52 protein-coding genes and 4 pseudogenes (1 of these 56 cut by a window edge) are annotated in these 55,873 nt (G+C 70.3%); 28 read left to right on the forward strand and 28 right to left on the reverse strand.

Annotation, left to right across the window (positions count from 1 at the left end; all coding sequences use genetic code 11):
• Window positions 1–96: pseudogene (locus AB0D53_RS36685) on the forward strand (class I tRNA ligase family protein); the annotation flags it as partial.
• On the opposite strand, the gene AB0D53_RS36690 reads toward AB0D53_RS36685, so the two are convergent.
• Window positions 74–844 (reverse strand): hypothetical protein, encoded by a 771-nt coding sequence (locus AB0D53_RS36690; protein WP_362453695.1) that lies wholly within the window; start codon window positions 842–844, stop codon window positions 74–76. The pseudogene AB0D53_RS36685 and the gene AB0D53_RS36690 sit on opposite strands and share 23 nt — an antisense overlap.
• 1,233 nt (window positions 845–2,077) lie before the next feature.
• On the opposite strand from AB0D53_RS36690, the gene AB0D53_RS36695 reads away from it, so the two are divergent.
• Window positions 2,078–3,358: a helix-turn-helix domain-containing protein gene (locus tag AB0D53_RS36695; RefSeq protein ID WP_362453696.1), complete on the forward strand. Its 1,281-nt coding sequence runs from the start codon at window positions 2,078–2,080 to the stop codon at window positions 3,356–3,358.
• Window positions 3,359–3,937: 579 nt separating this feature from the next.
• Here the strand turns inward: AB0D53_RS36695 and AB0D53_RS36700 are convergent.
• A complete protein-coding gene (locus AB0D53_RS36700; protein ID WP_362453697.1) occupies window positions 3,938–5,041 on the reverse strand; it encodes a hypothetical protein in 1,104 nt (367 codons plus the stop codon).
• Entirely contained in the window at window positions 5,038–5,484 is a 447-nt protein-coding gene (locus tag AB0D53_RS36705; protein ID WP_362453698.1) for a GNAT family protein, read from the reverse strand. The genes AB0D53_RS36700 and AB0D53_RS36705 overlap by 4 nt, the downstream gene beginning before the upstream one ends.
• A gap of 357 nt (window positions 5,485–5,841) precedes the next feature.
• Here AB0D53_RS36705 and AB0D53_RS36710 point away from each other — a divergent pair, with 357 nt between their 5' ends.
• The 7 genes from AB0D53_RS36710 (at window position 5,842) to AB0D53_RS36740 (ending at window position 11,122) form a co-directional block, all read left to right on the forward strand.
• A complete protein-coding gene (locus AB0D53_RS36710; RefSeq protein ID WP_362453699.1) occupies window positions 5,842–6,981 on the forward strand; it encodes a pitrilysin family protein in 1,140 nt (379 codons plus the stop codon).
• Window positions 6,978–7,820 (forward strand): hypothetical protein, encoded by an 843-nt coding sequence (locus tag AB0D53_RS36715; RefSeq protein WP_362453700.1) that lies wholly within the window; start codon window positions 6,978–6,980, stop codon window positions 7,818–7,820. Before AB0D53_RS36710 ends, AB0D53_RS36715 begins: the two co-directional genes overlap by 4 nt.
• A complete protein-coding gene (locus AB0D53_RS36720) occupies window positions 7,817–8,770 on the forward strand; it encodes an ABC transporter ATP-binding protein (protein WP_362453701.1) in 954 nt (317 codons plus the stop codon). Before AB0D53_RS36715 ends, AB0D53_RS36720 begins: the two co-directional genes overlap by 4 nt.
• On the forward strand, window positions 8,767–9,540 hold the full coding sequence (locus AB0D53_RS36725) for an ABC transporter permease (protein WP_362453702.1): 774 nt from the start codon (window positions 8,767–8,769) through the stop codon (window positions 9,538–9,540). The genes AB0D53_RS36720 and AB0D53_RS36725 overlap by 4 nt, the downstream gene beginning before the upstream one ends.
• Window positions 9,537–10,325: an ABC transporter permease gene (locus AB0D53_RS36730; protein ID WP_362453703.1), complete on the forward strand. Its 789-nt coding sequence runs from the start codon at window positions 9,537–9,539 to the stop codon at window positions 10,323–10,325. Before AB0D53_RS36725 ends, AB0D53_RS36730 begins: the two co-directional genes overlap by 4 nt.
• Before the next feature lie 151 nt (window positions 10,326–10,476).
• Window positions 10,477–10,695: a hypothetical protein gene (locus tag AB0D53_RS36735; RefSeq protein WP_362453704.1), complete on the forward strand. Its 219-nt coding sequence runs from the start codon at window positions 10,477–10,479 to the stop codon at window positions 10,693–10,695.
• Window positions 10,696–10,717: 22 nt separating this feature from the next.
• Window positions 10,718–11,122 carry a hypothetical protein gene (locus tag AB0D53_RS36740; protein ID WP_362453705.1) on the forward strand — a complete coding sequence of 135 codons (405 nt, stop codon included), beginning with the start codon at window positions 10,718–10,720 and terminating at the stop codon, window positions 11,120–11,122.
• Between the two features lie 225 nt (window positions 11,123–11,347).
• Here AB0D53_RS36740 and AB0D53_RS36745 read toward each other — a convergent pair whose 3' ends face one another.
• A complete protein-coding gene (locus tag AB0D53_RS36745) occupies window positions 11,348–12,952 on the reverse strand; it encodes a carboxylesterase family protein (protein WP_362453706.1) in 1,605 nt (534 codons plus the stop codon).
• Window positions 12,953–13,097: 145 nt separating this feature from the next.
• On the opposite strand from AB0D53_RS36745, the gene AB0D53_RS36750 reads away from it, so the two are divergent.
• Window positions 13,098–13,658, forward strand: coding sequence for a TetR family transcriptional regulator (locus tag AB0D53_RS36750; protein WP_362453707.1), 561 nt, complete (start codon window positions 13,098–13,100; stop codon window positions 13,656–13,658).
• A 992-nt stretch (window positions 13,659–14,650) separates the two neighbouring features.
• A complete protein-coding gene (locus AB0D53_RS36755; RefSeq protein WP_362453708.1) occupies window positions 14,651–14,815 on the forward strand; it encodes a hypothetical protein in 165 nt (54 codons plus the stop codon).
• 26 nt (window positions 14,816–14,841) lie between these two features.
• Here the strand turns inward: AB0D53_RS36755 and AB0D53_RS36760 are convergent.
• From AB0D53_RS36760 to AB0D53_RS36770, 3 genes and pseudogenes are all read right to left on the reverse strand, one after another.
• Window positions 14,842–15,948, reverse strand: a pseudogene (locus AB0D53_RS36760) (cysteine protease StiP family protein); the annotation flags it as partial.
• A gap of 141 nt (window positions 15,949–16,089) precedes the next feature.
• Window positions 16,090–17,145, reverse strand: coding sequence for a FomB family phosphonate monophosphate kinase (locus AB0D53_RS36765; RefSeq protein WP_362453709.1), 1,056 nt, complete (start codon window positions 17,143–17,145; stop codon window positions 16,090–16,092).
• A 273-nt stretch (window positions 17,146–17,418) separates the two neighbouring features.
• Complete coding sequence (locus AB0D53_RS36770; protein ID WP_362453710.1) at window positions 17,419–18,369, reverse strand: hypothetical protein; 951 nt, start codon at window positions 18,367–18,369, stop codon at window positions 17,419–17,421.
• Between the two features lie 886 nt (window positions 18,370–19,255).
• On the opposite strand from AB0D53_RS36770, the gene AB0D53_RS36775 reads away from it, so the two are divergent.
• Window positions 19,256–19,855, forward strand: coding sequence for a histidine phosphatase family protein (locus AB0D53_RS36775; RefSeq protein ID WP_362453711.1), 600 nt, complete (start codon window positions 19,256–19,258; stop codon window positions 19,853–19,855).
• Window positions 19,856–19,896: 41 nt separating this feature from the next.
• Here AB0D53_RS36775 and AB0D53_RS36780 read toward each other — a convergent pair.
• The 5 genes and pseudogenes from AB0D53_RS36780 to AB0D53_RS36800 all read right to left on the reverse strand — a co-directional run.
• Window positions 19,897–20,079 (reverse strand): annotated as a pseudogene (locus AB0D53_RS36780) (hypothetical protein); the annotation flags it as partial.
• A 431-nt stretch (window positions 20,080–20,510) separates the two neighbouring features.
• A pseudogene (locus AB0D53_RS36785) lies at window positions 20,511–20,657 on the reverse strand (4-hydroxy-3-methylbut-2-enyl diphosphate reductase); the annotation flags it as partial.
• Entirely contained in the window at window positions 20,594–21,631 is a 1,038-nt protein-coding gene (gene ispH, locus AB0D53_RS36790; RefSeq protein WP_362453712.1) for a 4-hydroxy-3-methylbut-2-enyl diphosphate reductase, read from the reverse strand. The gene ispH and the pseudogene AB0D53_RS36785, both read right to left, overlap by 64 nt.
• Before the next feature lie 249 nt (window positions 21,632–21,880).
• Window positions 21,881–22,174: a hypothetical protein gene (locus tag AB0D53_RS36795; protein WP_362453713.1), complete on the reverse strand. Its 294-nt coding sequence runs from the start codon at window positions 22,172–22,174 to the stop codon at window positions 21,881–21,883.
• A 271-nt stretch (window positions 22,175–22,445) separates the two neighbouring features.
• The gene (locus tag AB0D53_RS36800; RefSeq protein ID WP_362453714.1) at window positions 22,446–23,444 is read right to left on the reverse strand and encodes an aldo/keto reductase; all 999 of its coding nucleotides are present in this window, start codon (window positions 23,442–23,444) and stop codon (window positions 22,446–22,448) included.
• A 153-nt stretch (window positions 23,445–23,597) separates the two neighbouring features.
• On the opposite strand from AB0D53_RS36800, the gene AB0D53_RS36805 reads away from it, so the two are divergent.
• A complete protein-coding gene (locus AB0D53_RS36805; RefSeq protein WP_362453715.1) occupies window positions 23,598–24,287 on the forward strand; it encodes a TetR/AcrR family transcriptional regulator in 690 nt (229 codons plus the stop codon).
• On the opposite strand, the gene AB0D53_RS36810 is transcribed toward AB0D53_RS36805, so the two are convergent.
• Window positions 24,235–24,813 (reverse strand): hypothetical protein, encoded by a 579-nt coding sequence (locus tag AB0D53_RS36810; RefSeq protein WP_362453716.1) that lies wholly within the window; start codon window positions 24,811–24,813, stop codon window positions 24,235–24,237. The two genes, AB0D53_RS36805 and AB0D53_RS36810, sit on opposite strands and share 53 nt — an antisense overlap.
• A gap of 317 nt (window positions 24,814–25,130) precedes the next feature.
• On the opposite strand from AB0D53_RS36810, the gene AB0D53_RS36815 reads away from it, so the two are divergent.
• The gene (locus tag AB0D53_RS36815; protein ID WP_362453717.1) at window positions 25,131–26,516 is read left to right on the forward strand and encodes an MFS transporter; all 1,386 of its coding nucleotides are present in this window, start codon (window positions 25,131–25,133) and stop codon (window positions 26,514–26,516) included.
• A gap of 52 nt (window positions 26,517–26,568) precedes the next feature.
• Here the strand turns inward: AB0D53_RS36815 and AB0D53_RS36820 are convergent, their stop codons facing one another.
• The 4 genes from AB0D53_RS36820 to AB0D53_RS36835 form a co-directional block, all read right to left on the reverse strand.
• Window positions 26,569–27,048 carry an NUDIX domain-containing protein gene (locus AB0D53_RS36820; RefSeq protein WP_362453718.1) on the reverse strand — a complete coding sequence of 160 codons (480 nt, stop codon included), beginning with the start codon at window positions 27,046–27,048 and terminating at the stop codon, window positions 26,569–26,571.
• 30 nt (window positions 27,049–27,078) lie between these two features.
• Entirely contained in the window at window positions 27,079–28,665 is a 1,587-nt protein-coding gene (gene lnt / locus AB0D53_RS36825) for an apolipoprotein N-acyltransferase (protein WP_362453719.1), read from the reverse strand.
• Window positions 28,666–28,769: 104 nt separating this feature from the next.
• On the reverse strand, window positions 28,770–29,333 hold the full coding sequence (locus tag AB0D53_RS36830; protein ID WP_362453720.1) for a hypothetical protein: 564 nt from the start codon (window positions 29,331–29,333) through the stop codon (window positions 28,770–28,772).
• A 59-nt stretch (window positions 29,334–29,392) separates the two neighbouring features.
• On the reverse strand, window positions 29,393–30,181 hold the full coding sequence (locus tag AB0D53_RS36835) for an aspartate/glutamate racemase family protein (RefSeq protein ID WP_362453721.1): 789 nt from the start codon (window positions 30,179–30,181) through the stop codon (window positions 29,393–29,395).
• Window positions 30,182–30,239: 58 nt separating this feature from the next.
• Here AB0D53_RS36835 and AB0D53_RS36840 point away from each other — a divergent pair, with 58 nt between their 5' ends.
• On the forward strand, window positions 30,240–31,412 hold the full coding sequence (locus tag AB0D53_RS36840) for a glycosyltransferase (protein WP_362453722.1): 1,173 nt from the start codon (window positions 30,240–30,242) through the stop codon (window positions 31,410–31,412).
• A 52-nt stretch (window positions 31,413–31,464) separates the two neighbouring features.
• On the opposite strand, the gene AB0D53_RS36845 is transcribed toward AB0D53_RS36840, so the two are convergent.
• Both AB0D53_RS36845 and AB0D53_RS36850 read right to left on the reverse strand, forming a co-directional pair.
• Window positions 31,465–32,787 (reverse strand): TerD family protein, encoded by a 1,323-nt coding sequence (locus tag AB0D53_RS36845; RefSeq protein WP_362453723.1) that lies wholly within the window; start codon window positions 32,785–32,787, stop codon window positions 31,465–31,467.
• A 98-nt stretch (window positions 32,788–32,885) separates the two neighbouring features.
• Window positions 32,886–33,521 (reverse strand): helix-turn-helix domain-containing protein, encoded by a 636-nt coding sequence (locus AB0D53_RS36850; RefSeq protein WP_362453724.1) that lies wholly within the window; start codon window positions 33,519–33,521, stop codon window positions 32,886–32,888.
• A 53-nt stretch (window positions 33,522–33,574) separates the two neighbouring features.
• Here AB0D53_RS36850 and AB0D53_RS36855 point away from each other — a divergent pair, with 53 nt between their 5' ends.
• Together AB0D53_RS36855 and AB0D53_RS36860 are read left to right on the forward strand one after the other, a co-directional pair.
• Window positions 33,575–34,339, forward strand: a complete 765-nt coding sequence (locus AB0D53_RS36855) for an SDR family oxidoreductase (protein ID WP_362453725.1) — start codon at window positions 33,575–33,577, stop codon at window positions 34,337–34,339.
• Between the two features lie 270 nt (window positions 34,340–34,609).
• Window positions 34,610–34,840 (forward strand): hypothetical protein, encoded by a 231-nt coding sequence (locus tag AB0D53_RS36860; protein ID WP_362453726.1) that lies wholly within the window; start codon window positions 34,610–34,612, stop codon window positions 34,838–34,840.
• Between the two features lie 175 nt (window positions 34,841–35,015).
• On the opposite strand, the gene AB0D53_RS36865 is transcribed toward AB0D53_RS36860, so the two are convergent.
• The 3 genes from AB0D53_RS36865 to AB0D53_RS36875 form a co-directional block, all read right to left on the reverse strand.
• Window positions 35,016–35,600: a TerD family protein gene (locus tag AB0D53_RS36865; protein WP_362453727.1), complete on the reverse strand. Its 585-nt coding sequence runs from the start codon at window positions 35,598–35,600 to the stop codon at window positions 35,016–35,018.
• Between the two features lie 168 nt (window positions 35,601–35,768).
• Window positions 35,769–36,701 (reverse strand): M56 family metallopeptidase, encoded by a 933-nt coding sequence (locus AB0D53_RS36870; protein WP_362453761.1) that lies wholly within the window; start codon window positions 36,699–36,701, stop codon window positions 35,769–35,771.
• 4 nt (window positions 36,702–36,705) lie between these two features.
• Complete coding sequence (locus tag AB0D53_RS36875; RefSeq protein ID WP_362453728.1) at window positions 36,706–37,137, reverse strand: BlaI/MecI/CopY family transcriptional regulator; 432 nt, start codon at window positions 37,135–37,137, stop codon at window positions 36,706–36,708.
• A 210-nt stretch (window positions 37,138–37,347) separates the two neighbouring features.
• Here AB0D53_RS36875 and AB0D53_RS36880 point away from each other — a divergent pair, with 210 nt between their 5' ends.
• The 5 genes from AB0D53_RS36880 (at window position 37,348) to AB0D53_RS36900 (ending at window position 43,007) form a co-directional block, all read left to right on the forward strand.
• The gene (locus tag AB0D53_RS36880; protein WP_362453729.1) at window positions 37,348–37,923 is read left to right on the forward strand and encodes a TerD family protein; all 576 of its coding nucleotides are present in this window, start codon (window positions 37,348–37,350) and stop codon (window positions 37,921–37,923) included.
• A gap of 204 nt (window positions 37,924–38,127) precedes the next feature.
• Window positions 38,128–38,874 (forward strand): hypothetical protein, encoded by a 747-nt coding sequence (locus tag AB0D53_RS36885; RefSeq protein WP_362453730.1) that lies wholly within the window; start codon window positions 38,128–38,130, stop codon window positions 38,872–38,874.
• A gap of 209 nt (window positions 38,875–39,083) precedes the next feature.
• A complete protein-coding gene (locus AB0D53_RS36890; protein WP_362453731.1) occupies window positions 39,084–39,581 on the forward strand; it encodes a DUF6643 family protein in 498 nt (165 codons plus the stop codon).
• Between the two features lie 225 nt (window positions 39,582–39,806).
• Window positions 39,807–40,415 carry a hypothetical protein gene (locus tag AB0D53_RS36895; RefSeq protein ID WP_362453732.1) on the forward strand — a complete coding sequence of 203 codons (609 nt, stop codon included), beginning with the start codon at window positions 39,807–39,809 and terminating at the stop codon, window positions 40,413–40,415.
• A 153-nt stretch (window positions 40,416–40,568) separates the two neighbouring features.
• Window positions 40,569–43,007, forward strand: coding sequence for a right-handed parallel beta-helix repeat-containing protein (locus AB0D53_RS36900; protein ID WP_362453733.1), 2,439 nt, complete (start codon window positions 40,569–40,571; stop codon window positions 43,005–43,007).
• Here AB0D53_RS36900 and AB0D53_RS36905 read toward each other — a convergent pair.
• Window positions 42,977–45,409, reverse strand: coding sequence for a hypothetical protein (locus AB0D53_RS36905; RefSeq protein WP_362453734.1), 2,433 nt, complete (start codon window positions 45,407–45,409; stop codon window positions 42,977–42,979). The two genes, AB0D53_RS36900 and AB0D53_RS36905, sit on opposite strands and share 31 nt — an antisense overlap.
• 187 nt (window positions 45,410–45,596) lie before the next feature.
• Here AB0D53_RS36905 and AB0D53_RS36910 point away from each other — a divergent pair, with 187 nt between their 5' ends.
• From AB0D53_RS36910 to AB0D53_RS36920, 3 genes are all read left to right on the forward strand, one after another.
• Window positions 45,597–46,433: a DeoR/GlpR family DNA-binding transcription regulator gene (locus AB0D53_RS36910; RefSeq protein ID WP_362453735.1), complete on the forward strand. Its 837-nt coding sequence runs from the start codon at window positions 45,597–45,599 to the stop codon at window positions 46,431–46,433.
• Between the two features lie 141 nt (window positions 46,434–46,574).
• Window positions 46,575–47,027, forward strand: a complete 453-nt coding sequence (locus AB0D53_RS36915; protein ID WP_362453736.1) for an SRPBCC family protein — start codon at window positions 46,575–46,577, stop codon at window positions 47,025–47,027.
• A 117-nt stretch (window positions 47,028–47,144) separates the two neighbouring features.
• On the forward strand, window positions 47,145–47,624 hold the full coding sequence (locus AB0D53_RS36920; protein ID WP_362453737.1) for an SRPBCC family protein: 480 nt from the start codon (window positions 47,145–47,147) through the stop codon (window positions 47,622–47,624).
• 39 nt (window positions 47,625–47,663) lie between these two features.
• On the opposite strand, the gene AB0D53_RS36925 is transcribed toward AB0D53_RS36920, so the two are convergent.
• A complete protein-coding gene (locus AB0D53_RS36925) occupies window positions 47,664–48,794 on the reverse strand; it encodes a PLP-dependent cysteine synthase family protein (RefSeq protein WP_362453738.1) in 1,131 nt (376 codons plus the stop codon).
• A gap of 206 nt (window positions 48,795–49,000) precedes the next feature.
• Here AB0D53_RS36925 and AB0D53_RS36930 point away from each other — a divergent pair, with 206 nt between their 5' ends.
• Window positions 49,001–49,318, forward strand: coding sequence for a hypothetical protein (locus AB0D53_RS36930; protein WP_072485217.1), 318 nt, complete (start codon window positions 49,001–49,003; stop codon window positions 49,316–49,318).
• Between the two features lie 186 nt (window positions 49,319–49,504).
• Window positions 49,505–50,026 (forward strand): ATP-binding protein, encoded by a 522-nt coding sequence (locus AB0D53_RS36935; RefSeq protein WP_362453739.1) that lies wholly within the window; start codon window positions 49,505–49,507, stop codon window positions 50,024–50,026.
• 6 nt (window positions 50,027–50,032) lie between these two features.
• On the opposite strand, the gene AB0D53_RS36940 is transcribed toward AB0D53_RS36935, so the two are convergent.
• From AB0D53_RS36940 to AB0D53_RS36955, 4 genes are all read right to left on the reverse strand, one after another.
• A complete protein-coding gene (locus AB0D53_RS36940; RefSeq protein WP_362453740.1) occupies window positions 50,033–52,597 on the reverse strand; it encodes an ABC transporter permease in 2,565 nt (854 codons plus the stop codon).
• A 4-nt stretch (window positions 52,598–52,601) separates the two neighbouring features.
• Window positions 52,602–53,390 carry an ABC transporter ATP-binding protein gene (locus AB0D53_RS36945; protein ID WP_362453741.1) on the reverse strand — a complete coding sequence of 263 codons (789 nt, stop codon included), beginning with the start codon at window positions 53,388–53,390 and terminating at the stop codon, window positions 52,602–52,604.
• On the reverse strand, window positions 53,387–53,677 hold the full coding sequence (locus AB0D53_RS36950; protein ID WP_329813794.1) for an SHOCT domain-containing protein: 291 nt from the start codon (window positions 53,675–53,677) through the stop codon (window positions 53,387–53,389). The genes AB0D53_RS36945 and AB0D53_RS36950 overlap by 4 nt, the downstream gene beginning before the upstream one ends.
• 224 nt (window positions 53,678–53,901) lie before the next feature.
• Entirely contained in the window at window positions 53,902–55,116 is a 1,215-nt protein-coding gene (locus AB0D53_RS36955) for an ROK family protein (RefSeq protein WP_362453742.1), read from the reverse strand.
• Window positions 55,117–55,224: 108 nt separating this feature from the next.
• On the opposite strand from AB0D53_RS36955, the gene AB0D53_RS36960 reads away from it, so the two are divergent.
• Window positions 55,225–55,873, forward strand: the 5' portion of a protein-coding gene (locus AB0D53_RS36960) for an MFS transporter (RefSeq protein ID WP_362453743.1). The gene runs 599 nt beyond the window's last position; only the first 649 of its 1,248 coding nucleotides appear in the window; the start codon lies at window positions 55,225–55,227; its stop codon lies off the right edge, out of view.

Here is a 55,873-nt window from a genome sequence, read left to right on the forward strand (position 1 = left end):
GCCCGCGGCGACCAGTGCGAGAACTGCACCCGAGTCCTGGACCCGACCGACCTGATCAACCCGCGCTCGGCGATCAGCGGTTCCACGGACCTGGACCGAACGACCTGAACACGCGCCTCGTTCGCCCGTCGGACACCCCGGTCCTCGCCGACCTCCGCCACGACGCCACGCACATCCCGGCCAGGACGACCGCGACAACCGTACCGGCCACGGCAATCACCGCGTGGTACCGGGCGAAGTCACCGACCATCGCTTCGAGAGCGGGCGGAGTCCGGTCCCCGGTGCCGTCCGGGTAGTCGGCCAGGCCCTGCCCGACTTGATGGAGCGTATCGGCGAGTTCTCCGTGGGAAGCGTGGATCGGCAGCATCGGCAGCAGCGAGGAGAAGGGCGCCGTCGCGCCCTGGACATTGGCCATCACCGCCGCCAGTGCGAACAGCGCGAGCGCCGTGACGACCGCCCCGGCCGACGCGAGAGCGGCCCTGCTCCCCGCCCCGAGACCGCCGGCCTGCAGGAAGGCCTTCCAGAGAAGGACGCCGAGCGCGATGAACACGATCAGCAGGAGCGCAGCGATCACGGCCTTGACCACGTGGTAGTGGCTCCAGTAGTCGGCAATCCTCTCCAGGTCCGGGGAGAAGTTCCGCTCGCCGGACCTCCAGTAGGCGACGAACGACTCGGAGAAGCTGTCGACGAGTTCACCCCGATCGTCGAAGCCGCCGCCCGAGATGCTCGCTGCCAGGGGGCGCGGGGCGATGACGAAGGCAGGGACGAGGAGCACGGCAAGAGCGACGAGCCCCGCGCACACGCGCCAGGAGATATGGGAGGCACCGGCGGGCTGGGACTGCACCCGTGGAGCAAAGGGTCGTGATGTCGGTGTTGTTGTCATGCGGATGACCATTTCGCGCCACCGCCCACCCGGTCACTGCGGTCCGCCGCCCACTTGGGGTGTGGCCTGCCACACCCCGGTCACGAACTGCCCGGTCCCGTCGACCGGGTGACCCCGGGGTGGTGGTCCCGCGCACACCCGGCCGAAGGACTACGGTGTCCCACCACGTACGCCCCTGACCTGCCCCTTCCTACGGTGTGCGACAGAGAACCGTCCCCCGCGCACCGTCCGGAAGGGGTACCCGTGGCCGCCCCGGCAACGAATCCCGGCTCCCGAAGGCCTGAAAAGACTCACGCAGGAGGCAGCCCTCACCCTCGTCCCATCTGGTGAGTCCGCGGTGGCCCATGAGTTCAATGGCCGGACGGTCACAGATCCGTCCCAGCTGTCGGCGGCCGTGGAGGTTCACGGTGAGGATCGCGGAAACCGGCGGTCCAAGAGCAGCGCGGCACCCCACATGACGCTCGGGGCCCATTTCCCGGGCCGGACGGCAGCGCAAGGCCGGGGTGCGCAGCCGGACTCGGGCGGTGCGTGCCCAGGAAACGGGGCCACCCGTGCCCCCGCATTCCTGTAACAGGCATGTATGAGGAGGCGGGCGGGTGGAACGTCCCACGGGCCGAGGGGCTCTCGATGATCAGTAACGCTCGCTCGCAGCGAGCACACGGTACTGACCGCAGAGGAAGAAACAATGCGCGTTCAGAGGATCACCGTTGCCGCCCTGACCCTCGCGACGGTTTCTCGCTCACCGCCTGCCAGGGGAACGAGGAATCCGCCGCGAACGCGAACGACTCCCCGGCCTCCCCCGTGTCCTCGCACGCGTCCTCCTTCTCGGCCGGGGCCCCGGCGCATCCGACGAGAACGCCACGATCAGCGGCGGCGGACCAGCCACCGCGCAGGGCAGCGGTAACGGAAAGATCACCACGGGCCCCTGCAAGTCAACGGGCCCCGACTTCAACGCCTCCCACGGCATGGCCGAGGGCGACCTCATGGTCAGCCCCAAGAACACCGGCGACGACGCCTGCTCGGTCGTCACGCTGTTCCACGCCACGTGTCCGCAGGACACGCATCACGGGAATCCAGACACCCACCCATTCCCGACGCCTTCCCCGAACAGGGCGACAACCACAGTGATGGAGCGGCTCGAACTTCTTCGGACCGGTCCCCTTCGGAGCCTTGTTCACCACGAGGAGCACATTCATGACCAGTCGACCAGCTGACCGGACAGAACCGGAGCAGTCGCGCATAGCGATCAACACGACCCCCACGCGGTCGTTCGGGTCCGCCTTGAGAGCCGCACGACGCGACCGGGGGCTCTCACTCGGACAGCTGGCCCAACTGGTCAACTACAGCAAGAGCCATCTCAGCAGAGTGGAGACCGACGCCAAGGCGCCGACCGACATGCTCGCCCGGCGGTGTGACGAGGTACTGCGCACCGATGGCCGGCTGAGTGGTCTCGTCGACGCCGGCAGGTCCGGCCGCCGCGGCCCGTCGCTCAACCAGTTGCCCAGGGCGGTACCCGGCCTGGTCGGGCGGGCAGCGACCATGTCCGCATTGGACCGCACTCTTCACCTGCCGGGTGCGCGTCGCGACTCGGCGGAGTGCACCGTCGTCGTTGTCGACGGGCAGGCGGGAATCGGCAAGACCAGCACAGCGCTGAACTGGGCCCACGGTGTGGCGCGCCAGTTCCCCGACGGCGTCCTGTTCGCCGATCTGGGCGGCTTCGGCCCCGGCGCTCCGGCCGACACGGCCGATGTCCTGCGCCACTTCATGACGTCCCTCGGCGGACAGGTGGACGCGGAGGTGCCTGCCGAACACCTCGCGGCCCGGTACCGCAGCCTGATGACCGGCAAGCGCGCGCTGATCATGCTGGACAATGCGGCCGACCCCGGACAGGTCAGGCCACTGCTGCCGGCGGCCGGTGGGTGCCACGTGCTGGTGACGAGCCGGGACCGGCTGTCCGGGCTGGTCGTACGGGACGGCGCGGAGCGGGTCACGGTGCCACCGATGACCAAGGACGAGGCATTACGGCTGCTCGAAGCCGTTGCCAGACCGTGGTTCGACCGATCAGCCGCGCCGGACATCGCGCAATCCTGTGGTTATGTCCCGCTGGCCCTGCGTGTCGCCGCCGAGAACATCAACGGGTGGCATCAGTCGCCATTCGGCGGCCTCGGCGACGGGTCGGATGAGGCGACCACATTGCGGACCGTTCTGTCGTGGTCCTACCGCAAGTTGGCGCCTGCTGCGGCGAATGCGTTGCAACGCCTGGCGGTCACCGCCGGTGAGACCGTCTCACCGGCGACCGCAGCCGACCTGCTCGGCACCGGGGTGGACGAAGCCCACGCGCTGCTGGACGCTCTGGCGGAGATTCATCTGCTGCACCAGGTCGCGCCCGGCGCCTATCGTCTCGACCAGCTCACCGCGGCCTTCTCCGCCGAGCTGAACGAGACCCGACCGCTCCGGCCGGCGCCCGACAGCTGACACGTCCAGGTGCGCCGCCTGCCGGACTCCCGTGCGCCGCAACCGCCTCTGCGCAACGAGGACGAGGTCCTCGGCGACGCCGCCCTGACATTCCAGAACCAGCAGTCATCGCCTGACCGGTCCAGGTGGACGGGGCCGCTGAACCCGTTGAACTCGCTCGGGAAGCTGCCCGGATGCCGCGTTCGCCGATGGCACCGGGCAGTGCCGGCAGCGCCCCTCTCCGGGCGCGCGGTCCTTGGCCACCCATGTCACCGTGCCCGGAATGCCGTAGATCTCCGCCGCGCAGAGCAGCAGCGGGTCGAGCGCCGGGCCGACCGGACCGGGTGGGTCATCCCGGGCGACGATGTCGCCGCCCGCGTCGACCGGTTCGAGTTGGCCGGCGGCGCGCACTCCGGGCGTACGGTCCACATGATCGAGGTCACCCACGCCCCGTGGGCCGGGACGTGGGTCGAGGATCACGCCCTCACACAGGGGGCGCGGCTGACACGGGCGCCTGGTAGCCGCGCGACCTGGCCGGCGCCCACGCGGAGGTCGCATCACCAGAGCCGCCGGAGGCGACCGGCAGCGGTCCGGGCCCGGTCAGCACGCCGCACTCTCGTCACACGTGCGCAGCACTGCGAGGGCCGACTCGAAGTCCTCTTCGGCCACCAGCTTGCCCGCCACCAACAGGTAGTCGCCCACGGGCGTGTGCAGCACCGCCTGGCCACCGCTCCAGTGCGTGCGGGCCGTGGCCAGGTCGGTGCGGGTCCGGCGCCGCAGCAGCAGGCCTTGCGCCGGCTTTCCACACCGGACCACGTCGCGAAGCTCGACCGGAGCGACGGCGGTCGGCAGGTTCTCCCGGCGGTCGAGTTCACGCCGAGCGGGCTCGGCCAGCACACGCATCAGCTCGGCGACGTCGCACTGCGGCAGCACGCGGGAGGTGTACCGACCGAGTCCGAGCAGCTCGGGCGCCAGGTGGAACTCCTCGACGAGCGCGGCGATGTCCGCGGCGGCCGGCAACCGCGGCTGCAGCACGTACAGGTCGAGGGCGTCTCTGGGGTGGAACGGACGCTGGAGCCCCTCCTCGGTGAGGCACACCAGCGCTGCCAGGACGGGATCGGTCGGCAGGGTCGTCCGCACCCCCACCCTCTCGAAGTCGCCGAGCAGCGCGGCGGTGGTCAGCTCGACCCGGTACTCGTGATCCACGATCGGCTCGTCGGCTTGCCAGACCATGGTGACCAGCACGTTCCACGCCGGCTCCGCGCCCATCACAGTCACCCAGATCTGGCTCGACTCGTCCGTGGCCAACCGGGCGACCGTCTGCCACAGCCGGCTCTCGTCCCGCGCGAGCAGATCGACATCGCCCTGCGAGCGCAGCACTCCCGGCGGGTACAGCTGCGCCAGCGAGGGTCCCTTCAGCGGGACGACCTCGCCGCCGTCGGGCAGGTCGGCGAGCACACCGGCATATCTGGCGGCGCGGTGCCGGGCCCGGCGCAGCTCGGCGCCGGCGGTGATACCCAGGTCGACGCCCTCGTTCTCCAGCACCGAGAGCACCAGCGCGGGCAGCGTGTAGTGCGCCACCCGCGCGTTGTGCATCAGCTTGGCGAGGCCGTCGCCCGGATCGCAGTCCAGCAGGCCGAACAGCAGGTCCAGCGTGACCTCGGGTGCGGTGGCGTGTGGGATCGTCACGGTTTCAGTACTCATCCGATCACCTTCCACCGCCAGTTCGGTGCGGGCCAGCTGTTGTCCGTTGTCTGCTCGGCAGGAAACGCCGGCAGGTGCGCGCGACAGGGAGTGCACCCGGAGTCGGTGCGGCCCGCGAACAGGATCCCGCCCGACCGCGCGGTGCCTTCGGAGACGAAGCCGCACTGTTCCGCCACCCGTTGCGAGGCGACATTCTCGGTCGCAGCGACCAGGACCACCCACGATCGGGTGGCCGTCGGCGCCCATCGGGACAGCGTGCGACAGGCTGCCGTTGCGACACCGCGACCGCGTGCCGGCGGGCTCACCCGGTTCCGTTCGAACCGGACATCAGGGCTGGAACGTCCGTCGCGGGGCGCGGTCATTCCACATTCCGCACCCAACGGCATTCCCCCCGACGGCAGTACACATTCGGGATTCTCCGCTTTCCGGATTTCCGACGCCATGTCGTCCCCTATTACTTGACCAGCCGTTGCCGGGTTTCCTGCTGAGCAGACAACGGACAACGTCTGGCTCGCGGCGAGGTCGCCACGCCAGACTTGTCGAAGTCGGCAGCCAGCGACCGAATACGTACAAGCCGTACGTGCGTTGGCCGCGGACTTGAAAGGAGTGACCCCATGCGCAAGCACGTCTCAGCCCTGCGCCCGCGTCTCGACAAGATCAGCAAGATCAAGAAGCACTGACCGGCTAGGTCGCACGGGTGGGCGCCACCGCTTTTCGGTGGCGCCCACTATTACGGAAAACTGGTCCAGGAGAATGCCGTGCTCGTACAGAAAGCGATTGATTCGGTTATTCGGAGCGATATGCGCACCGCCAGTATCTGCCTGGCCGTGGACATGGGCTCACGCGACGATCCCGGAGCAGCGTCCGGCGTCGCTCATCTGCTCGAACATCTGTTGATGGCTTCTCCGGTCCGGGACCAACCCTCGCTGGCCGAGTGCGTGGAACGCACCGGCGGCCGGGCGAACGCGGAGACCGGGCTGGACCGGATGCTGTTCCAGTGCCAGGTGCTCGCGGAGGATCTCGCCGAGGTCGTCGATCTGCTGATCCGCGCCACGACCACGCCCGAATACGACGACAACATCCTGGCAGCCGAACGCGCGGTGGTACTGCGTGAACTGGACGCCGCCGCGGCCGATCCCGCGGACACGGTGCAGGACGCATTCCTGGCCGCGCTCTTTCCCGACCATCCACTCGGCCGCCCGGTCGGCGGCACGCCGGACAGTGTGCGCAGCATCGACCCACAGGTCGTACGAGACCACCACGCCCTGATGTTCGGCGGCCGCCGGCTGGCTCTCTCGGTCGTCGGGCCGAAGGCGCCCGACATCGACCAGGCCCGGTCCGCGCTCGCGGCCGGTCTGCCGGTCGCACGGCCGCTCGTCCCGCTCGGCGCGGTGCGACACCAGGAGATCTGCTGGCCCGAGGAGTACTCCTGGGTCAGCATCGGCGGCCGATCGGCTGCGGCAGGCACGCCGGAGCGCAGCCGCTTCGAGATCCTGGCGGCACTGTGCGGTGCGAGTCCGTTCTCTCCGCTGTACCGCGCGCTGCGCAACGAGCATGGTCTGGCCTACTCATTCCATTCCTGGCACCGCGGCTACGCGGAGGCCGGTGCCTGGCGGGTGCTGATCGGCACGGACCCCGATCGCGGCCCGGACGTCGTGCAGGTGGTCACCGCCATACTGCGCGACTTGGCGGAGCGCGGTCCGTCCGACGAGGACCTCGACGCGGCCCATCGACAGGTGTGCAGCGCGCTTGTGTTCGACACCGAGGACCCACTCGAACACGCCCGTCGGCTCGCCGCCGGCGCGGTGGCCGGTGCGCCGTTCTCCGCCGACGTGGACATGGCGCAGCTCCGCGCTGTCACCGCGGACGACGTCGCCCGGGCCGCTCAGCACATACTGCGGGATCTCGTGGTGACTGTACGTCCGGAGCCCACGCGATGACGGTGACGGACTACCTGGAGATGGCCGGTCAGGCCGACGTGCTGCGAGATTTCGAAGGCAGTCGGTTCGTGGCCGACGAGCAGACCGACCCAGTGAGCGGCGAGCGCCGCCTGCTGGTCACCTACTGCCCGGCTGCCCTGGCCACGAACGCGGACTGGTGGGCAGCGCTGCCAAGGATCGCCGCCGACCTCGTCGACGCGCCGGACGCCATTCTCGTGCGCCTGCACCACACCGACGGGGCCCCGCCGCGGCCGTGGATCCGCCACACCAGCTACCTCCGCCACGCCGGCGGACCGGCCGCGGACACACCGGCCACGTCGGCCGCACCGGCCGCACCGGCCACACCGTCCGTGATGACGGTGCGACGGGCGGAGCCGGAGGACGAGGCCGCCCTGCGGCGCTGGGTCGGCCAAGCGCTGGTCAACGGGGCCGCCCACGGACCGGCCGGAACCCTCGGCGACACCGCGGAGATCGCGGCCGGACTGCTGGCCCTCCCCGGGCGAAAGAGTTTCGTGGCCGAACGCGGCACGACCGCCATCGGCCACGCGACCCTGCTCTGCGCGGAGCGGGACGAGGTCACTGGTGAGGCGTACGTCGAACTGTTCGACGTGCTCGTCGAGGCCGACGACGAGGTTCGGCGCGCGGCCACCGACGCGCTCACCCGTGCGTGTATCCGGCAGGCCACCAAGGCCGGGGCTCCGCTGATCGGCAATGTCGTACATTCCGTCACTGATGGCGGGAGCGGGCACGGCGACCGCATCGTCGCGAAGCTGATCACTCAGGGATGGAACCCCGATCACACGCTCTGGTACCGCCAGTGCGGGGTGACCGTGTCATGAGCGCCGTCGTCACGGAAGCACTGACCCGGTCGTATCCGGGCAAGCGTTCGGATGCAACGCCGTTCGTCGCCCTGGACCACGTCGACCTGAGGATCGACGAGGGCGAGGTGCACGGGCTGCTCGGGCCCAACGGCGCCGGCAAGACGACGCTGTGCCGCATCCTGTCCACGGTGCTGTGCCCGACCTCCGGCACCGCGCGAGTGTTCGGACACGACGTGGACATCGCGCCCAACGAGGTCCGGCGGATCGTCGGTGTGGTGTTCGGCGGCGAGCGTGGGCTGTACGGGCGGCTCACCTGCAAGCAGAACCTGCGTTTCTGGGCGGCGCTGTACGGGCTGCACGGCTCCGCCCTGCGGGCGCGCGTCGACGAGCTGCTGGAGCGCACGGGACTGGCGGGCCGGGCGAACGATCGCGTCGACACGATGTCCCGGGGCATGAAGCAGCGGCTGCACATCGCGCGCGGGCTGGTCGCCGATCCGCCGCTGCTCATCTTCGACGAACCCACCGCCGGCCTGGACCCGATCTCCGCCCGCGACTTCCGTGCCCTGGTCACCGACCTGCGCGGCAGCGGCCACACCATCATCCTGGCCACGCACGACATGACCGAGGCGGAGGCCCTGTGCGACCGGGTCACCTTCATCGATCACGGCCGGGTGATCGCTACCGAGAACACCATCGGAATACGGAATCTCGTCGCCCGTGTCGACGCCGTCGAAGCGCGGCAGGTGCCCCCCGACACCGTGGCCGGCCTCCGCGGAGTCTCCGGCGTGCGCGCTGTCGAACAGGCGGCGGACGACTCGATCCGGGTGCTGACCGACAGCGAGACAACGACCCGAGCGGTGCTGGCCTTCCTGCTGGAGGCCGGCGTGAGCCAGCTGAGCACCCCCGGTCCGACGCTGGCCGACGTGTATCTCAGCCTCATAGAGGACCGTGGGATGGCGGTCCGGTGACGCGGCAGTTCTGGGCGGCGGTCACCCTCCAGCTCCGGCTGTCCGCCGCCACCCCCGATTCCTATCTGGTCTGCGTCACCACCCCGCTGTTGACCACGTTCATCGTCACCGTGGACCGATGGACCGGGCACCAGACGCAGATCGGCAACGCCGTGGTCGCGCCCACGCTGATCGCAGTGTGGATGCTCGCCCTGTCGGTGGCCGGCAACGCGATCACCGAGGACCGGCTCATCGGCACGTTGGAGGCGCAGCTCGGCGCCCCGGCGCCGCTGGCCGTCACGCTGTTCGGGCGGATGTGCTCGGTCTCGCTCATAGGGCTGGTCGCGTTCGCCGAGGCCTGGACCGCGGTCAGCCTGCTGGGCGGCACCGGCTGGATGCCGGTGCCGCACCCGGTGGTGCTGATCTGTTGCCTGGTCACCAGCGGCTTGGCCGCCGCAGGCACGACCACCCTGCTCTCGCCGCTCTACGTGCTGTTGCCTTCCGCCCGGGTCCTGCAGAACACCCTGAGCTATCCGCTCTACCTGCTCGGCGGCCTGGCGGTACCCCTGACCATGTTCCCCTGGTGGCTGCGGACCGTGACGGACTTGATCTTCCTGACCTGGTCCGCGGACCTCATGCGGGCCAGTCTCGCCCCGGCTGCCGTCACCGCCGCCCCGTTGCGGCTGCTGGCGATCGTGGTGCTCGGTGCCGCGGGTTTCCTCATCGGAACGGTCCTGATGCGCCGGATGATCGACCGAGCATGCCGGGAGGGCACCGTGGTGCTGACATGAGCCGCACGTTGCGGGTGATCACCTACAGCGCGGCCAACGCTGCGGCCGACATGCGTGCCATCTATACCTGGCGCATCTGGTTGTTCGGCTGGCTGGGCCGGATGCTGGCGCAGGCCGTCTTCTTCGCTCTCCTGGGGCGCTCCGCCGGCAGCCTGTCCCATACCGCGTACCTCGCGGTCGGCAGCTGCCTCATGAGCAGTGTGATCGAGTGCATGGCTGTGATCTCGTCCACGACTTGGGAGCGCGCCGCCGGCACGCTGGAGTTCCTCGCCGCAGTGCCGAGCCGCCCGGTCTGGGTGTTCTTCGGGCGCAGCCTCCAGTGGCCGGCCAGCGCCAGCGCGACCACGGTCGTATCGATGTTCACCGTCGCCCCGCTGTTCGGCGTGGCCTGGCGGCCGGGCCAGGTCCCCGCGCTGGTCGGCCTCATCGTGCTGACCTCGCTGTCCACCTACTGCTTCGGCCTGCTGCTCGCGGCCCTCGTACTCAACGCGAATGGGGCCCGCAACCTGGTGGCGAACGGAGTGTCGCTCACCATGATGATCATCTGCGGCGTGCAGATCCCGGTGGAACGCTGGCCGGCGGTCGTGCGCGTCGTCGCGCTCGCGCTACCGCCCACGTGGACCCTGCGGGCGGTGCGCGCGGTTCTGGCCGACGACGGAACCGCCGCCCTGGCCGCCGCCGGCGCGGCCGCCGCGCTGGGCGTCGGCTGGCTTGTCGCGGCGGACGTGATGTTCACGATGTTCCTGAACCGCAGCAGACGTACTGGTCGGACCGACCACTTCTAGGGTGCGTGTCCAGTCGTGATCAAGTTGCGGGATTCGCCTTCGCTGCGGGGCCTGGTCCAGTAGATCTTCTTGCGTGACGCGCGTACAACTCGCTGATGCTGAACGGGCGTTCATCGGAACGTACCTGCCGATCGGCGAGTATGGCGTCCGCGTGGCCGGGTCCCTGCCCCTGGGCGAGGTCCGCGGCCACGACCTGATCCGGCTCGGGTTGGCAGCGCTGGTGGTCGTACGGGACCTGCGTGGCCACTGGGTGCCGGCGTCAGTGGAGGAGCTGGAGCGGTTCGACACCGACGTGCTGTCCGGGTTCGTACTCGCGCGGGCCTCCGCGGGGCTGGCGGACGGAACGGTCGCCCATGAGGATGGCCACTGAATTCCCTGCCATCCTTGTCTGCATGTCCGCGCGAAATCGAAGACTGCCCCGGCACCGTGCCTGGCCGCTGACCACCACCGACATCAACGAGTGTCTTGGCCCTTACATGACCCGCGTCACGGACCTGGGGTTCCTCACCGGGCATGAGAGCGGGACGATCGTCCTGGGAGTCGAATGGGTTGCTCCAGAACCCTTCAACTACGGCCGCGGCATCCACCCGGACGCGGTCGGTCTCCGCATCGATGTCCACCCCGTCGATGCCACTGAACGTGTCGCCACCCGCGCTGTTCTACGAGCGCATGCCCTCCCGCAACTCCGCGAATGGATCACGCAGGCGATCGCTGCCGACGAGACCTGGCAACTCACTCCCCACCAGCACTACTGGCGGCTCACCGGCGGTCACCTCACCCACCGCGACGAAGCGTGAACCAAGTCCGGACGACACTCACACCCCCACATCAGCAAGGTCACACACGCGGGTTCACCACGAACCGAAGGGGTCGCACCCAGGAATCAGGACCCCGACCCTCGTGTCCCCGCCGAGAAACCTTCAGTTCCCTTGAACTCACGGGCCTCTTGGGGTGCCGGTAAGAACCGTGTCACCAGCCACAACGGCGGCGTTTCGGCCGTCGCGTACTCCGTGAGGAGCCCTTCACCTCACCGTGAGGGGGGCGAGCGCCTTCCAGAAGGCATAGTGGTGGTCGGCCTCGAAGTCGGTGTACCCGATGCGGCCGGACGCGAGCCGTTGCACGTACGGGCCGCGGGTCGTGAACCGCTTCCATATGGGCATGCCATGCCCGTTCACCTGCCCAGTGCTCGCGAACCGGCTCCAATAGGCGATCACCGTGTCCGACAGCCCGGCTTGCGCGGCGTCGAGCGGCTCGAACAGGTCGTTGTCGAACAGATAGGCCAGGTCGATCATGTGGCCGGTACCGAGCGAGAAGCTCGCCGGCCGCGGCACGCTCTTGAAGTACGGGGCCTTGACCTCGGCGAAGTCATAGGCGTAGACGGGGGTGTAGCGGGCCAGCGCGCGCTGGGTGTCTAGCGCCGCGGTCGACCACTCCGAGTCGGTCAGCGCCGCCGACAGCGCCGCCCCTGGCGCCGGGTAGTTCGCGACTGGGTACTCGGCCAGGATCGCGGGAGCGTCCTTTCCGAACTGCTCGGTGACCTTCTTGGCGTACCCCTCGGCGGTCAGTGGCCTCCCTGTCATGATTTCGTCGAGCCCGGCCAGCCCACTCATCTCGTCGTGAGTGGAGCCGTGCAGCACCGGAACTCGGGCGAACCGCCCGGCGGCGATCGCCCGTGACGGGGCCTCGGGCAGCACCTTGCCGTCCACCACGGGCCGGTAGCCGTCGTGTCCGGAGGCGGACGCCTTGATGAGCTCGGCGGTGGACCTGCGCCGCAGGCAGGAGTCGACGGTGCGCGGATCGTCGCAGCCCGCGGCTTTGGCGACGGCGAGGCCGTTGGTCTCCGCCTGCGTGCGGGTGAACGAGCCGTCCGGTCCGACGCAGCCCGCACTCTGCACGATCGCCTTGCTGAAGAGTCCGCGGGCTCCGGGTGAGACCAGCTGGGCGCAGCCGCTGTAGCCGCCGCCCGACTGGCCCATGATTGTGACATTGCGGGGGTCGCCGCCGAAGGCACCGGCGTTGCGGTTGATCCATTTCAGCGCGGCCTGCTGGTCAAGGAGGCCGAGGTTGGCCGGTGCGCGCAGGCCGGGCGCGGTGAGGAAGCCGAACGCGCCAAGCCGGTAGTTGATCGTCACGACCACCGCACCCTGCTGCGCGGCGGCCAGCTTGGCCGCGCGGTAGGTGGCGCCGTCGCCGTAGGTGAAGCTGCCGCCGTGAATCCAGACGATGGCCGGCAGTCGTCCCGTCGTCCGCCGGTCCGGAGTCGTGACGTTCAGGTAGAGGCAGTCCTCGCTGCCGCCGTCCTCGATCGAGATGGGCTGGTCGGTCGGCTGCGCGCAGGCGCTCTTCGGGGCGCGGGCGTCCAGCGGCGATGACCAAGGGCGCACCGGCTGCGGCTCCTTCCACCTGCGTTCTCCGGTCGGCGGGGCCGCGTAGGGGATGCCCTGGAACGTGCGCACTGCACCAGCGGCCACGCCCTGGACCGGGCCCTCGGCGGTCATCACCCGGGTGGGGAGGACTTGGGCGCTGGGGCGCGCGGAGGCGAGGCCTGCCGTGATCACCGTGGCGGCGAGCGTTGCGGAGACGGTCACCGTGGCAAGGACAGCGACGCGGGACTTCGTGGTGCTCATCTGGGCTCCCGGAATCGGCGTGATCTTCGATGCTCGGAACGGTAGCCAGGATTTAGGCAGATGCGCAAGACGTTTGCCTAAGGCGTTTGCCTGCCTAAGGCGTTCGCCTGGCGCAAACGTGCAGATTGTTGCTAGGGTCCGCGTCATGGGAAACCGGGAGAAGCTGCTGGAGGCCGCCAGACAGTGCCTCTTCACGAAGGGCTACGAGCGCACGACGGTCCGCGACCTCGCCTCCACGGCGGGCGTGAGTATGGCGGCGATCGGCTATCACTTCGGCTCGAAGGAGGCGCTGCTCAACCAGGCGCTCTTCGAGGCGCTCGACTCGGGAGACCAGGCCTTCGGGCCGTCGGCGGGCGATAGCGACCTCGGCGCGCTATGGCGTCGCCTGATCGAGGCGTTCTCGGTCAACAAGACCTTCTGGATCGCCAATCTGGAGACCGTCCTGCGCGCGCAGCGCGATCCGGAGCTGCGTGAGCAGGTGGCCGCCGGGCTGCGGCAGGGACGCAGCGGCATGGCGCGAGAGGTCACCGGGACCGCCGAGACCGAGCTCTCCGAAGCGACGATCCGCACCGTCGGCTCGGTGCAGCTCGCCCTCGTCAGCGGCCTGATGATGCAGCATCTCACCGACCCCGAGTCCGCGCCCACCGCCGACGAGGTGCTGGCGGGTCTGCGGGCGCTGGCCACCTACCTGCCCGAGGAGGCGTGAGGCTCGGTCCCCGGACCGAAGGCACACGGCCGCCACGGCGCCGTCCGCTCGACCCGTGTCCACGATGGGTGGACAGTTGCTCGACCGGCAGATCCAGGCCCTCACAGAAGCGGGCTGCATGCTGTCGACCTAGAGCTGTCAGACAACATTGGTCAGTCTTGGGCGAGTTCTCATGAACGACCCTTTGTCCGAGCAAGATCAAGAGCGGTCCGCCGAACTTCTGTCGATCTTCGATCGGTTCTCGGAACCCGTTCTCACGCAAAAGCAGGCCGGACCCCCTTCTGAGACTTGCGTTGTGCGAGGATTCAGGGACACAACCCCTCGGTGGGCAGCGTCTACCGGGCGCTCGCCGAGCACGCCAAGCGCGACGCGTAACCCGAAGCTGTAGAGGCGGCGCACGCCGACTTCGCCGCCCTCCAGACCGGTGAAGTCCCCGGCCCGCGTACGGAGACCGAACCCGCTCGGTGACGCCGTGCCACGTCAGCGGCTACCGCTGATTCCCGTTCGGATACTCTCCGAGGCCCCCACTGCCTCAAGGGCGTGGGAGGAGCCCCACGCGCCGCACCGGGCACCAGCCCAAGTACCTCCAGTACGAGAGGCTTGCGCTCAGCACCTTCCACGCGCTGCACCGTACCCGGCCGGTGACGCAAGGAGCCATTTCCAACCTGCTGACCGGATGCGGCAGTTGGTGTGACGATCGCCACCCCGCATGTTGCGCCCTCCGCCGGAGCCTGCTCCAAGCAGTCCAGCGACGTGCAGTGCTCGGGCTGGAGGACCGTGATGAACTCTCCGGCGTCCTGTGGCCGGCCCAGCGCGGCGTGCACGTCCCGTTGCCCTCGAAATCCGCCGGCAGGTCGCCCTCCGGGTCACGCCACCGGTTCGCCCCCACCACCCGGATCTGCCGCCTGCGCACGGCGTCCCGCGAGTCGCCGCGTCGAGTGCGGTGTTCCACGTCGCCCGGATCCACTCGTCGGCTCCTGACCGTACCGGGCGTGTCCGCGGACGATGTCGCGCGTACGCTGCGGCACGGCGAGGGGAACCACCGGCGCGAGGCGGTCGGCGAGCCGGTCCTGTTCAGCCGCCTGGCCGACCGGACCGGACGCAACGCCTTCGTGGGCAACCTCCTGGCGCCCTTTCACAAGACCTCGGGCCGGTGAATCCGCGGCAACGACAAAGTCCTGGTCTACCTGTGCGACGCCGCGTTCGCGCCGCGAACCCGGACCAGGCCCACGCTGGAGTACGGCAGTTCGTCGACCTCCTCCACAGGCACGTCGCGCTGCTTGGCGAGCAGCCGCACAAGGTCGAGGTCGGCGCTCGCCCCGCGCCGGACGAGGATCCGCCACGGGACGCGGCGCAGCAGTACGCGGATGGTCTCGCTGACGCCGGGCTTGACGAACCTGGTGTTGTGGATGCCGTACTCCTCGCTGATCCGCTCGACGGCTGCCCACCCCCACCATGTGGGCGTACGGTCGGCGGCGGCCAGCTCCTCGGCGTCGGCGGCGACATCGGCCTCGACGTCCGGGAAACGGGCGGAGACCGTGTCGAGGAAGTCGCGGGAGACGTCGGCGTCGGCGAGCTCACGGTAGAACTTGGCTCCGTGGAAATCGTGCGGGCCGATGAGGTCGGCGCGGAGAACACTCCGCGATATCAGCCCGGCAACGGTGGAGTTGAGGCAGGCGGAGGGGATGAGGATGTCGTCGCGCGAGCCATAGGTCTCCACGCACGAGCCGGGGTCGGCGAGGACCGTGAGGCGAGGGTCGAAGGGGGTGCCGCGCAGTTCCTCGGCCAGTTGGCGGGTGACGGAGCCCTTACCGGTCCAGCCGTCGACGAAGACGACATCGGCCGGGTCGTGGTGGTCGGCCAGCCACCGCAGGGCGGTTGTGTCGATGCCGCGGCCGAAAATCATGGAGAGCGCGTAGTGCGGCAGGTCGAGGCCGTGCGCATGCCGCGCCCAATGGCGCATCAGCGCGCCGACGGGGGTGCCGGCGCGGAGGAGCGAAACGAGGACGGGGCGGGGTGACCGCTCGCTGAGCACGGTCTCGGTGACGACACCGATGGCACGGGCGGTACGGACCGCGGAATCCTCGAGCGCGGCCCGGTAGAGGTCCAGGTACGACGCGTCCGGCTGGTACTCGATGGGCAGCGCCTCGCGGTAGCGGGCGCCGCCGCCCAGGACGGCTTCCTCGCGCTCCTCCGTGGGGGTGGTCTCAAGGGCCACTCCAGAGAGGTCCTTGAGCAGCCAGCCGACATCCTCGGGGGCGTACGAGGAAAACGCGGGGCCGCGCAGGGGGATGCCGGAAGCACGCCCCTGACAGTCCGCCGGTAGAGGTGCGCTGCGTTCGGCTTCAGTTGCCATGGCCCGGCCTTTCTGCAAGGACGACACCGGCTGTGTACGCGGGAATCAGGGCCTCGTTCAGGATGGACATCTCGTTCACTGCTCCGCGAGGCGCGCCAGCGTGCGGCCCCGAACCGCGGGATCGAGCATGTCCGCGTTTATATAGAAGCGCCGCGCTCCCCCGACAAGGTCGCTCATGCGCCGCTTCATCTCCGTGAAGGCGGCACTGTATCGGTAGAAGTCGTTGTCCAGATGGGCGAACATGTCGTCCTTCAATCCGTAGGCACCGGGCGCACAGGCGAAGAGGTCCAAGAACGCCGTGAAAGGCTCCGCCTCAATTTCATCGAAGCAGGGGGGCCGGTCCGGGTTGTAGTCGATGACACACAGGTTGCGGACCGTGGCTTCGGCGATCGCCTCGCGACCGAAGACGAGATCGGGATCAAGCCGATACTCGGATGCTTCCAGGTGTTTCTCCAGCTGGCCCGAAGCAATGAGCTGGTCGAAGCCCGGGCCCTTCCGGACCCGCATCGCCGAAGGTACGCCATGTACAGTTTCTCCGTCTGTCAGCACATGCGTATTGCACAAGAACCGCGCACCCGCGGCACAGGCCTGTGTGAGGAAGACGGTCTTCCCGGCTTTCTGGCGGCCGAACAGCAGGGTGGCGCCCTGCGGCTGGACGAAAGCTGCGGCTTTGAGGTGCACGAGACCGTGATCGATAGCGAAGTCGGTGAGCAGACGTTTGGTGAAGTACGGCCAGAGGATGCGCTCCAACTCGCGACCGAAGACATAGATGCGATCACCACGAGTCACCAGGTGGGCGGGCGGACCGAAATGGTGGGTGATGTAGGAGCCTCCGCGAAATCGGTCGGCGCGGTATCCCTGGTCCACAAGGGGCTCGATCAGCGCCGGATCGATCGGGTCCAGGGTCAGATCCACAAAGACGATTTCGTATGCGCAGGCCGCCTCGGGAGAGGCGAACCGCGTATAGAAGGCGTACCCGGCGAAGTCCGCGACGTTGCTGGAGACGCGAACCTTGAACAAGTTGAGATCGATCACCCGGGACGACCTGATCGTGTAGTGCTGACCGAGAGCGTCACGCACGTCATCACGTGTGTCCGGTGCGACCGAGGTCGGAGAGATCTGCGAAGTCATGTCTTCCTGCCTTTCAAGAGTTCCTACGGCTTCCGGAGTGAACGGCCACGGCTACCTCACCGCCGCGATCGGCCCGATGGGCGGAACAGCCGAGCCGGTGAGTAGATCCGATCGATCGTCGTGATGCCGCTGCCTTCGCCGGCCGGCTGAGGTCAGTCGGAAACTGCCGCGAGATCGCCGCGAACAACGACACCACCGTGGACCTGCGCATACTGGTCCCCTGTCCGTTTCCTGCACTGCCTGTCACAGCCGCTACCCGATCCCCCTGCGAGATCAGGAGTCGACCGCCCAAGCGGACCGGCTCACGTCAGGAATTACTGGTTCGGCCGCCAGATGCCGGGCGCCCAGTTGGGCTGCCACTGATATCCGGTCCCAACGCGACCACTGCATCCCAAACCTGTCCGCCAGGGCGAGAAGCGACTGCCAGTCCTTGCTCCGGCCGGATCGCACCTGTTGGAGCAGCAGGGCCAGTTCCGCGCTGTTCGGATGGCTGGACAGCTGCGCGTCCAGTCTGTCCAACGCTGGTTTCCAGGAAAGATCGGATGCTTCGGTGCGTGCCTCGACTTCCGTCAGGGCCGCCAGCACCTGCTGCGTGACATCCCGACGGCTGTCGAGGGCAGCGAGGAGGCGCTTGCGCTCCGGCCTCTCGAAGAAGACGCCCAACTCCCTGAGAATGTCGGCGGGTTCGTCCGCGACATGAATGTACGTGAGCGCCGAGGCTTGGGCTGCTCCCGCGATCCGCCTCAGGTGGTATGCCTCCCGATCCTCAGGGCGAGTCGGTCCCTTCATGTCGCTCAGTCTGGCGGTGGCCGGTATCTCTGATTCCGTCGTGTCCCGGAGCAGGATGTACAGCGACTCCCCTATCGGCATGATCATGTCCATCAATTCGATGCGCTCGCGGGTCGCGACGTTCAACTGGTATCGCCACAGTTCGCGACTGATATGACGGTCGAACCGGAGCTTTCTCCATGCAACTGGAACAAAGCCCGCGGCGCGCGCCGCGGTCAGTAGCCTCGCTCCGCCCCGGACGGCAACAGCGTCCGGCTTCAGAACCATTGGGGCGACGCGATGGAGCTGATCGGCCACGGTCCGTTCGGTGCCGAGGAGGTCGGCCAGGTCGTCCCAGGCGTCTCGGTAGTAGGGATCGACCGCGTAGGTTTCCCGCTTGCGCCTCTCCCGACTCAGCCATTCCGGTACGACACACAGTCTTTCGGGTTGATCCATGCTCAATACCCCTCCTATAGCGTGCCGTTGGGTTGCTGCACCGGCAGCGATGCCCGCCCTGCCCAGAAAACCGCTTACCTGCCGGTTCCACGGCGTAATGACATCCGTCGGGTCACCACCCAGGACGAACTGACCGATTCCACAGGCGTGGGCGGAGAGGTCGTCACCTCGAAAACCGAGACCGACCCGGAAGTCGTCAATCCTGTCCGGGCGATGGCGAGTCGATCCGTCACCGTCCCGGCTAAGGGGTACGTCTTTCCTCGGCAACGCCCACCGGGGCAGCAGGGGCCGGGAGAACCGGCGTAACCGGTGTCACGGCAGGGTGCAAAGTCATGAAGCAACTGTGGTAGCTAGTAGCTCTTCGGCTCAAGACGTTGTCCGTTGCCCACCATAGAAGCAACGGGTAACGCCAGATTGTCCCTGCCGATCGTCCGCAGCCACGCCTGACGGCCTTCTCCCACGCGACGGCGACGGTCGTCGGCTCGTCCGCGTCGCCGATGGGCAGCTCGTCGAGCAGCCGGTCCGGGCAGGGCCGTAGTGACGGTGACGAGGCGCAGGCGCCGCACCATGGAACAGTCTCCTGCCAAAGAGGCAACGGACAACACCTGACCCGGGAGCCGAGCGCACGTCATGCTGAGGAAGTGAGTACTGATGTTGCGCCCCCGACTACGCCGGGCCTGCTGTTCGGAGCTGGACAGTGACCCGAGCGACGGTCTCGCGGAGCTGTCGCACAGGGCACGAGTAACGCACGGCACGCCGCCCGCCATGGTGCTGTCGGTACTCGAGAATGAAGGCGCCGACCTGGGCCACGAGCGAGTGGCTGCGGGAGAAGCGCGCCTGGCAGAGGAAGAAGCACACAGCTCGAGTCTCCCGGAAAGGCCCTTTCATGGCATCGCGCATCCTGCTGGCCCGGCATGGACAGACGGAATGGTCGCTGTTCGGCAAGCACACCGGCAGGTCGGACATCCCGCTGCTGGATGAGGGACGACTCGGCGCGAAACTGCTCGGCGAGCGCCTGCACCGGGCGCCACTGGACGGCCTCCCCGGGGTGGAGATCCGTACGAGTCCGCTCGCACGCGCGCGTGAGACGTGCGAGATCGCCGGCTTCGGCGACCGGGCGGCCCCGTGGGACGCGCTCACGGAGTGGGACTTCGGAGCGTACGAGGGGATGACCTCCGACGAGATCCGGGCCGAACGTCCGGACTGGCTGATCTGGCGGGACGGTGTGCCCGGGGGCGAGAGCCGCGCCGAGGTCTCCGCGCGCGCGGACGAGGTGATCGAGTGGGTCCGCTCCGAGGACCGTGACGTGCTGGTCTTCGCCCACAACTACATCCTGCGCACGATCGGCGCCCGCTGGTTCGGCCTGGACATCGACTTCGCGGCCCACGGGCGCCTCAATCCCACGTCCCTCTCGGTCCTGGGGTGGTCCTCCTACGGAGCGCCCGCGATCGAGACCTGGAACGACTGCGGCCACCTGAGCGCCTAGCCGTTCCCGTCCGCGGACCCGAATGCCGGCCGCCGTCAGGCTCAGGCCGACCGGGGCAGCGCGCCGTACCGTTCCAGGAAGACCGACACCCCCGAGGCGCGGCGGTGCGGGAGCAGGACCCTGGCCGTGCCTGCCGCCGTCGTCCGCACCCGGGACGACTGGACCTCGTCCAGCAGGTCCAGGACGCGCAACCCCGCCGCGGCGGCCTCGGAGTCGGGCGTTCCGGCCGTGGAGGGCACACCTCCCGATCACCACCGAGATCGTCCCCAGTCCACGGGACGCGATCGACGAGGAATGGACCTGGGCCAACTAACCGATGCCCTGGTGCACCCGTAGCGAAATCCGCGAAGTCTCCAATCAGGCCCAGAAGATCTGCGACGACATCCACAATGGCCACCTCCTCATCCACGCCCATGCCCAAGGACAGCCACACCACCGTCACGGACGGAACCGGTGCCATCTCAGTCACGCGGGTGTGGTGGGCAGTGCGAGTGCCTTCGTGTGGTGGGTTGCTTGTTGGTCGGTCAGGAGTCCGGCGACGGCTCGGATGGTGTCGGGCAGGCTGTCTCTTCACCGTCACTGCTCCGAGGCCGGCCAGCACGTCGACCACTTCTTCCACCAGTTCGGGCGGCGCCGACGCCCCCGCGGTGAGGCCCACGACCGCAGCCTCTCGGAGGTGGGCGGGATCGATCTCCGAAGCGTCGTCGATCAGCTGGGCCGAGGTGCCCCGGCCAGCGCTCAGCTCCACCAGGCGTTGAGAGTTGGACGAGTTGACCGACCCCACGACGAGCACCAGATCGGAGTCGGCCGCGACAGCGCGCAGCGCTTCCTGCCGGTTGGTCGTCGCGTAGCAGATGCCTTCCGAGCGGGGGCACGGAGTGCCGGGAAGCGTTCCGTCAGTGCGGCCACGAATCGGGCCGTCTCGTCGACGGCCAGGGTCGTCTGGGTCAGATAGGAGACCCGGTCCGGATCGGGGACACGCAGGGCCGCCACGTCGGCCACGCTCTCCACCAGCACCATGTTGTCCGGTGCCTCTCCGAGGGTTCCCTCCGTCTCCTCATGACCCGCGTGCCCGATGAAGACCACGGTGTCGCCGTGCTGTGCGAACCGCCGTGCCTCCGCGTGCACCTTCGTGACCAGGGGACAGGTCGCGTCGATGACGTCGAGGCGGCGTGCGTCCGCGTGCTCGCGGACCTCCGGGGAGACACCGTGGGCGGAGAACACGAGGGTCGCGCCGGCGGGCACCTCGTCGAGGTCGTCGACGAACACGGCGCCCCGTCGCTCCAGGCTCCGTACGACGTGGATGTTGTGCACGATCTGCTTGCGGACGTAGACGGGGCTGCCGCGGTCGGCCAGTACCCGTTCCACTATCTCGATGGCACGGTCGACGCCCGCGCAGAACGACCTGGGTGAGGCGAGCAGCACGGTACGCGGCCGGAACGCGGCCTCCAGTTGTCCGAACACGTCCCGCACCGCAGCGGCCGCCTTCTCGTCACCCGGGGCGGTAACCGCGCCGAGCACCTGCTTCCCGGCCCCCGGCGGGGTGCATCGGGCCAGGTGAAGTACGGGATCACCGGAGGTTGCTGTACCCGTGGCGCGCAGCGGACCGCTGCGCACGTGGAAGCCCCGGCGCCGCAGCTCTCCTTGCAGAAGCAGAGAGGTCCCGGACCGGGGGAAGCCCTGCGGGTCCTCCCCCTCTATTCCATCGGCCACCATCACTTCGCCGGAGGCGAGGGTCAGGCCGACGGACCGCACAGCCAGAGTTTCAGTCTGCATGGAGGAGTTCGCTGATGAACCTTCCCGTTTCCACCGAAGGACTGTGTCTCCAGGAAAGCCGATCAGGGCATCCGGAATGACAAATTCATTTACCCCTTTCCTTCAGTCGCAGAATTGGATCGACCATGAAAAAGAAAACAGCGCGATATCCCGAAGGGTTCTGGGATATCGCGCTGCTGTGGAGGGGAGTTACGCGTGTCGAGCTCCGGAACCGGACATCCGTCGGGCCGGCCTACCCGAAGCCACGGCTCACGGCTTCGGAATCGCCACCGCCGTGTAGGGCGTGGTCGGTGTGGGCGTGGTCGTCGCGTGCGCGTTCGGAAGGTAGAGCAGATCTCCGTCCGCCGCGATGCGGGTGGGGATGCCGAAGCGAGGGTCCGTGGTGCGCTGGACGACATCGCCGCGCAGTCCGGCGTCATCGAGTTTCAGCGACGCGACCTCGTTCTTGCGGTTCTCGGCCACATAGAGAGTGTGGTCGACCAGAAGCATTCCTTCGGGATTGGTCAGAATCCCGGACCCGGTGTCCACGGGTGAGTAAGTCACCCTGGCCGGTGGACAGGTCGACCCGGTAGATAGCACCGTCGTTCAGCGAACCGAAGTACGCGCGGTGCTCCTGCGGGCAGATGGTGATGCCGTCCGGGTGGAAGCCGTCCGGCAGTTGAAGCGTGGTGGGTCCTGTCGGCACGGGCGTCCGAGCGGCCGCGCTCGACGTCCCGGTGGCCCCGAGCGTGACCGTCGCCATCGCCAGGAAAGATATGGCCACCCTGCGAAACATGATTTCCCCGTTTCTTCTTTCTTTTTCGTTCAACGACCGTCAGCGGCCGTTCATATGCATGACAGCTTCTGGGTAGCGAGTTCCTGCCACTGCTTCTGGAGGCAGCGCCTCGTCCAGCCGCTGGTGGTCCTCGGCGTCGAGCGCCACGTCCACAGCCGCGAGGTTCTCCTCCAGCGTGACCCTGCGCTTGGTCCCGGGAATCGGCACGATGTCTTCGCCCTGGTGGAGCAGCCACGCGAGAGCGATCTGGGCCGGCGTCGCCCCATGCTTCGTGGCCACTCCGCGCACCACCGATGCCGCCGCCGAGTTGGCGGTGAAGTTGTCCCCCTGGAACCGGGGGTCGTAGCGGCGGTAGTCCGACTCCGGATACTCCTCCGCCGGCAGCGCCGTGCCGGTCAGGAACCCACGCCCCAGAGGCGAGTAGGCCACGAGACCGATTCCCCGCTCCCGGGCCGCCGGCAGAATCTCCTGCTCGATGTGGCGCTCCCACAGCGAGTACTCCGTCTGGAGCAGGGCCACCGGACAGACCTCGTGAGCGCGGGCGATCGTTCCCGCACCGGCCTCCGACAGACCGAAGTGGAGCACCTTTCCCTCTTGGATGAGCTCACCGACCGTGCTGGCCACCTCCTCGATCGGGACCTCCAGGTCCACACGATGCTGATAGAGGACCTCGATCCGGTCGGTTTCCAGCCGTCCCAGGCATTCGTCGACCGCTTTGCGAATGTGCTCGGGCCTGCTGTTCAGCTCTCCGCGTCGTGTTCCTTCGTACTCCCACCCGAACTTCGTCGCGATGACCGCCTCGTCCCGGCGGCCACGGAGCGCGCGGCCCAGAAGTTCTTCATTGACGAAGGGGCCGTACGACTCCGCGGTGTCGAAGAAGAAGCAGCCTCGTTCAAGTGCCCGATGAATCGTCGCGATCGACTCCTTGTCGTCCGGAACTCCATAAGTCTGGCTCATTCCCATGCAGCCGAGTCCCAGCGCGGAGACTTCAAGGCCGGCGCTTCCCGGCCGACGCCGCGGAATCAGTGACGAGTTCAAATCCAGGGCCCTTCCCTCAGGTTCCCGTGGTTGATTTCCCGACCCTCGGATCCGTTTTCCTTCTGCGCATCCTAGAATCCGGACATCCGATCCGGGCCGAACTTACGGAACCAACTCCCCGATTGTCAACGAGAGTCATCACGGAGAACACGCATGAACAGGGACATAAAAACGCAAGATCCCTACTCTGAGGAAAAGGAAGCTGAACCATCTCCCCGTTTTGGGCCGGCGCTGCGTTCTGACGCCCGGCGCAACCGCGCCCGGGTGCTGGAGGCCGCCCAGGAGGCGTTCGCCTCGGAGGGCCTCGGCGTTCCCCTGGACGAGATCGCCCGGCGCGCGGGAGTGGGTTCCGGCACCATCTATCGGCACTTCACGAGCAAGGAAGCGCTGTTCGAAACGATCGTCCTCGGCCGTCTCGAACAACTCGTGGACCAGGCAGAGAAGTTGGCGAGCTCGGACGACCCCGCTGCGGCGTTCTTCCAGTTCCTCTCCCTGACCATCGAGGAAGGCAGCGTGCGCAGGGACATGGTGGACGCCCTCGCCGGGGAGGACATCGATGCTTCGGCCGCCGTGCCCCGGGCGAGGCGCCGCCTTCGGCGGGGCATCGGCAAGCTGCTCTTCAACACACAGCAGGCCGGAGCCGTCCGCGACGACATCAGTGTCGCCGACTTGATGGCCCTGATCACCGGGCTGATACTGGCCCGGAACCGCAACGACGGTGGCGCGGCCGTGCCACAACGGGTACTGAGCGTCGTGTGCGACGGCCTGCGGCACGGCTGCGCGAACGACGTCACAGCAGTCCCGCCCGTTCGGCCAGACGGTACAGGTCGTGGCGAACGGTGACGCTGTCCTGGCCGATCGCCTGCTTGAGAAGGTGCTGCGCGTAGACGTTGAACCGGACCTCCTCGGGCGAGGCCCGGTCCGCCTGCATCAGTGCGAGCACCGCGCCCGGCTGATCACGCTGATGCAGGTGGGCCCGTGCCAGGGTCAGATAGAACCGGGCCCGGCCCTCACGGTCCAACGCGTCTACACTGTCGACGTGTTCGGCCAGTCGCAGGGCCTTGCCCGAACGGCCGAGCACGACCTCGACCCGGACACGGTGGACCGCCACGTCCACCGGCCGGGCGGGCGCCGTCGTCCCCGGGGGCATGAGATCCGGCGCCGACGTCATGTCCTGTGTGTCCTGGACCAGCATGGCGGCCCGGTCGAGCAACCGCTCGGCGCCGTGGTGGTCCCGGGCGAACGCCGCCGCCTCGGCCGCGGTGAGGTACAGCCGTACGCGAGATGATCTCGTCGCTGTAGCCCGCCCTTGCCGTAGTTGTACGGACCGGCGGCGACGATGCCCGCGCCCTTGAGAGGTTGTCTCCATCTGTTCTGCGCCGGTATGAAATGATTCTTGGGGTGCGGTGCCGTGGTGCCTGTGTGGTAGTTCAACGCTGCGTAGTCAGCACCAAGTCAGCACGGGAGTCAGCACCAGGGCAATGAACCATGCCTATAGCGCAATCCTGACAAGCGCCTACCGGCCTTCCACCGGTCCTCGAAGCAGTCTCGACGCGCCTGGCATGGTGGCCCCGCGCACACCCGGACCGAGAACTGTGGTGTCCCACCACATACGCCCCTGAACTGCCCCTTCCTACGGTGTGGCGACACAGAACCGTCCCCGCCCACCCTCCGGAAGTGGTACCCATGGCCGCCCCCGCAACCTCCCCGCCGGCACCGTCGAACCTCAGGCGCATCGTCGCCGCAAGTCTCATCGGCACCACCATCGAGTGGTACGACTTCTTCCTGTACGGGTCAGCCGCCGCACTGGTCTTCAACAAGTTGTTCTTCCCCGAGTCCGACCCGCTCGTCGGAACGCTCCTGTCCTTCCTCACCTATGCGGTCGGCTTCGCCGCCCGGCCGCTCGGTGCCCTGGTGTTCGGGCACTACGGCGACCGGCTCGGTCGCAAGAAGCTGCTGGTGCTCAGTCTGCTGATGATGGGCGGAGCGACGTTCGCCATCGGGCTGCTGCCGACGCATGCCACGGTCGGGTCCGCCGCCCCCGTACTGCTCACCGTCCTGCGTCTGGTGCAGGGCTTCGCGCTCGGAGGCGAGTGGGGCGGGGCCGTGCTGCTGGTGTCGGAGCACGGGGACGCCCGGCGGCGCGGCTTCTGGGCCTCCTGGCCGCAGACGGGAGCGCCGGCCGGGCAGTTGCTCGCCACCGGGGTGCTGTCCGCGCTCACCGCGCTGATGTCCGAGTCCGCCTTCGGGGCGTGGGGCTGGCGAATCCCCTTCCTGCTCTCCGGTGTCCTGGTGGTCGTCGGCTTGTGGATTCGTCTCTCCGTCGACGAATCACCGGTCTTCAAGGCCGCACTCGCGCAGGCCGAGGAGCGCCGCTCCGCTGCCGGGGCGGAGGAGAAGACGCCGCTCGTCTCCGTGCTGCGGCACCACTGGCGCGATGTACTGATCGCCATGGGCGCCAGGATGGCGGAGAACATCAGCTACTACGTCATCACTGCGTTCGTGCTCGTCTACGCGACCACGGCGGCAGACCTGAGCAAGCAGACGGCGCTCAACGCGGTGCTCATCGCCTCGGCCGTCCACTTCGCGGTCATTCCGATGTGGGGCGCCCTGTCGGACCGGGTCGGGCGCAAGCCGGTCTATCTGGCCGGTGCGATCGGTGTCGGTGTGTGGATATTCCCGTTCTTCGCGCTGATCGACACGCGGAACTTCGGAAGCGTGCTGCTCGCCGTCACCGTCGGTCTCATCTTCCACGGCGCGATGTACGCACCGCAGGCGGCCTTCTTCTCGGAGATGTTCGCGACCCGGATGCGGTACTCCGGTGCGTCGATCGGGGCGCAGTTCTCGTCGGTCGCGGCCGGTGCCCCGGCGCCGCTCATCGCCACGGCGCTGCTCGCGGACTTCGGCAGTTCGACGCCCATCTCGCTGTACGTCATCGCGGCGGCGCTGATCACCCTGCTGGCGGTCGCCTGTGCCAGGGAGACCAGGCACCGGGATCTCACGGACATCCGGGGGGCCGCGGCCGCCCCGGATGCCTCCGAAGCCCTGCCGGCGGACGCCCGTACCGTCTGATCACCGTCCGCCGGGCGGCCGGGAGTCCCGGCCGCCCGGCGGACAGCGGTGGTCACTGCTGGGCGCTGCGTTCGAACCAGGTGGGTTCGTCGGTCATGGACTGCTTGATCCTGAAGAGCCCGAACTCGTTCAGCGGCGGCAGCGCGTCCACCGGGAACCAGCCCACCTCCAGCGACTCGTCGTCGTTGACGCGTGCCTCGCCGCCGGTCGCCCGGCAGCGGAAGGTGACGTCGAGGTACTGGCAGCGGTCGCCGTTCGCGTACTGCACCGGCTCCAGAGCCTGCGTGAGCACCACCCGCTCCGCCACGCAGCGCACGGCGGTCTCCTCGAACACCTCGCGCTCCGCGGTCGTCGCCGGCTGCTCGCCGGGCTCGCAGATGCCGCCGATGACCGACCATTTGCCGGTGTCGGAGCGGCGCCCGAGCAGCACTCTGCCCTCGTCGTCGAAGACGATGGCGGTGACTCCCGGCAGCAGGAGCAGCTGTTGGCCGGCGGTGGCACGGATCTCGCGGATGAAGTCAGGAGTAGCCATGCTCCGACCCTACGCTGTGCGGCCGGTGGGTCACCGGCCGCGCCGGCTCCGTACCGAACGGACGGCGACCAGGCCGAGCCCGGCCACGGCGATCAGCGCGAGCACCCCTTCGGGGAGCGGGCCCATCCTGGTCGCGGGCGTCAGCGAGGACCTCAGCGGCACCTCGTCCACCAGCGCGTCCGGGGTGAACAGCTTCGTCTGCTGGACGATCGTCCCGTCCGGGCGGATGACGGCGCTGACCCCGCTGGTGACGGGGACGACGACGGACCGGCTGTGCTCGACGGCGCGCACCCTGGACATGGCCAGCTGCTGGTAGGTCATCTCGCTGCGGCCGAAGGTGGCGTTGTTGCTCGGTACGGCGATCAGCTGGCCGCCGTGCGTGACGGTGTCCCGTACGGCGTCGTCGAACGCGGCCTCGTAGCAGGTCACGAGCCCGACGTTGGTCCCTGCGAGGTCGAAGACGCCGACCTTCTTCCCGGGGCCGAAGTCGCGCTGCACCCGGTCCACGTCCGAGCTGAAGATCCGTGCGACGGAACGCATCGGCATGTACTCACCGAACGGCTGGATGTGGCGCTTGTCGTAGGTGTCGACCGGGCCCTTCTTCGGATCCCACTGGATGAGGGTGTTGCGCAGGTTTCCGGCGTCGGGCTCGATCACCGCCCCGATCACGGTGGGCACGCCGATCGCCTTCACCGCGTCGTCGATCACGATCCGGGCGTCGGCGTTCCGGTACGGGTCGAGGTCGGAGGAGTTCTCGGGCCACAGGACGAAGTCGGGCTGCGGGACCTTGCCTTCCTTAACCTCCCGGGCGAGCTGTTCGGTGCGGCGCACATGGTTGTCCAGGACGGCACGGCGCTGGGAGTTGAAGTCGAGTCCGAGCCGCGGCACATTGCCCTGGATCGCGGCGACGGTCGCGGTGCCGTCCTCGGCCGAGTCGTCGACGAGGGGCAGCGCGGCGAGCGCGCCGGCGACGGGTACCAGTACGGTCACGGCCGCGGCGGCGACGGCCGCCCGCGGCAGGGTGCCCGTACGGCGGTAGGCACGGACCTGGCGCACCGCTTCGCCGAGGCCGAAGCCGCAGAGCACCACCGCGAAGGAGAGCAGCGGGGTGCCCCCCACGGCCGCGAGCGGCAGGAACACGCTGTCCGCCTGGCCGAACGCGATCTTCCCCCACGGGAAGCCGCCGAACGGCATCCTGGCCCGGACCGCCTCGTCGAGTGCCCAGACCGCGGCGGCCCACACCGGCCACCAGGCGAGGCGGCTGACGGCGGCGACCCCGATGCAGCCGACCGCGATGAACAGCGCCTCGGCGGCGGCGAGCGCCAGCCACGGCACCGGGCCGACCTCCTCGCCGGTCCAGTGCAGCAACGGCAGCATGAAGCCCAGCCCGGCGAGGAGGCCGAGCCCGAAGCCGGCCCGGAGCCGGCGCCGGTGCAGCACCCAGCCGAGCAGGGCGAACCCGGGCAGGACCAGCCACCACAGGGGGCGCGGCGGGAAGCTCAGATACAGCAGGACACCCGCGATCACGGCGGCGGCGGGCCGCAGGAGGCGTCGCCTCCGGGACACGGGGGATGAGGCCGGCTGCGCGGCTTCGACTTGGGTGATGGTGGCGCTCACCCGGCGGAGTCTACGGTGGCCGGCTGTGGGTGGGGCAGCCCCGCCCGTGTGGTGGAACCCTTCGTACCGGATCGTTCCGGCGCATTCCCGTCCGGATCCGTCCCTCAGGCTCCGGCGGTCGCTCCGGTGGCCGGGAGGTGCAGGCGCTCGCGGATGAACCGCACGCCCGCCTCGGCGTCGTCGACGGTGATGGTGAACGTCCTGCCGTCGCCGAGCCGGAGCACCAGGCCCTCGCCCCTGCGGACCACCACGGCCGTGCCCTGCTCGGGGCGCCAGCGATAGCCCCAGCCGCCCCACTGACGCGGGGTGACCTCGGGTGCGAACTCCGCGCCCACCACGTGGGTGAGCAGGATCCGGCGGCGTGGCAGGCCCATGTGGCCGCAGCGCACCTCCAGGGCGTCCCCGTCGATCCTGACGGCCACGTTCACGAAGGCGAGGGTGCCGAACAGCATGAGCAGTCCGGCGGCGACACAGCCGATCACGGACATCAGCAGCGGGGCGATCCCGGAGGTCCAGTTCGAGCTGACGGCCAGCTGGACGCCGAGCGCCAGGCAGGCCGCGCCGGCGGCTGCGAGTACCCACTGGGCCCGGTTGGTGGCCCGGCCGATCCAGACGGCGGAGTGGGGGTCGGCTCCGGTGTTCCGGGGATTTCGGGGGTGGTCCCTCATGTCAAGCAGCGTACTTAAGTTTCCGCACGCCGGGGATGGGACGAACGGCCCCCGCGAGGTCAGCGGACCGGGCTGACGGCACCCAGCAGCTGTCCCTCCGCGTAGGCCAGAGCGGCTTTCGGCAGCTCGGCGAGGCGGCCGCCAATGAGCACGGCGAGAGAGGTGGACGGTTCGGCCGACGGAGCGGGTCCGGCCCCGATCCGGCGCAGTGCCTGGGCGGCGACGGCGTCGGCGGATCCGTGCAGCGCGACGGGCGGCAGACCGGGCTGCCGGACGGCGGCGCGGATGCGTTCGGCGACCAGTTCGTAGTGGGTGCAGCCCAGGACCACGGCCCGGACGTCACGCGGGGTGAGCGCGGCGGCCGCGGCGACGGCCCGGTCGATCGCGGTCTCGTCGGCGTTCTGCACGGCGTCGGCGAGCCCCGGGCAGGGCACTTCGGTGACATCGACGGAGCGGGCGAATTCCTCGATGAGTCCGCGCTGGTACGGGCTGCCGGTCGTGGCGGGCGTGGCCCAGATCGCGACCGGGCCGCCGCCGGCGACGGACGGCTTGATCGCCGGGACGGTACCGATGACCGGCAGCGTGGGTTCGAGCGCGGCGCGGAGGGCCGGCAGGGAGTGCACGGAGGCGGTGTTGCAGGCGACGATCAGTGCGTCCGGCCGGTGGGCGGCCGCCGCGCGGGCCACGTCGAGCGCGTGGTCGGTCACGTACTCGGGCGTACGCGGTCCCCAGGGTGTGCCTTCGGGGGCGTCGGAGGAGAGCACGAGATCGGCGTCGGGCCTCAGCCTACGTACCGCGGCGGCTGCCGCGAGCAGGCCGATTCCTGAGTCCATGAGCGCGATCTTCACCCGGTCACCATAGTCGACCGCCCTTGCGGTTCCGTCCCGGTGGGGCAGACTGCGGCGAATGAGCGCCGTTGCCTGGATCGCCGTGGGTTCGCTGGCCGCATGGGTGTGGCTGCTGCTGGGACAGGGGTTCTTCTGGCGGACCGGCCAGCGGCTGCCCCGCCGGAAGGCCCTCGACCGATGGCCGTCCGTCGCGATCGTGGTGCCGGCACGTGACGAGGCCGACATGCTGCCGGTGAGCCTGCCGTCGCTGCTGGCGCAGGACTATCCGGGCAGGGCGGAGATCTTCCTCGTCGACGACTGCAGCAAGGACGGGACCGGAGACGTCGCCCGTGCGCTGTCCGTGCGGTACGGCGGGCTGCCGGTGACGGTGGTGTCACCGGGAGAGCCCGAGCCGGGCTGGACGGGCAAGCTCTGGGCCGTACGGCACGGGATCGCCCTGGCCCGGGCCCGGGAGCCCGAGTATCTGCTGCTCACGGACGCCGACATCGCGCACGAGCCGGACAGTCTGCGCGAACTGGTCGGCGCCGCCGTGTCGGGCGGCTTCGACCTGGTCTCCCAGATGGCGAGGCTGCGGGTGTCGAGCGTCTGGGAGCGGCTGGTCGTACCCGCCTTCGTGTACTTCTTCTCGCAGCTCTATCCGTTCCGGTGGGTGAACCGGGCGGGTGCGCGCACGGCTGCGGCCGCCGGTGGCTGTGTGCTGCTGCGGACGGGGGCGGCGGAGCGGGCCCGGGTGCCGGAGTCGATCCGGCAGGCGGTGATCGACGACGTGTCGCTGGCGCGGGCGGTGCAGCGCAGCGGCGGGCGGATCTGGCTGGGGCTCGCGGAGCGGGTGGACAGCGTGCGGCCGTATCCGCGGCTGGCGGACCTGTGGCGGATGGTGTCACGGAGCGCGTACGCCCAGTTGCGGCACAGTCCGCCGCTGCTGCTGGGGACGGTGCTGGGGCTCGCGCTGGTCTATCTGGCGCCGCCGGTGGCGCTCGTCGCCGGGCTGGTGACGGGTGACCCGGTGGCGGCGTGGGCGGGCGGCGCGGCGTGGGCGGTGATGGCCGGGACGTATCTGCCGATGCTGGGCTACTACCGGCAGTCGCTGTGGCAGGCGCCGCTGCTGCCGTTCACCGCTGTGCTCTATCTGCTGATGACGGTCGATTCGGCGGTGCAGCACCACCGGGGCCGCGGCGCGGCCTGGAAGGGGCGTACGTACGCCCGTCCCGAGGCCGCGCCGGACCGGTGAGCGGAGCCGGCGGTCTGCCGATGGGTGCGGGGCCGGCCGGACCGCCGGGGGGTCATTTGCGGCCGGGCGTCCAGTTCATGCCCCACCCGTAGGCGTAGTCGATGGTGCGCTGCGGGCTCACTCCGCGCTCGGGAACGAGATAGCGGGCCTCGCGCTGCACCGTGAGGTCTCCCCCGTTGTTGGTCAGGAGCGCCAGCGCGCAGACGGTGGACGGGACGGTGCATTCGTCGAGCGAGAAGTCGATCGGCGCGCCGTGCTGGGGCTGGAGGGTGACGGTCGCGTGGAGATCGGCGAAACTCCGGGCGCCCTCATAGATGGTGACGAAGATCAGGACGCGCCGGAGCTTGTTCTTGTGGTCGAGGTTGACGGTGAGGTTCTCGCCGGTGTCGACGGCGCCGGTGCGGTCGTCCCCGTCGAGATGGATGTAAGGAGGCTGCTGGAGAGCTCCGAACGCGTTTCCCAGTGCCTGCACGACCCCCTTGCGGCCGTCGGACAGTTCGTAGAGAGCGCAGAGGTCGAGATCGAGGTCCGAGTGATTGGCGACCGCTCTGCCGAGTTTGCTTCCCCAGCCCTTGAACTGCTTGCGCACCTGCCAGTTGAGATTGACGCGAAGCACGCCCGAAGTGCCGCCCTGTTTGGCGAGGGAGACCAACGGCGCTTCCTTGGTGAGTGTCACCTTGGACAGACGGACGGGCGCGGCGGCGGGAGGTGCGGAGGGTACCGGCGGCGCAGCCGGAGGTGACTGCGGGACCGGCGGCCGGTGGTCAACCCGTGTTGCGCTCTGAGGCTGTTGAGGCATTGGGGGCTGGTGATACGGCTGAGTCCGCTGGGGCTGCTGTGGTTCGTCGACGGAGATCCCGAAGTCGGTCGCGAGGCCTTCGAGACCGGTGTCGTATCCCTGGCCGACGGCCCGGAACTTCCAGGCGCCCTGGCGCCGGTAGAGCTCCCCGAGGATGAACGCGGTCTCGACCGTCGCGTCCGTGCTGTCGAAGCGCGCGAGCTCCCTGCCGCTCGCCGCGTCCGTGATCCGCACGTACAGCCCGGTCACCCTGCCGAACGTGCCGCCGTCCGAGGAGGCCGCCAGGACCACGCGGTCGATGGCGGGCTCGACGCGCGCCAGGTCGACCGCGAGGCTGTCCGTCATCGCGCCGCCCACGGCCCGCTTGCCCTCGTGGCGCACCGCGCCGGATGCGTGGGCGGGCTGGTTGTAGAAGACGAAGTCGGCGTCGCTGCGCACCTTTCCCGACACGAGGAGGAGCGCCGAGCCGTCCACGTCCGGTGTCCCCGGGGAGGCGCGCCACCCCAGTTCGACCCGCACGGCCTGAGCCGCCACCGGAACATTGGCTCCTTTTAGCATGGTCATGCTCGCCCCCATCGCGAGTCCGGCTCCCGAAAACTTTTCTCCGCCAACCTAATCCCCCGGACCGCCCCGGGCGACGTCCCGGCCCGGCCCCGGTGTCCGGAAGGTCCTGCTCACTCGTCCGGGTCGGTTTCGGCGATGTCATCGCCGAAAGCCGCGGCGAGCGCCCCCGCGATCAGTTCGGGCAGCTCGGTCCGTCCGTCGTCCTCGGCCCAGCGCACCAATGCGGTGTGCATGACGGCCAGGCAGGCACTGGCCGCCGCATGCGCGCGGAACGCCGCGTCGGGGTCGAGCGCACTGCCCCCGAGGGCACCGACGATGGCCTGTTGCAGTGCGTAGTGGTTGTCCAGATGCCTGGCCCGCAAGGCCGGCGTCGCGATCATGAGCCGGAGCCTGGCCAGCAGGAACTGCTTGTTCGCCACCGGGTCGCCGTCGCGCCCGCCGCCGGTCAGCGTCGCGGCCGAATCGACGAGCGCGCCGCCGATGCGGCGTACCAGAGGCCGGTCCGCGGACGACGCGGCGATCCGCTCGGCGACGAGCCGGTCGTGCTGGTCGACGAGTACGAGGTCCTCCTTGGTGGGGAAGTGCCGGTACACGGTCATGGGCGAGACGCCCGCGGCTTCGGCGATCTCGGCCACGGTCGTGGCGTCGTATCCGCGCTCGGTGAAGAGCCGTACCGCGTGCGCCTGAATCCTGCGCTGCGTCTCAAGTCGCCGTTGTGTTCGCAGAGTCGGCTGAGGGTCGTTCATGTGATAGACACTACCGCAATGTTAGTTACTAACACTTGGATGGGGTGGACGGTGTGAGTGATCTGACCGGCAGGACGGCTCTGGTGACCGGCGCATCGCGCGGCATCGGGGCGGAGATCGCAACGCGGCTCGCCGCGGACGGCGCCGCGGTCGTCGCGCACTTCGGCACGGACGAGAGCGGAGCGACGGCGACGGTCGAAAGGATCGAACGTGCTGGTGGAACCGCCCTCGCCGTCCGGGCCGAGCTGGGCGTGGACGATGACGTCGAGACCCTCTTCGCGGGAGTCGAGGCCGGCCTCGCCGGACGGCCGCTCGACATCCTCGTCAACAACGCGGCGGCCGCCCCGGCCGGCCCGCTCGGAGCCACGACACGGGCGGAGTTCGACCATCTCTTCGCGGTGAACGTGAGAGCCCCGTACTTCATCGTCCGGAGAGCACTGCCCATGATGCGTGACGGTGGCCGCGTCATCACGATCTCGTCCGTGGCGACCCGGATGGCCAACACCACCCAGACCTCGTTCGCCATGACGAAGGGTGCGGTCGAGACGATGAGCATGACCTTGGCCAACGAACTCGGCCCCCGGGGAATCACCGTGAACGCGGTGGCCCCCGGCGCCACCCGGACGGCGACCAACGGCTCGTCCTTCGAAGTACCGGGCCTCGCCGATCAGATCGCCGCCATGACGGCGCTCGGCCGACTCGGCAGGCCCGACGACATCGCCGAAGTGGTCGCGTTCCTCGCCTCCGACGCCGCGCGCTGGATCACGGGCCAGATCATCGACGCGAGCGGCGGCCTGCTCCTCGGCCCGCGCGTCTGACCGCAGGCCGTCGACGAGACGCACGAGAGCGCCTTGACCGGAGCCTGTGCCCCGGGCCGGACGCTTGACTCTACGTCACATCGGACCGTCGGGCGCCGGGCATCCGTCCGTACGGCGCCGGGGCGCACGACGATGCGCAGGCCGGGCCGATCGCCTTGAGGGTGGCCCCTGCGCGTGGCACCACACGCCACCGAAAACGCCCGGACCGCACACGGCGGCGTGACTCAACTCACTTCACTTCAAAGGTTGCGCAATGCTTAAACTGTCGCCATGAGCACAGGCAGCCCGGCGGAGTGGGAAGCGGCGGTACTCGTCGGAGGGCCCGCAGACGGCCAACGGATGCGGGTCACCGACCGGCCGCGCACGATCCAGGTGACATACCCCTGCGAACTGGAGGCCCCGTCGAACGGCATGCGCGCGCAGGCGCTGCACATCTACCGCCGCGACCTCCGGGTGAAGAGCGGGCCGCTGCGGTACGGATTCGACGAAGCCAGCCCCTGACGGGCGCGATGCGCGACACTCGGCCGGACGGATGCGCGCGGTTCACGACGGTGGAACCCGGCGCTCGCCGCCGGGTCCGGACCGTCGTCGTCGCCCGCGAAACAGTGCCGGCCGGCGCCCATCCGGCGGGCCACCGAGCGGACACGGGGCCCCGCCCCGAACCGGTCGTCGCGTACTACTTGCTCACGGCGAAGCGCATCAGGGCGTGCTCGTTGCCCTGCTTGATCTTCCCCGTGGTGTTGATCACTTCGAGCTTCCAGCTGTCGCCCACGCGCACCGCCTTGGCCACGGCGCAGCCGTTGTCCTGGGTGAGCAGGCTCGGCCAGATGTCGGCGACCTGCTGGGAGGTACCCCCGGTCGCGTCGTACACCTTGAAGCTGATGTTGCGAGCCTTCTGGAACGAGCTGCCCTTCTTGTAGGCCGCGGCCACGAACACGATCGACGTGATGTGGGACGGTATCCGCGCGAACTCGACGGTCACCGTTTCGTCGTCCCCGTCCCCACGCCCGGTCTGGTTGTCGCCGCTGTGCACCAGTGAGCCGTTGCCCATCGGGTCCAGGGAGTCGAGGCCGGCCAGCCGCACCGGGTCTCCGCCCTGCATCGCGACGGCGATCAGATCGAGGTCGGTACCGGACTTGCGACGGAGCATCCCCATCACCCCGCCGCTGCTGCCGGCAGTGGGGTCCCAGGACACCCCGATGGACAGATGAGTCACTCCGTCCAGATCCGCCGGGCCGTCTTCCTTCTTGAGCGTAATCATCCGTGGATCATCCTTCTTTGCGATGGGGCCGCTACAGCGGGAGTGGGTCAGGGGGCCTCGGGCGTTCCTCACACCTGGCAGTGGCAGCATACGTTCGCCCCTCTCCGGCGCCGGAGGTACCGGGTTCCGGCCGGGCTTCCGGCGGGTTCCGTGGACCCGGCGCCACGGCTAGAGCGGCGTCGCCGCTTCGAGTACGACGAACAACGCGAAGGCCGCGTTCAGCGAGGACAGGGTGGACACCGCCGTACCCGCCGCGGCGACGAACGCCGCAACCCCCGTGGAGGTGAGAGCCGGCGGCCAGCCCCGCTCCGGCGGGACCGGACCCAACAGTGCGGCCACCCGGCGAGGCACCGGCCCGACAGCGGCGAACGCGGCGACAGCGGGAGCGTTGCCCCGGTGAGAAATGAGGGCCGCCTTGCCGACGGCGCGGGCCGTGAGCCGCCGGTCCCCGGTGTCGATGGCGGCTTGCTCGTCCGCCCAGCGCTCCGTGTTGTACGCGATGGCCGCTCGCAGCGGTCGCAGGAGCGGGTTGGCACAGCCGGCCAACTGGGCGGCAAGCAGCAAGCGGTGGTGCCGACCGGCCAGATGGGCCCGCTCGTGCGCGAGGAGCGCACCCTGCTCGGCCGTCGTCAGGCAGGCGAGCATGGCGGACGTAACCATGATTCGGCCCGGTGAGCCGGGTAACGCGTAGGCATACGGCACGCTGTCGGGCAGAACGGCCACCTCGGACGTGGTGGGCAGCTCCGCGAGTGCCCGGTGCGCACGCGACCGGAAACGGCAGTGCCGCCGCACGGTGGCGGCGCAGACCACGGCCACGGCCGCCAGAGCGACGATCGACGCCTTCCCGGCGATCCTGTCGTGCGGAACGGCCTCCCGGACCTCGTCGTCCGACCAGCCGTCGGGCAGCGGATTGCCCGGCAGTTGGGCGGTACCGACCACGACCAGAAGACCGAGGCACAGGGTGCTGCACGACGCGAGGATGACAGCGATACCGGTCAGGAGACGGGCGGCGCTGCGCGGGTGCAGGTGCCGCTCGGCCAGGCGGGCCATGGGGAGCGCCGTGAGAGGCAGAACGAGGGGCAGATAGACGAAGAAGCCCATCGGTTCAGCTCTCCGGTTCATCCGTGGACGGGCCGGAAGGTTCTGGACCGGTCTCGTTGAGCAGCGACCGCAAGAGGTCCTCGTCGTCGGGCGACAGCGCGGAGACGAAGCTGGACAGCACGGCGTCCCGGTCGTCGCGCTGATCGAGGAGCCGCCGCATACGGCGGGCGGTGAGCCCCGCACCGCTCTCCGTCGACTGCCACAGCACCGGGCGTCCCGAACCGGTGCGCGTGACCGCCTGCTTGTCGAACAACCGCGTCAGGATCGTGATGACCGTGCTGTACGACAGGCCGCCTTCGAGGCGCTCCTGCACCCAGGCAGCCGTGACGGGCTCGGTGGCCCGACCCAGCACGGACAGCACCTGCGCTTCGAGCTCACCCTGTCCGCGTCGGCGGGCGCGTGGCTTTCGTGTACGGCCGTCTTCCTCTGCGCCCACGACGCGGCCCCTTTCGTACCGTTGCCCGGTGCCTCTCGCTCAACTGCCGGGCGCCGGGGCATAGTACCCAGCCGCTCGGGCATCCCGCGCCGCCGACGGACCCCGGGCCCGCAGCCCCCTCCCAACTCTACAGTGCTGTAGATTTAAGTTGTCACTCGGTGCCCGCACGGTCACCCGGGGGCACACCGATGCGTAAAGAGGGAGAAGTCCATGGGCGTGAGCCTCGCCAAGGGCGGAAATGTCTCGCTGACCAAGGAGGCACCCGGGCTGACCGCGGTCCTCGTCGGCCTGGGCTGGGATGTCCGTACGACCACCGGGACGGACTACGACCTGGACGCCAGCGCATTGCTGTGCGACGGGGCCGGGAAGGTGAAGTCCAATGAGCACTTCGTCTTCTACAACAACCTGAAGAGCCCGGACGGTTCGGTCGAGCACACCGGCGACAACCTCACCGGGGAGGGCGAGGGGGACGACGAGACCGTCAAGGTCGACCTGGCCGCCGTACCGGGCGACATCGCGAAAATCGTGTTCCCGGTCTCCATCCACGATGCGGAGGGCCGGGGCCAGAGCTTCGGACAGGTCCGCAATGCGTACATCCGCGTGGTCAACCAGGCGGGCGGGGCCGAGATCGCCCGCTACGACCTCAGCGAGGACGCCTCCACCGAGACGGCCATGGTCTTCGGTGAGCTGTACCGCAATGGCGCAGAGTGGAAGTTCCGTGCTGTCGGGCAGGGTTACGCCTCCGGCCTCAGCGGCATCGTCGCGGACTTCGGGGTCAGTCTCTGAATCGCCGACGGCGGCACCGGCCACTTCGACCGGTCCGGATGTGCCGCGGTCCACGAAGACCGCTTCGCGGCAGGCATCCCGACGGCTGAGTTCGCCCCAGCGGCCCTCAGCGGCCCGGGCGTGCCGTGGACGCGGCACGCCCACCCCCTTTGTCCGCCGGACAAAGGGGGCTCCCGACCAAGTCCGTATGCGACGGGGAATGGCATGAACAGGACGTACAGACTGCGGGACGAGGACAGACCCGACTACGCACTGGCGCTGGACGAGGCCATACGGACCGTCGAGATACAGGGTCTGCTGGAGCGGTCCTCCCTCACCACCGGTCAGCTGCGTCTGCGCGGGCTCGGTGTCGGACCGCGCATCGCCACGGCCGCCGACACCGAGTACCGGGCCTACACCTCCCTGCGGCAGCGGACGGCCGGAGCCGAGGATTCAGACCGGGTCCTCCCGCTGTCCGGACACGGCGGGCAGGAGAGGCACGGGGCAGGTCTGCTGCCGGTCCTCGCCGTTCTCACTCCGGTCCTTGCCGCCGTCGCCGCGGCCGTATTCCTGCTGATCGGCTACGGCCTGCTCCTGGCGGGCGGACGAACACCCACGGCCGACGCGCTGATCACCGCCGGCTGGACCGGCTTCGCCATCGCCGCGGTGGCCGCCGGCGTCGGCGTGTTCTCCCTTTACCGCACAGCAGTGGAACACGCGGCGTCCACTCCGAGTTCACGCGCCGATCGATCGCCCGAAGTGATCAAAGCGCGCGAAGCCTGGCTGCGAAGCCTTCGGGACAACGCTCTTCTCCCCTTCCTCCGCGAGGAACTCCGGAAACCCGGCGCATTGCCCACGGACAGCGACCGGGCGGCGGTCCTCCGTTACCGGAGTCCTGATTTCTCCAGCCCCGACTTCGGGAGCCCGGACTTCTCCGGTCCCGGATTCGGGGGCCCGAAAGCGTCGGCGTAATACTTTCCCCCTTCGACCGGGCGCCGGCCGGGCCGAAAAGACCATCCGTCACTTCTCGTCGTCGAGGGGCCCTCCCGCGGAATGGCTCCTGCTGTCGACGGAAGTTTTCACGATGTTTTGACGAGTCCGGCGGGCAGAACCAGCGAAAAACGGATGAGCGCAGGATTGGGACTCCCCAACCAGCACATCGTGGGCTTAACTTAGGTGTCATGACCTCCCCCCGCTCCACCTACGGCGGCGGCTACTACGCCGCACCGTCGTTCCCCGACACTCCGATCTACGACTCCCTGGTCGCGGAGCGGGGCACCCCTCAGATCGCGCCGATCCGAGTGCCTGCCGCCTACGACACCGGCAACAGCTATCTGCCGGCGCTCCCGGCGGCGCTGCCGGCTCTTCCCCCGGCGCCTTCCCAGCCCGGTCCGTCGTACGGCTACCAGCAGCAGCCGCCTGCCCAGCAGGGTTACGCGCCGATGCAGCCCGCGCAGCTGCAGCATGCCCCGGCGCCGTACATCCCGCAGCAGCCGAGCGCGGCCCGCGGCGGGTATCAGGCGCCCCATCCGCAGCATCAGCAGCGGCCCGCGCCCGGCACCGGTTACGAGGCGATGCGCCCGGCTTCACCGCGCCCTGCGCCTGCGCCGCGCCCGGCGCCGGCACCCTCGCCCTACGAGGACCCGTACAACCGCCCGTACCAGGGCCGGGGGTACTGAGCCGGAGATCACGCACGGTCCACGAAGTCGTCGTCGAGCCATGGGGACTCGACGGCGGCTTCGCGCGTTCACGGACCGGACGGGCCGTCAGCCGGGCCGGCGGGGCGGGAACTCACGGGGGTGGTCCGCGCGTTGGCCGGGGTGAAGTTGCTCTCTCTTCGCTCCTTCCGCGCGCGAAGCGTGCCGTATCAGGCTAAGACGGATACGGAAGGGGGGTGCAGGACTGTGCGAGCGGTTACGGGTGTGTGGCGGTGGCGGCACAATCCCCTGCGCCGCGCCACTGACCGGCGCGAGGCATGGGTGGCTCTTGTCGCGTTGCTCCTCATGGTGCTGGCGGCGCCGGCACTGGGCTGGGTGTGCGGGGCGCACACCGACGACGCCCTGCAGAAATCGGTGCGGGCCCAGCGGGCCGGACGGCAGGCCACCACGGCGGTCGTGGTGCGCCGGTCACCGCGAGCGCCGCGTTTCGTCAGCGATCCCGAGACGTCCTCGGAGCGCGGCTCGCAGACCTCGGTGGTGGCGCGCTGGAAGGCCCCGGACGGCACGGACCGCCGCGGTACGGTGATGACCTCCTCCCGGAGGGCCGGTCCCGGTTCCGAGGTCGAGATCTGGACGGACCCCGAAGGCCGTCCCGTACCGCGCCCCATGGACGCCGCGACCGCCCGCACCCACGCGGTGCTGGCCGGGCTGGGGGCGGCGCTGCTCGGCGTCGGACTGATCGAGGGCGTCCGGCAACTGACCGTCCGGCGCATGATGCGGCGGCGGTACACCCGAATCGACCAGGACTGGGCCAGGACCGGTCCGGACTGGGGCAGGACCGGGACCGGCAGCTGATCAGCTGCTGATCGGGTCAACTCCCGCCCGCCGCGCGCGCTACGGTGGACCGGCCCGCCCGCTCTTCCCGGTGGGCGGTCCCGTGATTCACCGCTGCCGGAAGGCCGGTGGCACGGGCATCACACACGCACGAGGTGGGGGCACAACAGCGCCATGGCACAGGGCACGGTCCAGGTGACGCACACCGGAACATCGCGGTGGCGGCGCCGCACAGGCGAATACGCCACCCTCACCGCAGCCCTGGAGGCCGCGGCCGACGGCGATGTCCTCACCATCGCCCCCGGTACCTACCGGGAGAATCTGGTCCTGCACCGCGCGGTGACCCTGCGCGGCCCCGAGGGGTCCGTCGGCTCCGTGCGGATCGCTCCGGCCGACGGGGTGCCGCTGACCGTGCGCGCCTCCGCCGTCGTCTCGGACCTGCACGTGGAGGGCCAGGACTCGACGGCCCCCGCGCTGCTGATCGAGGACGGCGCGGCGGAGATCGCGGACCTGCGGATCGTCACCCGGTCCGCCGCCGGGATCGAGGTGCGCGGTGCGGCCCGGCCGACCGTGCGCCGCTGCACGGTCGACAACCCGGCCGGGGTCGGCATCGCCGTACTCGACGGCGCCGGCGGCGTGTTCGAGGAGTGCGAGGTCGTCTCCGCCGGCCAGTCCGGCGTCTCGGTACGCGACGGCGCGCATCCCCGGCTGGAGCGCTGCCGGATCCACCACGCCTCGGGGGCGGGGCTGAACGTCACCGGGGAGGGCAGCGGCCTGGAGGGCGTCGGCTGCGAGGTGTACGAGATCAAGGGCAGCGGGATACAGGTGACCGCCCGTGCGGCCGCCCATCTCACCGACTGCACGGTGCACCGCACTTCGTCGGACGGCGTCACGCTCGACACCGACGCCGTGCTGACGCTCGCCGACTGCGACATCCACGACATCCCGGAGAACGCGGTGGATCTGCGCTCCCGTTCGGTCCTCACCCTGACCCGGTCCACGGTGCGCCGCTTCGGCCGCAACGGCCTCTCGGTCTGGGATCCCGGTACCCGCGTCGACGCCAACCAGTGCGAGATCCACGACAGTACGGGCGACTACCCCGCGGTCTGGGTGAGCGACGGGGCGACCGTGATACTGGACTCCTGCCGGGTCCACGACGTGCCGGACGCCATCTTCGTGCTCGACCGGGGCTCGCGCGCCGATGTCGTCGACAGCGATCTGTCCCAGGTCCGCAACACGGCGGTGTCGGTGAGCGACGGGGCGACCGCTCAGCTGGACGACTGCCGCATCCGTGAGGCGTCCACCGGCGCCTGGTTCCGCGACCACGGCAGCGGAGGCACGCTCAACAACTGCACCATCGACACGGCGCAGACCGGAGTGATCGTCACCAAGGGCGCCGACCCGACGATCGAGCGCTGCACGGTCACCTCGCCCGCCGAGGCCGGTTTCTACGTCTCCGCCGAGGGCCGCGGCACGTTCAACAGCTGCCGGGTCACCGGCAGCGACGGCTACGGCTTCCATGTGATGGACGGCTGCCGTACGACGCTGACCCGTTGCCGGACCGAGCGGTGCGCGCGCGGCGGGTACGAGTTCGCCGAGCAGGGCGCCACGCACGGCGACGGCCAGGGAACCGGCCCCGTCGTGGAGGACTGCACGAGCGACGAGAGCGCGCTGCGCTCCCCCGCTCCCCCGGCGCCCACCGTGCTGACGGCGACCCAGTCGGCCCCCGGACTGCTCGGTGGCGTTCCCGGACAGCGTGCCGTCGAGCCCGCCCCGGCCGAGGTGCCCGCCACCACGCCGGCGCGCGCGTCGGACGCGGTACTCGGGGAACTGGACGCGCTGGTGGGCCTGGACAGCGTCAAGCGGGAGGTGCGCGCCCTCACCGACATGATCGAGGTGGGCCGCCGGCGCCAGGAGGCCGGTCTCAAGGCCGCGTCGGTCCGGCGCCATCTCGTGTTCACCGGCTCCCCCGGCACCGGCAAGACCACCGTGGCCCGGCTGTACGGCGAGATCCTCGCCTCGCTCGGGGTGCTGGAACGGGGCCATCTGATCGAGGTGTCACGTGTCGATCTGGTCGGTGAGCACATCGGCTCGACCGCCATCCGTACCCAGGAGGCCTTCGACCGGGCGCGCGGCGGGGTGCTGTTCGTCGACGAGGCGTACGCCCTGTCGCCGGAGGACTCCGGCCGGGACTTCGGCCGGGAGGCGATCGACACGCTGGTGAAGCTGATGGAGGACCACCGGGACGCGGTGGTCGTCATCGTCGCCGGTTACACCCACGAGATGGAGCGGTTCCTCACCGTCAACCCCGGGGTGGCGTCCCGTTTCTCCCGGACCATCACCTTCAGCGACTACGAGCCCGCCGAGCTGTTGCGGATCGTGGAGCAGCAGGCCGACGAGCACGAGTACAGCCTGGCCTCCGGGACCGGGGAGGGGCTGCTGAAGTACTTCACCGAGCTCCCCAAGGGCCCGGCGTTCGGCAACGGCCGCACCGCACGGCAGACCTTCGAGTCGATGGTGGAGCGGCATGCGGGCCGGGTCGCCCAGCTCGCCGAGCCGAGCACGGACGACCTCACCCTGCTCTACCCCGAGGACTTGCCGGAACTGCCCTGAGTCCGCGGGGCCCCGGAACCGTGCTGAGTCTGCGGGGCCCCGGAACCGTCCTCCCCGCCGGCCTGGCGGGGCAGGACGGGGTCCAGCCGCTCCAGCAGCGCGGCCCGTTCCTGGGCGAAGACCGGGTCGGCCTGGTAGTCCGAGTGCCCCAGGACGGCCTCGGGCAGCGGATGTTCGGGGGTGCGCCCGTAGACCAGGGGGTCCTTCAGCGGCCCGCGGTCCACCTCGGGCCCGGGCCCCTCGTCGAGCCGGACCCGGCCGCCGATCGGGTCGGTGGCCCGCCACAGGTTGCGCCAGCAGTGCACGGACCGGTGCAGTGCGTGCAGCGGTCCGGGGCCGAAGTACGCCGGGAACCAGCGCGCGTACAGCCGCTCGATCGGCGAGCCGTAGGTGAGCAGGGCGACCCGGCTGCGGGTGTGGGCGGGCAGCTGCCAGACCGCGGACGCCGCGAGGACGCTTCCCTGGGAGTGCCCGGAGATGACGAGCCTGCCGCGGGTGAGTCCGGTCCAGCCGGACATCCGTGACGCCAGGTCGGGGACGGCGCGCTCGGCGTAGCAGGGCGGCGCGAAGGGGTGGGCGGCGCGCGGCCAGAACGTACCGACGTCCCAGAGGATGCCGATGGTGCGCCGGGCCGAGGCGTCGCGGTAGGCGCGGCGGCCCCAGGTGACGAAGAGTATGAAGCCGAGTCCGACCATCCAGGAGCCGGTCGACTGCGCGGCCTGGGCGAGGGACTCGATGAACGCGCCGTCGCCCTTCAGCGCGATCCCGGGCACCTCTCCGCTCACCCAGGCCCCGTAGACCGCCGCCGTGCCGAGCAGCAGGCTGGCGCCGCAGACCGGGCCGAGGATCCAGGGCGTGGAGTCGGTGAGGGCGGCCGCGGCCCGGATCCGGGCGATCTGCCGGGTCCGGGCGGGGTCCGGCCGCGCCTCCTCGTACTCCTGGTCGATGCGGGGCTCCAGGGCGCGGGCGGTCAGCCAGGTCCGGACGAGCAGCAGGAGGGCGGGGACGGCCAGGAGCACCAGGAGCACGGGGATGACCGACGCCTGCCAGCTGAGCAGCACCGGCGGTCCCTCGATGACGGAGTTCCCGCCCATGCCGGGGGTGCCCGGCCCGTCGAGCCAGTCGGCGACGCGCTGGGAGACCCCGCCGCTCATGACTCCGCCGAGGGCGCAGGCGAGCATGGCGACCACGGGCCCGCCGAGTCCGAACATGACGGTGCGGGGTTCCGGGGTACGGCGGTACAGGCTCAGGGACACCACGGCGAGTACGACGACGAGTACACCCTGGCCGAGGGTGATGACGCTGAAGACGAGGTCACCGGGCAGGGCACCGGACGAAGCCCAGTCGGGGCGGGCCCAGGCCGCGTACACCGCGGCGAGGACGAGCAGGGCCAGGGCCGCACCGGGCAGATAGGTGATCAGGGCGCGGTCGAGGCGGTTGTCGAGACGCCGTTCGCTGCGGCCTCGGCGGCACACCACCCAGAGCACCACGATCCCGCCCAGCACCAGTGCCCCCTCGATGAGCCGCCCCAGGACGCCGGGCACGGGGCCGGTGACGGAGCGGTCGTGGCGGGCCGCCGCGCCCGCGACCGACGCGGCGACGGTCAGGAATCCGGCGGCGGTGTGAGCGGCGCGCAGCCGGGCGACCAGTCGGCGGCCGTACCAGAATCCCGGCCGGCCGAGGGCGGGGTGGCCGAAGGGCGCGGTGCCGGTGGTGGCCGGGGAGGACGCGGGCGCCGGGCCCGGGTCGTCGTCGTCGTCCGGATCGGTCCCGGTGAGCGGGCGCTGTGATTCGTACGCGCTCCAGGTCCGGTTGGACAGGAACCAGAGAAGCGCCACCAGCGCGGTGGGCACCAGGGCGGCGAGGGCCAGCCTGCGGCCCGGCTGGGACCACCAGCCGCCCTGCGCCGTGGACAGGAAGCCGAGCCAGGAGCGCTGGTTGGAGCAGTCGGGTACGCCCGCGCACTGCCAGGCAGCCAGGTCGAGCGCGACCTCGCAGGCCGCCGCGGTCAGCAGGACCGTGAGGCTGAGTGCGAGGAGCCGGACGAGGACGCCGTACAGGCGCACCGCGCGGGTGCGGGAGCGGGCGGTGGGGCGCATCCAGTGGGCGAGGTTGACCACCATGAACGGGAGCAGGAGCAGCCACAGGGCGCGGGAGCCGTTGCCGGAGGTCAGGTTGGACCAGCAGTAGGCCTCGGGGATGGGCCGGTCGCGGTACCGCTCGGGGTGCTGTTCGGCGTCCGTGTCCTCGGCCCGCCGGTAGATGGCGGCGGTCGCGTCACCGGTGATGCGGACGGTACGGGGATCGTCGAGCATCTCCTGGGGGGTGGCGCCGCCCACGCCGTGGACCAGCAGTTCCAGCGCGGGCCCCGGACTCTGCGGGGCCTGGGTGGCAGGTGGCACTGGAGTGACTCGCTCTCTCGGTCGTGGGGGGAGTGTTGACGGGTGGTCATCAGGATCGTGGCAGAGGGCCGGCGGCCGCACCCCTCTCACGGAATCTCCCCAGTGCGGCGGCCGGCGACACCGCGTGGCAGGATGACCCCGTCCGAAGAGACTGCTGCACGGCCAGAGGGAAGGACCGGACCCGGCGTTGAGCGAGAATCAGAACCTGCTCGCGGAGCAGCGGCGCGCCCTGATCCTCGACGAGGTCCGCAGGCGCGGCGGGGTCCGGGTCAACGAACTGACCCGCAAGCTGAACGTCTCCGACATGACGGTCCGCCGGGACCTGGACGCGCTGGCCCGCCAGGGGGTCATCGAGAAGGTGCACGGCGGGGCCGTTCCGGTGGTCGAGGCCAGTACGCACGAGCCCGGGTTCGAGGCGAAGTCGGCGCTGGAGCTGACCGCCAAGGAGGACATCGCGCGGGCGGCGGCGGCCATGGCGGTGCCCGGCAGCGCGATCGCGCTCTCCGGTGGCACGACGACGTACGCGCTGGCCCAGCAGTTGCTGGACGTGCCGGATCTGACGGTGGTGACCAACTCGGTACGGGTCGCCGACGTCTTCCACGCCGCGCAGCGGCCGGGGGGCGCGTCCGGGGCGCGGCCCGGGGCCGCCACGGTGGTGCTCACCGGTGGGGTGCGGACTCCTTCGGACTCGTTGGTCGGTCCGGTCGCCGATCAGGCGATCGCCTCCCTCCACTTCGATGTGCTGTTCCTCGGGGTGCACGGGATCTCGGTGGAGGCCGGGCTCTCCACGCCGAATCTGGCGGAGGCCGAGACCAACCGCCGTTTCGTCCAGTCGGCCCGGCGGGTGGTGGTGGTCGCGGACCACACCAAGTGGGGCACGGTGGGACTGAGTTCGTTCGCGACGCTGGAGCAGGTGGACACGTTCGTGACGGACGCCGGCCTTTCGGCCGCAGCCCGCGAGGAGATCGAGGAGCAGCTGCCGGGCCTGGTGGTCGCCGGCCGGTCCGGGGACACCGGCGCCTAGAAGGGCTTCGTCACCTTGAGTGACCTGGCGCGGTAGTGGGCCTCTCGGTTCTTTCGCGGACGGCGGTGCGTGGATTCCGTTCGGCTCGCGCCGGGCGGTGCGCGAGGCCGGTACCTTGCGGCAAGCCCTTAGGATCGTGGCGTGGCCGTCTTCCGGATCGAGCGTTTCACCTCTCTCCCCGCCGCCGAGTCCTGGCGCCGGGTGACGGACTGGGAACGGCACGCCGCGCATGTACCGCTGACCACGATCACCGTCCCCGCGGGGCTGCCGACCGGGGTCGGCACCGTCTTCGTGGCGCGCACCGGCGTGGGGCCGCTGGGGTTCGACGACCCGATGGAAGTGGTGCGCTGGACACCGCCGGCCGGCGGGCGCGCGGGGCTGTGCCGGCTGGAGAAGCGCGGTTCGCTGGTGCTGGGCCGGGCCTCGATCGATGTGTACCCGACGGATTCCGGATCCCATGTGGTGTGGGTCGAGGAGCTGGGCGTACGGCTGCTGCCGCGATGGGGCGACCCGCTGATCGCCGGGGCGGGCCGCCGGGTCTTCGGCCGGGTTCTCGACAGCATGCTGGACCGTCCGGCACGGCACCGTCCGTAGCGGGTGACGCGGCCCGGGCGCATCCGTGACGTCCATGCGGAGGACGACATCTGATGAAGCGTCAGCTATGGTGTGCGGCGGCCCCGTCCGCCACCGACCGCACGGGAGGTGCGTTCCATGTCACGCCGACTCCGCTCCGTGGAACTCGATTTCACGGAGAACGCTCCGCTGCGACTGGTCTTCGCCGCAGAGGTGTCCGCCGCTCCCGAGGAGGTCTACCGCGCGCTCGCCGACGACGTACCGGGCTGGCCGGGCTGGTTCACGGCGGTGACGGCCGCCCGGCCCACCGAGGACGGTGCGGGCCGTGAGGTCCGGCTCAAGGGCGGCTTCGTGATCCACGAGACGATCATGGCGACGGAGCCCGGCCGACGTTACGCCTACCGGGCCGACCGGACCAACGCCCCCGGAATGCGCGCCCTGTTGGAGGAATGGCGGCTCACGCCCGCCGGGACCGGGACGCGGGTGCGGTGGACGTTCGCCACCGACGGCTCCGCGCCCTTCCGGTTCGCCCTGCGGCTGGCCCGGCCGGGGGTGGGCCGCTCCTTCCGGCTCGCGGTGCGCGAGCTGGACCGGCGGCTGACCGGGTCCGCGGCCTGAGCGCCGCCGTGCCGGACGCACCCGGTCCGGTTCCGGCGCTCAGGGCCAGTTGCCGTCGGTGAGGAAGGAGTCGATGGTCGCGGCGTGCGGGGCGATGTCCAGGCCCTGCCCGGCGAGCCAGCTGTCGGAGTAGTACTTGTCCAGGTAGCGGTCCCCCGGGTCGCAGATCAGGGTGACGACGCTGCCCGTACTGCCCTGCTCGACCATCTCGGCGACCAGCTTGAACGCGCTCCACAGCCCGGTGCCGGTGGAGCCGCCGGCCTTGCGGCCGATGGCCTTCTCCAGGGCGCGTACGGCCGCGACACTGGCCGCGTCCGGCACCTTCATCATCCGGTCGATGGCGCCGGGCACGAAGCTCGGCTCCATCCGGGGCCTGCCGATGCCCTCGATCCGGGAGCCGCAGTCGCTGGTGGCCAGGGGATTGTGGTTGGTCCAGCCGTCGAAGAAGCAGGAGTTCTCCGGGTCGGGCACGCAGATCCGGGTGTCGAACTGCATGTAGTGCACATAGCGGGCGATCGTCGCCGAGGTGCCCCCGGTTCCGGCCGTGGCGACGATCCACGTCGGTTCCGGATAGCGCTCCAGCCGCAGCTGCTGGTAGATCGACTCGGCGATGTTGTTGTTGCCGCGCCAGTCGGTGGCCCGCTCGGCATAGGTGAACTGGTCCATGTAGTGTCCGCCGGTCTCCGCGGCGAGCGTGGCGGACTCCTCGTACATCTTCCGGGAGTCGTCGACGAAGTGACATCGGCCGCCGTGGAATTCGATCAGCCGGCACTTCTCGGGACTGGTGGTGCGGGGCATCACGGCGATGAACGGCACACCGATCAGCTTGGCGAAGTACGCCTCCGAGACGGCCGTCGAACCGCTGGACGCCTCGATCACCGGCTTGCCCGGCCGGATCCAGCCGTTGCAGAGCCCGTAGAGGAAGAGCGAGCGGGCCAGCCGGTGCTTGAGACTGCCGGTGGGGTGTGTCGACTCGTCCTTGAGGTAGAGGTCGATGCCCCAGGCCTCGGGCAGCGGGAAGCGCAGCAGATGGGTGTCGGCGGAACGGTTGGCGTCGGCCTGGACCTTGCGCACCGCCTCCTTCAGCCAGGCCCGGTACCCGGCGTCGGAACGGTCGATGTCGATCGTCGCCGCGGCCCGGCCGCCGTCCTTGTGCTCCTCGGTGCCCATCAGCGCGCTCCCTCTCGTGTCACCATCGCTCTCCACCCACAACCTATTCCCCCCACCTGCACAAACGTTCACTTTGATGCTCCATAGCCCTGCCTTGGCGCCGACAGGACCGGAGACCGCGGCTCCGGTCGGTACGCGGCCTGGCGCGGCGCCCCCGGTTTGTGCAGACTTCCCATCAGAAGTGTCACGAAGGGGGCGAAGCAGCCATGCCGGAAACGGAGTTCAGTGCGACGGGGGTACGGATCGAGCGGTGGGCCCGCTCGCTCACGAGGGCCGGGCAGGTGATCGTCAAGGACGGCAGACTGGCTCTGCTGACCAGCAACGGACGGGAGATCGACAGCGCCCCGGTGGTGACGGTGAGTGCGGGCAGGCCGTGGTTCGCCGGGGCCGGTGCGGCCGTGGCCCGCCTCAACGGGACGCGGTACCGGCTGACGATGGGGCAGCGCAACCGGGGTCCGGACCGGGCCGGTCCGGCCCGGCGGTTCCTGGAGACCCTGCGCAGCGCGGGCGGCCGGATGACCTGACGCGCTCGGCGGCACCGGGAGAGCGCGAGTTGCGGAGCCATGACCCCTGGGCGACATTGGACACGTCACTCATGGTTCACCGGCGGTGACACTGTGATCCACACCGCCGGGGCCGAATCAGCAGTCGGCCGGCTGCTGGATTCGTTCCTTCGTCTTCTTCCGGACCTATTTCGGGGAGTCGCAGCCGTGATCAGCGAGCCAAGCAGGCACTGCACGGTGGAGCTCCAGGCCCTGCCGTCGCGGATCGGACAGGTCCGCAGAATCGTCTCGGCGCAGCTGCGCTACTGGCATCTCGATCCTCTGATCGACCAGGCGGCGCTCGGCGTCACGGAACTGCTGACCAATGTCCACCGGCATGCCCAGCCGGACAAGTCATGCACCGTCGAGATAGAGCTGCTGCTCGAACGGCTGACGGTGTCGGTCCATGACCACGACCCACGGATGCCGACCGTGCGCGAGCCCAGCGCGTCCAGTACCTCGGGGCGCGGGCTCGCGCTGATCGCCGCGGTCAGCGAGAGCTGGGGGGTCCGCCCGAGGGGCGGGGCCGGAAAGGTCGTCTGGTTCACCCTTCCGGCCCCGCCCCGGTGCGCCCCGCTCCCGCCGCACCCGGTGTACGGGGCCACCACGGACGGGCCGTTCGAGCTGGACGCCTTCACGTACCCGGGGAGCGCCACGCCTTCCGTCGCGCGGTCGGCGGTGGTCGGCTGACGTGGGCTACTCGGCGGCGATGGCGCGGAGCACATTCAGCCGCGCCGCCCGCCGGGCAGGCCCTCGGCCCGCCAGCGCTCCGGCGGCGACCCCCACGAGGGCGACCACCAGGAGCCGCAGCGGCGGCAGGTCGAAGGCGACGGCGGTGTCGCCCGCGGAGGCCTCGACCAGCACCCAGCCGAGGAAGCCTCCGAGCAGCAGGCCGCCCGCCGTGCCGAACGCGGCCACCAGTACGGATTCCCAGCGGACCATCGAGCGCAACTGGCTCCTGGTCTGCCCCACCGCTCGCAACAGGCCCATCTCCCTGGTCCGTTCGTGAAGGGCGAGGCCGAGCGTGTTGGCGATGCCCAGCAGGGCGATCAGCACGGCGAGGGCCAGCAGGGCGTAGACCAGGGTGAGCATCATGTCGATGCCGCCGGCCGAGGACCGCGCGTACTCGCCGCGGGTCTGTACCTCGGGGTTGCCGTACGCCGCCGCGGTCTTCACGACCGCCGCCCTGCCGTCGGCGGTGGACACGCCGGGCCGGAAGGAGACGGCGATCAGCGAGTCGGAGTCCTGTGCGCGGTGCGGGGCCCAGGCCTGTCGGGTGATGACGTAGTCGCCCGCCAGCTCGGACCGGTCGTAGACGGCGCGGACGGTGAACTCGCGCCGCGTCCCGTCGGCGAAGGCGAGCCGGGCCCTGGAGCCGGGGTGCAGACCGCGCTCGGCGGCCTCGGCGCCGGAAACGGCGAGCCCGTCCGTGCCCAGCCCCGTCAGCGAGCCGTCGACCCGGCCGAGGTCGAGGACCCTGCCGAGTGCGGCCGGGTCGGTGACGGTCAGGGCCCGTCCCGCACCGCCGACCTTCGCGACCCCCTTGCCGAGACCGACGGCGGTCGCGACCTGCGGCAGCCGGCCGACGGCCGGGGCGAGCCGGGGGCTGAGGCCGCTGCCGCCCGCGCCGAAGGAGGGCGCGCTGATGGCGACGTCGCCCGCGAAGGAACGGTCGACGGTGCGGTTCATGGTCGCCTTCAGCGACGCCCCGAAAACGGTGAAGAGGGAGACCACGGCGACGCCGATCATCAGCGCGGTCGCGGTGGACGCCGTCCTCCGGGGGCTGCGCAGGGCGTTGCGCCCGGCCAGTCGGCCGGTGACGCCGCGCAACCGGTGGAGCGGGGCGCCGAGGGCCCGTACCGCGTACGTGGCGGCGACCGGGCCGAGCACCACGAACGCGGCGAGCGCCAGCACCGCGCCGATGGCCGACAGCCAGACGGACGGGGCGGCCAGGGTGCCGGTCAGGATGACGCCGAGCGAGGCCACAAGCAGCACGAGCCCGGCAAGGGCCCGCGTCCGGGACGTCCCGGAGTCGTCGACGGCGCTCTCGCGCAGTGCGGCGAGCGGAGCGGTGCGTCCGGCCCGGACGGCGGGCAGGACCGCGGAGCCGAGGCAGACCAGGACTCCCACGGCGAGCGGCAGCAGCAGCGAGACGGCGCCGATCACCAACGAGCCTTCGGGGAACGGGAATCCGACGGCGGGGAAGAGCGCCTGGAGTCCGGCGGCGATGCCGATGCCTCCGGCCAGGCCCGCGGCGGAGGCGATCACGGCGACCACGCCGGCCTCCACGAGTGTCGCGGCGAGGATCTGGCGGCGGGCGGCGCCGAGGGCGCGCAGCAGGGCGTTCTCGCGGGTCCGCTGGGCGACGACGATCGCGAAGGTGTTGTGGATGGAGAAGGTGGCGACGAGCAGCACGATGCCCGAGAAGACCAGCAGCAGTGTGGTGAACAGGCCGAGGAAGGCACCGGAGATCATGTCCCGGTTCTCGGCGGCCGCGGCCTGTCCGGTAATGACCTCGACGCCCCTGGGCAGCACCGGCCGCAGCGCGTCCACGAGTTCCCGCTGGCCGGTGCCGGGGGTTGCGCGGACCTGGATGGCCGATGCCTGGCCGGGCTTCGGCGTGAGGTACTTCTCGGCGTCGGCCCGTGTCATGGCCGTGTAGGTGACCTGCCCCATGCCGTCCTGGCCGCCGAAGGTGGCCAGTCCGACGATGCGGACGTGTACGGGGTCGGGGGTGCGCAGCACGGTGGTGTCGCCGATCCTGAGCCCGCCCCGCTCGGCGGTGCCGCGGTTCACGACGACCTCACCTGGGGCGGTCGGGGCGTGGCCGGCGGCGAGCCGGTACGGGTTGAGTTCGGGGTCGTCGATCCAGTTGCCGGCGAGGGTGGGCGGGCCCTGGCCGCCGACGGGCCGGCCGTCGGCGCCGACGAGCTGGCCGGCGCCCTGGATGTCGGGGGCCGCCGCGGCGACCCCGGGTGTCCGCTCGATCCGCTTCAGGAGTGCGGTGCCGACCGGCTGCCGGGTGCCCTGGGTCTCGCCGGCGACGGTGACGACGTCGGAGCCGCGCACGACGGCGTCGGTTCCGGCGTTGGCGTCGGCGAACAGGGTGTCGAAGCTCGCGCGCAGTGTGTCGCCCATGACGAGCGTCCCGGTGAGGAACGCGACGCCGAGCAGGACGGCGACGAACGTACCGGCGAAGCGGCGTCCGTGGGTGCGGAGCGAGGCGATGCTCAGGCGTACGGAGGCGCGGGTGCCGTTCATGCCGTCACCGCCTGCGCGAGGGGTGGGGGGCGAAGGACTTGAAGCGGTCGAGCACGCGCTCCGCCGTGGGGTCGGGCATGCGGTCGACGAGCCGGCCGTCGGCGAGGAAGACGACCTCGTCCGCGTGGGCGGCGGCGACCGGGTCGTGGGTGACCATGACGACGGTCCGGGCGGTCTGCCGGACGGTGCGGCCGAGCAGCCGGAGCACTTCCTGCCCGGAGCGGGAGTCGAGATTGCCGGTCGGTTCGTCGGCGAAGACGACATCGGGGCTGCCCGCGAAGGCCCGGGCCACCGCCACCCGCTGCTGCTGCCCGCCGGAGAGTTCGCCGGGCCGGTGGCGCAGCCGGTCGCGGAGCCCGACGGTGTCGACGAGGGCGTCGAGCCACTCCTGGTCGGGCCGCTCCCCCGCGAGGTCGAGGGGAAGGGTGATGTTCTCGGCGACGGTGAGCGTCGGCAGGAGGTTGAAGGACTGGAAGACGAAGCCGATCCGCCGGCGGCGCAGCAGGGTGAGCCGGCGGTCGTCGAGCGCGCTGATGTCGGTGCCGCCGATGAAGGCGGAGCCCGAGGTGAGCGTGTCGAGTCCGGCGGCGCAGTGCATCAGGGTGGATTTCCCGGATCCGGAGGGCCCCATGATGGCGGTGAACCGTCCGGCCGGGAAGTCGACGCTCACCCCGTCCAGGGCCCTGACCCGGGTGTCGCCCGTGCCGTAGAGCTTCACTGCGTCGACGACCCGGGCGGCGGAGGCGGGTACGGATGCGGGGGCGGGTCCGGAGACCGGGACTGTGGTGGTCATGCGAGGCCTCCCTTGCTGCCGCGGCCGAACTGTTCGTCCAGGACGGAGAGTCTGCGCCAGTAGTCCTCCTCGTCGATCTCCCCGGCCGCGAAGCGCCGCCCGAGCAGGGTGATCGGTGACGGTTCGGCGGGTGCCTCGGGGGTGGTACGGGCCTGGCAGGGGCCTCGTCGGCCGCGCCGGGCGGTACGGCGCAGCAGGGTGACGCCGCCGATGACGACGGCCGCCCAGAAGAGCGGGAAGAGGAGGATCCAGGGCCCGGGTCCAGCGCTGTACGCCAGGGTGTTCATCTCGGTCAGCTCCCTCGGTGCGGGGTCTGCGGTCAGGTGTTCCTGACCCTTGTGAGCCTCGCCCGAGGAGGGGGTCCGAGTCGTCGTACGGCCAGCGGCACTGCGCGTACCCCCTCGGGAGTACGTGGCGCTCCTGTGGCTGCTCCCGGCGGCGGCCGGGGGGCGAGGGCGCCAGTGGCGGCCCCTGGGACCGAGGGCCCCGGGGCCGTACCGTCGAACCGCTGTCAGGCCAGCGCGGCCAGCGGGTCGTCCAGCACCGGCTGCCAGGCCAACTCCGCAGCGCCCACCAGGCTGTTGTGGTCGAGCGTGCACGGCAGGATCGGCACACTGCCGCTGCGCCCCCACAGGCTGCGGTCGGCGACCACCGCACGCAGCCGCTCCGGGTCCGCGTCGAGCAGGGCGCGGTGCAGTCCGCCGAGGACGATGCGGTCGGGGTTGAGGATGTTGACCAGCCCGGCGAGCCCGAGGCCGAGCCGGTCGATCAGCTCCTCGGCCGCGCCGCGCACCGCCGCGTCCGCGTACTCCGAGCGCAGCAGATCACCGGCCTGCTTGAGCAGCGACTCCTCGGGGCCGGGCTCTCGACGGGCGGCGACGAGGAAGGCCAGCGGGTCGGTCTCGACGTCCAGGCAGCCGCGTCCGCCGCAGTGGCAGGGGCGCCCCTCGGGGTTCACCGTGAGATGACCCACTTCCAGAGCGAGGCCCGAACTCCCGGTGTGCAGGCGGCCGTCGAGGACCAGGGCGCCGCCCACGCCCCGGTGGCCGGTGGCCACGCAGAGCAGATGCTGAGCGCCGCGCCCCGCGCCGTGACGGTGTTCGGCGAGCGCGGCGAGGTTGACGTCGTTACCGGTGAACGCCGGTCCGGGGATGCCTGCTTCGCGTACGCAGTCGGCGAAGATCTCGCTCACCGGGGCGCCGGCCGGCCAGGCGATGTGCAGCGGGTTGAGCGCGGTGCCCTCCGGTTCGGCGACCGCCGACGGCACCGCGAGCCCCGCGCCGACGCAGCGCAGTCCGCTGTCCCGCAGCAACCGGGCGCAGTCGTCGACCACTTCACCGATGACCTGTGCCGGGTCGGCCGTGACGGTGACACAGCCGGGGGCGGTGGCCACGAGCCGTCCGCCCAGCCCGACGAGCGCGGCACGGAATCCGTCGGCGTGCACCTGAGCGGCGATGGCGACCGGTCCGGACTCCCGGACCGACAGCCGGTGCGAGGGGCGGCCCTGCGAGCCGGCTGCGGAACCCGGCCGGGAGTCGACCCGGATCAGGCCGAGTGCCTCCAGCTCAGCGGCGACCGCACCGGCCGTCGCCCGGGTGACGCCGAGCTCGGAGGTGAGGACGGCGCGGGTGGGCGCGCGTCCGGTGTGGACCAGTTCCAGCGCGGGTCCGAGCGCGCTGCGGCCCCTCTCCAACTTTGTCCGAGTGGTGGACACCTTGCCGTTCATGGGGGCGAGTCTCCCATGGTCCGCAGGTGCGCCCGACGCCCCGGTGGCACGGCTGCGCACCTGCCGACCGTCTTGCGTCCATTGTCGCCGCGCCCCTATGCTGAGTTTGTGCCGCAACTAAACAAACTGCGGACGGCCCTACCGGGGGGACCGGGCGGAAACACCACCGCACCCCCGTCGGCCCGCCTCCGTACCGCCCTGACCGTGTTCTTCGCCCTCGACGGCTTCCTCTTCGCCGGCTGGGTCGTCCGCATCCCGGCCATCAAGCACCAGACCGGTGCCTCCGCCGCCGCCCTGGGCCTCGCCCTGCTCGGAGTCTCCGCCGGGGCGGTGGTGACCATGATGTTCACCGGCCGGCTCTGCCGGCGCTTCGGCAGCCACCCGGTGACCGTGGTCTGCGGCGTACTGCTCTCGCTCGCCATCGCCCTGCCGGCGCAGACGAGTTCGGCGCTCGCGCTCGGCCTGGTCCTGCTGGTCTTCGGCGCCGCGTACGGCGGGATGAACGTGGCGATGAACAGCGCCGCGGTCGATCTGGTCGCCGCGCTGGGACGCCCCGTGATGCCCGGCTTCCACGCGGCCTTCAGTCTCGGCGGGATGGTCGGCGCCGGACTCGGCGGCCTGGTCGCGGGCGGCCTCTCCCCCGCCACCCACCTCCTCGCCCTGACCGCGGCAGGGCTCCTGGTCACCGCGGTGGCGGGACCGGTGCTGCTGCGCCACCCGGCGCCCCGGCCCGCGGTCGGGGCCGCAGGTTCCGCAC

The sequence above is a fragment of the Streptomyces sp. NPDC048295 genome (assembly GCF_040652135.1).
Classification (GTDB): Bacteria; Actinomycetota; Actinomycetes; order Streptomycetales; family Streptomycetaceae; genus Streptomyces.

Excerpts from the sequence above, each read along its gene's own strand:
- AB0D53_RS36695 (WP_362453696.1), top strand. The coding sequence starts at position 2,078 with ATGACCAGTCGACCAGCTGACCGGACAGAACCGGAGCAGTCGCGCATA.
- AB0D53_RS36700 (WP_362453697.1), bottom strand. The coding sequence starts at position 5,041 with ATGAGTACTGAAACCGTGACGATCCCACACGCCACCGCACCCGAGGTC.
- AB0D53_RS36705 (WP_362453698.1), bottom strand. The coding sequence starts at position 5,484 with ATGGCGTCGGAAATCCGGAAAGCGGAGAATCCCGAATGTGTACTGCCG.
- AB0D53_RS36710 (WP_362453699.1), top strand. The coding sequence starts at position 5,842 with ATGCGCACCGCCAGTATCTGCCTGGCCGTGGACATGGGCTCACGCGAC.
- AB0D53_RS36715 (WP_362453700.1), top strand. The coding sequence starts at position 6,978 with ATGACGGTGACGGACTACCTGGAGATGGCCGGTCAGGCCGACGTGCTG.
- AB0D53_RS36720 (WP_362453701.1), top strand. The coding sequence starts at position 7,817 with ATGAGCGCCGTCGTCACGGAAGCACTGACCCGGTCGTATCCGGGCAAG.
- AB0D53_RS36730 (WP_362453703.1), top strand. The coding sequence starts at position 9,537 with ATGAGCCGCACGTTGCGGGTGATCACCTACAGCGCGGCCAACGCTGCG.
- AB0D53_RS36740 (WP_362453705.1), top strand. The coding sequence starts at position 10,718 with ATGTCCGCGCGAAATCGAAGACTGCCCCGGCACCGTGCCTGGCCGCTG.
- AB0D53_RS36745 (WP_362453706.1), bottom strand. The coding sequence starts at position 12,952 with ATGAGCACCACGAAGTCCCGCGTCGCTGTCCTTGCCACGGTGACCGTC.
- AB0D53_RS36750 (WP_362453707.1), top strand. The coding sequence starts at position 13,098 with ATGGGAAACCGGGAGAAGCTGCTGGAGGCCGCCAGACAGTGCCTCTTC.
- AB0D53_RS36765 (WP_362453709.1), bottom strand. The coding sequence starts at position 17,145 with ATGACTTCGCAGATCTCTCCGACCTCGGTCGCACCGGACACACGTGAT.
- AB0D53_RS36770 (WP_362453710.1), bottom strand. The coding sequence starts at position 18,369 with ATGGATCAACCCGAAAGACTGTGTGTCGTACCGGAATGGCTGAGTCGG.
- AB0D53_RS36775 (WP_362453711.1), top strand. The coding sequence starts at position 19,256 with ATGGCATCGCGCATCCTGCTGGCCCGGCATGGACAGACGGAATGGTCG.
- ispH (WP_362453712.1), bottom strand. The coding sequence starts at position 21,631 with ATGCAGACTGAAACTCTGGCTGTGCGGTCCGTCGGCCTGACCCTCGCC.
- AB0D53_RS36805 (WP_362453715.1), top strand. The coding sequence starts at position 23,598 with ATGAACAGGGACATAAAAACGCAAGATCCCTACTCTGAGGAAAAGGAA.
- AB0D53_RS36810 (WP_362453716.1), bottom strand. The coding sequence starts at position 24,813 with ATGGAGACAACCTCTCAAGGGCGCGGGCATCGTCGCCGCCGGTCCGTA.
- AB0D53_RS36815 (WP_362453717.1), top strand. The coding sequence starts at position 25,131 with ATGGCCGCCCCCGCAACCTCCCCGCCGGCACCGTCGAACCTCAGGCGC.
- AB0D53_RS36820 (WP_362453718.1), bottom strand. The coding sequence starts at position 27,048 with ATGGCTACTCCTGACTTCATCCGCGAGATCCGTGCCACCGCCGGCCAA.
- AB0D53_RS36830 (WP_362453720.1), bottom strand. The coding sequence starts at position 29,333 with ATGAGGGACCACCCCCGAAATCCCCGGAACACCGGAGCCGACCCCCAC.
- AB0D53_RS36840 (WP_362453722.1), top strand. The coding sequence starts at position 30,240 with ATGAGCGCCGTTGCCTGGATCGCCGTGGGTTCGCTGGCCGCATGGGTG.
- AB0D53_RS36845 (WP_362453723.1), bottom strand. The coding sequence starts at position 32,787 with ATGGGGGCGAGCATGACCATGCTAAAAGGAGCCAATGTTCCGGTGGCG.
- AB0D53_RS36850 (WP_362453724.1), bottom strand. The coding sequence starts at position 33,521 with ATGAACGACCCTCAGCCGACTCTGCGAACACAACGGCGACTTGAGACG.
- AB0D53_RS36860 (WP_362453726.1), top strand. The coding sequence starts at position 34,610 with ATGAGCACAGGCAGCCCGGCGGAGTGGGAAGCGGCGGTACTCGTCGGA.
- AB0D53_RS36865 (WP_362453727.1), bottom strand. The coding sequence starts at position 35,600 with ATGATTACGCTCAAGAAGGAAGACGGCCCGGCGGATCTGGACGGAGTG.
- AB0D53_RS36870 (WP_362453761.1), bottom strand. The coding sequence starts at position 36,701 with ATGGGCTTCTTCGTCTATCTGCCCCTCGTTCTGCCTCTCACGGCGCTC.
- AB0D53_RS36880 (WP_362453729.1), top strand. The coding sequence starts at position 37,348 with ATGGGCGTGAGCCTCGCCAAGGGCGGAAATGTCTCGCTGACCAAGGAG.
- AB0D53_RS36885 (WP_362453730.1), top strand. The coding sequence starts at position 38,128 with ATGAACAGGACGTACAGACTGCGGGACGAGGACAGACCCGACTACGCA.
- AB0D53_RS36890 (WP_362453731.1), top strand. The coding sequence starts at position 39,084 with ATGACCTCCCCCCGCTCCACCTACGGCGGCGGCTACTACGCCGCACCG.
- AB0D53_RS36900 (WP_362453733.1), top strand. The coding sequence starts at position 40,569 with ATGGCACAGGGCACGGTCCAGGTGACGCACACCGGAACATCGCGGTGG.
- AB0D53_RS36920 (WP_362453737.1), top strand. The coding sequence starts at position 47,145 with ATGTCACGCCGACTCCGCTCCGTGGAACTCGATTTCACGGAGAACGCT.
- AB0D53_RS36925 (WP_362453738.1), bottom strand. The coding sequence starts at position 48,794 with ATGGGCACCGAGGAGCACAAGGACGGCGGCCGGGCCGCGGCGACGATC.
- AB0D53_RS36930 (WP_072485217.1), top strand. The coding sequence starts at position 49,001 with ATGCCGGAAACGGAGTTCAGTGCGACGGGGGTACGGATCGAGCGGTGG.
- AB0D53_RS36940 (WP_362453740.1), bottom strand. The coding sequence starts at position 52,597 with ATGAACGGCACCCGCGCCTCCGTACGCCTGAGCATCGCCTCGCTCCGC.
- AB0D53_RS36945 (WP_362453741.1), bottom strand. The coding sequence starts at position 53,390 with ATGACCACCACAGTCCCGGTCTCCGGACCCGCCCCCGCATCCGTACCC.
- AB0D53_RS36950 (WP_329813794.1), bottom strand. The coding sequence starts at position 53,677 with ATGAACACCCTGGCGTACAGCGCTGGACCCGGGCCCTGGATCCTCCTC.
- AB0D53_RS36955 (WP_362453742.1), bottom strand. The coding sequence starts at position 55,116 with ATGAACGGCAAGGTGTCCACCACTCGGACAAAGTTGGAGAGGGGCCGC.